This window comes from Sphingobium cupriresistens, from assembly GCF_004152865.1.
GTDB classification, from domain to species: domain Bacteria; phylum Pseudomonadota; class Alphaproteobacteria; order Sphingomonadales; family Sphingomonadaceae; genus Sphingobium; species Sphingobium cupriresistens.
The window spans coordinates 1-55,123 of record NZ_SEOO01000026.1; the positions used below are offsets into that span (position 1 = coordinate 1).

The window sequence follows — 55,123 nt, forward strand, 5'->3', positions numbered from 1 at the left end:
AGGGCATGGCCGCCCTTGCCACACCAATGATCGAGGAGGCACAGCCGCTACAGATTACACCCAAGGCCGCCTGAAAATGCAGCCCAGTGGCCACACCCGATTTTACACCACATTGACGGACGCGACCTGTCGACGGGCATGAAGGGGCATCGCACCCCGACCGGCGATTTCCCCATATTGCAGAAACGGCAATGGCATCGCTCCAACCTCTACAGCAATGCGCCCATGCCCTATATGCAGCGGCTGACCTGGGACGGGATCGCCCTCCATGCCGGGCATAATCCGGGCTATCCGGCGAGCCACGGCTGCATCCGCCTGCCCTATGCCTTCGCCCGCGACCTGTTCGCGCTGACGAAGATGGGGACGCTGGTGGAAGTGACGCAGGCGCGCCTGACTGCGGCGCTGCAATATGATCCGCTGGTGCTGGGCGATCCGGCGAGCCAAGTGGTGACCTTCGGGCCGGCGCGGAGCGAGCGGATGACATTGCCGCCGGTGCCTGCTGGCGGGAATGGGGCGCCGAGGCTGGAGGTCGATCCGGCGATTTTCGGCAATTGGGGCGGCTGAACCGTTAGGGGGTTGCAGGGTTTATTGTCTCTGGTCATCGTCCCCGATGCGCCATCCACGCCCATCTGGCGTGACGCGAGAAGGAGTGTCGATGCAGGCCAGCCCCTTATCTGCCCGATCCCTGCCAACCCGCTCCCTGGCGGTCGCTGCGCTGTCCACCATCGTCGAATGGTATGATTTCACCCTCTATCTCTATTTCGCCACGGTATTGTCGCGGACCTTCTTCGGCGGGGGTGCGGTAGGGCTGGGCGATGCGCTGGCGGGCTTTGCGCTGGCCTATCTGATGCGGCCGGTCGGCGCGATCGTGTTCGGCCATATCGGCGACCGCTACGGGCGGCGGGTGACGATGCTGCTGTCGATGGGGATGATGACCGCGGCGATGCTGGCCACCGCGATGTTGCCGACCCATGCGCAGGTCGGGCCGCTGGCGGGGTGGCTGATGATCGGGTTGCGCTGTGTCATGGCCTTCTCCGTCGGTGGCGAATATACCGGCGTCGTCGCCTATCTGCTGGAGGGCGCGCGGGCCGGGCGGCGCGGGTTCGTGACGTCGCTGGCGTCGGCGGCGAGCGAGGTCGGCGCGCTGCTGGCGGCGGGGGTGTCGGCGATCACCGTTGCTTCGCTGGACACCAGGAGCCTGACCGACTGGGGCTGGCGGATACCCTTTCTGGTCGGCGCGGTGTTGGCGGGCGTGATCCTGCTGGCGCGATCGACGATGGAGGAATCACCTGATTTCCTGCGGCAGCAAGCCCAGGCGACGACGCCCACCAATCCGTTGACCCACAGCCTGCGCCACCACAGGGCGGCGATCGGCCGGGGTTTTGCGATTTCGGCGCTGGGGTCGATCACCTATTATGTCGGCATTACCTATGTGCCGAGCTTCCTATCCGCCATGGGGACGACGGGGGAAAGGGACGCCCTGTGGCTGTCGACCCTGGCCGCGCTGGCTGTGATACTGGTGACACCGCTGGTTGGATGGCTGACCGATCGGGTCGGGCGGCGGCCGGTCCTCATCGCGTTGGCGCTGGCGGGCGCGCTGCTGCCGACGGCGATGTTCCTGCTGATGCAGGGCGGCTTCGGCGTGGCGCTGGCGGGGGCCGTGGTGCTCGCCTGCCTGGGCGGGGCGGTGAGTGCCGTCGGGGCGGTCGCCACGGCCGAGCAGTTTCCCGGCGAGGGGCGTTTGAGCGGCCTGGCGTTCGGCGCGACCAGTGCGACGGCCCTGTTCGGCGGATTGACGCCATGGCTGGCGCACTGGCTGATCGAACGCAGCGGCTGGGCCCCGGCGCCCGGCGCGATGATCGCGCTGGTGGCGCTGTGCGTGCTGCCCGTACTGCTGACGCTGCCCGAAACCGCGCCGCGGATACGCAAAAAGGCCGACCCGTCGCCGGACCGGCCTTTCTCGTAAAACCCCGCTCAGGGTTGTCCTTATGCCGCCTGGGCCGCTTCTTCGCTGGCGGGCAGGCGGATCAAATAGTCGAAGGCGGACAGACCCGCCGTCGATCCCGCGCCCATCGCGATCACGATCTGCTTGTACGGAACCGTTGTGCAGTCGCCCGCCGCGAAGATGCCCGGCTGGCTGGTTTCGCCGCGCGCGTCGATCTCTATCTCGCCACGGGGGGACAGGGCGATCGCGTCCTTGAGCCATTCGGTGTTGGGCACCAGGCCGATCTGGACGAAAATCCCTTCCAGTTCGACATCATGTTCGGCGCCATGGTTGCGATCCTTGTAGGACAGGCCCGTCACCCGTTCGCCATTGCCGTCCACCTTGGTCGTCAGGGCCGAGGTGATGATCTTGACATTGGGCAGGCTGGCGAGCTTGCGCTGCAACACCGCATCAGCGCGCAACTGGCTGTCATATTCGATCAGTGTCACATGGGCGACGATGCCGGCCAGGTCGATCGCGGCTTCGACGCCGCTATTGCCGCCGCCGATCACCGCCACGCGCTTGCCCTTGAACAGCGGACCATCGCAATGCGGGCAATAGGCGACGCCCTTGTTGCGATACTCGTCCTCACCGGGGACGCCCATCTGCCGCCAGCGCGCGCCGGTGGACAGGATGAGCGTGCGGCCTTTCAAGGACGCGCCGTTCTCCAGCACGACTTCATGATAGCCGCCCTCGGTCTGGGCCGGGATCAGCTTCGCCGCCTTTTGCAGGTTCATGATCTCGACGTCATAATCCTTCACATGCGCTTCGAGCGCGCTCGCCAGCTTCGGCCCCTCGGTGTGCGATACCGAGATGAAATTCTCGATATCCATCGTGTCGAGCACTTGGCCGCCAAAGCGTTCGGCTGCGACGCCGGTGCGGATGCCCTTTCGCGCCGCATAGATGGCGGCCGCCGCGCCCGCCGGCCCGCCGCCGACGATCAGCACTTCGAACGGGTCCTGGCTTTTGATCTTCTCCGCGGCGCGGACCGCCGCGCCGCTGTCGATCTTCGCGACGATCTGTTCCAACTCCATGCGGCCACTGGCGAAGGGTTCGCCATTCAGGAAGATGGTGGGAACGGCCATCACCTTGCGGCTGTCCACCTCTTCCTTGAACAGCGCGCCGTCGATGGCGACGTGGCTGATGCGGGGATTGAGGACGCTCATCAGGTTCAGCGCCTGCACCACGTCGGGGCAATTCTGGCACGAAAGCGAGAAATAGGTTTCGAAGGCGAAGTCGCCCTCAATATCCTCGATCTGTTGGATCAGATCCTGCGCCGCCTTCGACGGATGGCCGCCGACCTGGAGCAGGGCGAGCACCAGCGAAGTGAATTCATGGCCCATCGGCAGGCCGGCGAAGCGCACGCCGATTTCGGTGCCGACCCGGCGGATCATGAAGCTAGGGGTGCGCTGATCTACGCCGCTGACTACGGTCACCTTGTCGGACATGGTGGCAATGTCATTTAACAGTTCGTCCAGTTCGCGCGACTTTGCGCCATCATCCAGCGACGCCACCAACTCGATCGGCTGGGTGATGTTCGCCAGATAGCCCTTGAGCTGTCCTTTGAGATTTGCGTCCAACATCGTTCTGGCTCCGTTGCGTGAAGAGAGCGGGCCGCCTTGCCCTGTCCGAAGGGAGAGGAAAGGATAGGCGCAAGACGGCCCGCCGCCGGGGATGGTGCGACCCTAAGGCCCCGGATGAAATAGGGTTTGTCTGTCTAAGGGGGGCCTGATCCGCCGGGTTCCGCAACTGTTGGCGGAACCCGGCGAGCCTGTACGCGGCCAGGCGTATTTTTAGATCTTGCCGACCAGGTCGAGCGACGGCGCCAGGGTGGCTTCGCCTTCTTCCCACTTGGCGGGGCAGACTTCACCGGGGTTGGCGGCGACATATTGCGCAGCCTTGACCTTGCGCAGCAGTTCGGTCGCGTTGCGGCCGACGCCTTCCGAGGTGATTTCCATGAACTGGATCACGCCTTCGGGATCGACCAGGAAGGTCGCGCGGTCGGCCAGGCCAACGCCCGGACGCATCACGTCGAAATTGTTCGTAATCTGGCCCGACTGGTCGCCCAGCATATAATAGTTGATCTTGCCGATCGCCGGCGAGGTGTCGTGCCAGGCCTTGTGGCTGAAATGGGTGTCAGTCGACACCGAATAGACTTCCACGCCCATCTTCTGCAGGGTGGGGTAGATGTCCGCCAGATCTTCCAGCTCGGTCGGGCAGACGAAGGTGAAATCGGCCGGATAGAAGAAGAAGACCGCCCACTTGCCCTTCACGTCAGCGTCGGTCACGTCGACGAACTTGCCTTCCTTATAGGCGGTCGCGGAGAACGGCTTGATGGTGGTGTTGATGAGAGCCATTGGCTGTCCAAATCCTCATAATGATGTTGCAGTTGCGAACATCCATGTAGGGATGCGGTCGATTCGGGGGAAATTGGTTTTCTCGGATGGCCTGAGTGAGAAAAGCGATCACAGCCGATCGGACTGATCGATCGCTTCGCCTGTCCTCAAGCGTCCGCCATCACCTGTAACATAGCGTCTTCGACCATGGCTTGGGCCTCTTCTGGCGAAAAGGTCGATCGGTCGAGGCAGAGTTCGAGCCAGAGGCCGTCGACCAGCGCGGTCAGGCTGATCGCGGCGACCCGGACGCGCGCATCGCTCATCGCCGGGGCGGCTGCGCGCAGCAGCGTTTCGAGTTGCGCCCGCGCGCCGCCATAGACTTCGGCATGGACCGCGGCGATCTTCGGGTCGGACTTCACCAGGCTCCAGAAGGCGATCCAGGTGGCGAGCAAATCGGGATCGAGCACCGGCGGCAGGAAATTGGCTTGAAGGCAGGCGCGCAGCCGGTCGCGCGGATCGTCGCCTGCCGCCTCCATCGCGGCGTCGAGCGCGGCGGAGACTTTCGCGCCGACTTCGGCATAAGTGGCCAGGATCAGCGCATCGACGCCGTCGAAATAATGGGTCAGCAGCCCAGATGACACCCCCGCATGGCCGCAGATCGCGCGGACCGACGTGCCGCCCACGCCCTTTTCGGCCAGGCAGCGGGCCGTCGCCTCGATCAGCGCCTGGCGCCGCACATCCGCCGTCTCCCGGACAAATCGCGCCCTGGGTCGCGCCCTGCCCATGCCACCGTCCCTCTTGTCGTTCACGTCCAATCCCCCCGTTTCATCCTTTGCGCGCTGACGGTGCGGCTGGCAAGATGGCGTCTCAAGCGAGGGATCGAACCAGCGGCCCGGTTGGTTCTTCCTGGGACATGAAGGAGATTGACGGATGATGCGCGCCCTTTCCCCCTTGCTTGCGTTGCCCCTGTTGTTGGCAGGCTGCGCCAAGAGCGACGACAATGTCGCGGTCGCGAACAGTAACGCCGCCGCCGCAGTAGAGACGATCGAGGACATGGACGCGGTGCCGGCGAACGCGCAGGCGGCAGACGCACGTCTGCCGACAGACGATTGGGTCGGGCGCTGGATCGGGCCGGAGGGATTGTTCCTCGACATCCAGCCTTCGCCCGACGGCAAGCCGGGCCATTATGCGCTGACCAACAAGGACAATCTCGATCGGCAGGGCGATTATAGCGGCATCGCCGAAGGCGCGACGATCCGCTTCGTGCGCGACGGCAAGGATATGGCGATCCGGCCGGGCGATGGCGATGAGACGGGGTTCAAATATCTGGCGGGCAAGCAGGACTGCCTGATCGTGATCGCGGGGCAGGAGGGCTATTGCCGATAGGGTGGAGGCGCCGTTCCTATCCAGTCTTGGCGCGACGCCCGACATGGGCGGGTAGAAGACGTCCCCCTCCGGCCAACGGGAGGGGGATCATGGCAAATTCTGGTCCGCCGTCCCCGCCATCACTTGCCCAATCCCTCCAGCGCCGAAAAGCGCTGCGACCATAGCGCGCCATGGACGGCCATCCATCCGATTACCGGCGCCAGTCCCTTCACCCGCGCGGCGTACCAGGTTTCGCGCCCTGTCCGACGGGCGGTCACGAGGCCGGCACGTTTCAGCTTGGCCATATGGCGCGACACCATCGGCTGCGATACGCCCGATTGCTGGGTCAGCGCCTGCACATTCTGTTCGCCTTCGCGCACCAGCGTTTCCAGCAGGGCGCGGCGGGTGCCGTCGGACAGCGCCTTGAACAGGGCATCGGTGGCGGCGTCGCGATCGGCGCTGCGTGAATCAGTCATCATGGTTAACCCATAATCATTGGGTTATGGATTGGTCAAGTTTCTGAGCGTTTAACCGTCTCGAACCAGCGTTAACCAAAAAAAGTTCGGCACGGTGGGGGATAGAGTCTTTTGAGTCACACCGCCCGATATGGAGTCTGGGGCGAGTCGCACGACTCTATATCTTGTGGGTGCACCCTTCGTTCCCGGTCGTGTTAACCATTTCCTGAACGCCCTGTGATAAGTTGCTGATCTTGACGGCGGACTCCCAAGGACTCATCGCTGGTCCTTAGAACGAATTCGGGGGCTTTTGCATATGGGTGTAATGGAGCGCGTCGCGGCGCCGCGGCGGAAGAAGACGGCACGGCCGGTCGTGGTCGACGCGGCCCAGATCGCGACCGACACCCTGCTGCGCGGCGATTGCATCTCGGAAATGGCCAAGCTGCCCGACAATTGCATCGACATGATCTTCGCCGATCCGCCCTATAATCTGCAACTGGGCGGCGACCTGTTCCGGCCCGAAGGCGGCCGCGTCGACGCGGTCGACAATGACTGGGACAAGTTCGACACGCTGGGCAGCTATGACCGCTTCACCAAGGCGTGGCTGCGCGAGGCGCGCCGTATCTTGAAGCCCAACGGTTCGATCTGGGTGATCGGCAGCTATCATAATATCTTCCGCGTCGGCACCGCGCTCCAGGACGAAGGCTTCTGGATCCTCAACGACATCATCTGGCGCAAGTCCAACCCGATGCCCAATTTCAAGGGCACGCGCTTCACCAATGCGCATGAGACGCTGATCTGGGCGAGCCAGGGCGAGGACGCTAAATATACGTTCAACTACAAGGCGATGAAGACGCTGAACGATGAATTGCAGATGCGCTCCGACTGGGTGCTGCCGATTTGCGGCGGGCAGGAACGGCTGAAGCGCAACGGCGCCAAGGCGCACCCGACGCAGAAGCCCGAAGCGCTGCTCTATCGCGTGATGCTGGCCTGCACCAAGCCGGGCGACGTGGTGCTTGATCCCTTTTTCGGCACCGGCACTACGGGCGCAGTCGCCAAGCGGTTGGGCCGCAAATGGATCGGCATCGAGCGCGAGGATGACTATATCGAGGTCGCGCTGGAGCGGATCGAGGCGGCGCTGCCGCTGGACGAAAGCGCGCTGACCATCATGCAGACCGCGCGCCAGCAGCCCAAGGTGGCGTTCGGCACGCTGGTCGAGACGGGCTATCTGACGCCGGGCGCTATATTGCGCGATGCCAAGCGTCGCTGGCAAGCGGAGGTCCGCGCCGACGGTTCGCTGCTGGTGGGGGCCGATACCGGGTCGATCCACAAGATGGGCGCGACGCTGCAAAATGCGCCAAGCTGCAACGGCTGGACCTTCTGGCATGTGGAGGTCGAGGGCAAGTTGCAGCCGATCGACACGCTGCGGCAGACCTATTTGCTGGCGAACGAGCCTTAGCCTCATCCTTGCAATTCCGCTTGGGCTGGGCGAAGTCGAAGCCTTCCGCTGACCGAAGGGAAGCGACTTCGCTCCGCTCAGTGTGGCCCTTCGACTTCGCTCAGGGCGAACGGGAGAAATGATGACCCTTCCTGCCATCCCGCCCCACGCCCGCCTCTACCTGAAGCCCACATGGTTCGTGCCGACGCCGATCGGCTTGCCCGACGGGTCGGTGGCGCGGATGGGCAATGGGCTGATCTGGTTCCAGGGCTATGAACTGAGCGCCTTCGACGGCGCGCGACGGATCGCGCGGATCGTGGTGCCGGTGGCGGATTTCGATGCGGCCATTGCGGGACTGCCCGATGCGCTGGCGGCGCGGGCGCAGCGGCTGGCGGCGCATATCTCCGCGCTCCGCGCTCCGCTGGTGCTGGGCGACCGCACGATCCGCTTCGACGCGCCGCAGGTGATGGCGATATTGAACGTCACGCCCGACAGCTTCTCCGACGGCGGCAAGCATGTCGGCGATCCCCAGGCGGCGGCGGATGCCGGCTTCGCGATGGCGGCGGCGGGGGCGGCGCTGATCGACGTGGGCGGCGAATCGACCCGGCCGCGCGCGCCTAAGGTCTGGGAGGGCGACGAGATCGCGCGCATCGCCCCGGTGATCGAGCGGCTGGCGGCGGCGGGCGTGCCGGTGTCGGTCGATACGCGCAAGGCGGGCGTGATGGAGGCGGCGCTGGCGGCGGGCGCCGCTGTCGTCAACGATGTCAGCGCGCTTGCGCATGATCCGCGCAGTCTGGAGGTGGTGGCGCGCGCGCGATGCCCGGTGATCCTGATGCACGCCCCATCCGCTGGCGACGATCCGCATGACAATCCGGGCGGTTATGGCGATGTCGTCGCCGACGTGTTCGACCATCTGGAGGCGCGGATCGCCGCGTGCGAGGGGGCGGGGATTGCGCGCGACCGGATCATGGTCGATCCGGGGCTGGGCTTCGGCAAGAGCCTGGCCGACAATCTGGCGCTGGTGAACGGCCTGGCGACTTTCCAGGCGCTGGGCGTGCCGCTGCTGTTCGCAGGGAGCCGCAAGCGGTTGATCGGGGCGCTGTCGAACGAAGCGCCGGCGGCGGATCGGCTGGGCGGATCGGTCGCGCTGGGCTTCCGCGCGGCGCAACTGGGCGCGCAGATGGTGCGGGTGCATGATGTCCGCGAAAGCGTGCAGGCGCTTCACTTGTGGCGCGGGCTGGCGGATGCGGGATTGAGCGCGGTTTAGGCGGGTTTGGCCGGCCCGACTTCAAACTACCAAGCGCGCATAGAATCGGTTATCGACGGCCATCTTGGGGAAGTCGGGCGGCAGCGCTTCCGCCTCCACCCGCGCAAAGCCGTTCTTCTCGTAGAAGCGGTGCGCGGCAACGAAGCGGTCGGTGGTGCCAAGCCAGATTTGGGTCACGCCCCGGTCGCGGGCGGCCGCCAGAGCCGTGTCGAGTAGCGCCTGCGCCACGCCCGCCGCGCGGCCGCGATGGCTGGCGGCGACGAACATCTTGCGCAGGGCGACAGCGCCCGATCCGATATCCTTCAGCGCGACCGTGCCGACCAAGCGACCGTTTGCCCGCGCGACCCAGAAGCCGCCCGCGCCCGGCCCGTAATAGGCGGGAATGGCGCTCAGGTCCGGCTGGTCGGCCGCGGTAATGGCGATGCCATATTCGTCGCGCTGGATCGACAGCATCAGGTCCAGCACGCCCTGCTGGTCGGCGGGAGCGAACGGGCCGATCATGCGCGGCGCGGGGTCAGTTGGCGTTGGCCGCCGGGGCGGGGACGGCCGCTGGCGCAGGCGTCGTCCCGTCCTTCCGCGCGAAGCTGCGCAGACTGGCCAGCGTCTGCTCGGCGATACCCTGATATTGTTCGCTCAGCATTTCGGGATACACGAAAGTGGCGGTCACGATCGCGCCGTCGGGCTGCTTGAGCAGGCGGATCGCGACATTATTACCTTCGCCGTCATTGGCGGTGCCGCGATATTCATTCTCGCCGACGAAATCGCCATCCACGCCTTCGGCGCTGTCGTTGACCGCTTCCACAATCTGCTGGAGCGTCTGGTCATTGTCGTTCTTCTGCCAGAATACCCGCACGTCCGCGCCGGCGCCGGGGTCTTGATAGACCGCGCCGTCGGCGGTGCTGGCGGCCTTGTCTACGGTCCAGCCTTCGGGGAAGGTGATGGAAAAGCCGCGTGTCTGGTTCACATAATTGCGATTGTCGGTGTCCTCGGCCGTGGCGTTGGCGATCGCATTGGCCGCTGCGGCGTTGGCGGCCGCGGCCAGTTCCTCCTGGGTCGGCATGTCTGCGACCGGTTCGGACCGGCCACAGGCGAATAGCAGGAGGAGGGGGAGGCAGGCGGCCAAAGAGGCGGAACGGGCGGCGTTTTTCATGGCGCAATCCAAAGCATAGCCACGCGGATAATTCAACGGCGTAAGCCGGCCGCTTCGCTTATCCGTTCTTATCGGCCGTTCAGGCGGCGCTGTCGATGCCCAGTTCGGCCAGCTTGCGATAGAGGGTTGAGCGGCCGATACCCAGCCGCCGGGCGACTTCCGTCATACGGCCGCGATAATGGCCGATGGCGAGACGGATGACGTCGGCCTCGATCTCGGCTAGTTGGCGGACATGGCCGTCGCCTTCGAACAAAGTGATGCCCGCGCCGTCGCGATGCGGCTGGCTGGCGGCGCGCGGGCGCAACGACAATATGCTGGCCCCGGCCTGGATCTGCGACGCGATCTGCGGGAAATCCTGCGGCGTCAGCGCATCGCCCTCGCACAGGACGGCGGCGCGGAAGAGGGCGTTCTGGAGCTGGCGGACATTGCCCGGCCAGCCATGTTGCATCAACAGCGCCAGCGCATCATCGGTGACGCCCAGCCCGCGCAGCCCCGGCTGGGTGGCGATGCGGGCGAGCAGATGGCGGCAAAGCGCGGGAATGTCGCCCATGCGTTCGCGCAAGGGCGGGACGGTGAGCTGGACGACGTTGAGGCGGTAATAAAGATCCTCGCGGAAATTGCCGGCCTCGACCTCCTCGATCAGCCGCTTGTTGGTCGCGGCGATGACGCGGACATCGACATGGACCGGGCGGCGCGCGCCGATCGGCTGGACTTCGCCATCCTGCAACACCCGCAGCAGCTTGACCTGCGCGTCCAGCGGCATTTCGCTGACTTCATCGAGGAAGAGCGTGCCCATGTCGGCGCTGGCGAACTTGCCGACATGGCGGTCGAACGCGCCGGTGAAGGCGCCACGCTCATGGCCGAACAGTTCCGATTCGACGAGGTTGGCCGGAATCGCGCCGCAATTGACGGTCACCATCGCCTGTTTGTGGCGGGGGGAAGCGGCATGGATGGCGCGGGCGATGACATCCTTGCCGACGCCGCTTTCGCCCTCGATCAGCACGGGCACGCGGGCGCGGGCGGCCTTGGCCGCGATGGCCAGGGCGGCGCGGAATTGCGGGGCGGAACCGACCACATCCTCGAACGAGAGGGGGGCGGTGATCTTTTCGGTGAGCGGACGCAATTCGCCCGCCGCGGCGCCTTCGGCCAGCGTCGCGTTCAAGGCGGCGAGCAACCTTTCGGGCGCGATCGGCTTGGACAGATAATCGGTAGCGCCCGCGCGCATCGCCTCTACGGCGATGGCGACATTGTTATGCGCGGTCAGGATCAGGATCGGCAGCGCCGGGCGCCGACTACGAATTTCGCGGATCAGGCCCGATGGCTCATAGTCCGGGCTCCATTGGTCCAGGATGATGGCGTCAAGCTGCATCCCGTCCTGCGTGCCTAGCGTCGCAATGGCGGTTTCGCCGTCGGCGGCGAAGATGGTGCGCCATCCCGCACGCGCTCCCAGCGCCGACACCAGACGTCGCTGCGCCGGTTCATCGTCGATCAGCATCAGCATCGGTACGCCGTCGCGCGCCATCAAATCCCTCATATGCAACCCGCAGGCGATGGTAAGCGCAGGGGGTAAAGGCGGGCTTAACTGCGACGAATTTTCTTGCAGGCGGCGGGTTGAGGGCGCGGCCCCCAGACGATAAGAGGTGGGCCAGCATCGACAGGACAAGGGGACAGGATATGGCGTCGGACAGCAATATGAAGGCCGCGAACCAGACTTATGGAAGCTTCGTCGGCTTCGTCAAATGGGGCACGATCGTCAGCGTCGCGCTCGCCGCGCTGGTGGTGCTGCTGATCGCCTGACCCGCTTGCCGCAGGGCGTAATGACAGGCGCGCGCGCATGACGGGCGCGCTGGCGTTGCTGCCCCTGTTCCTGGCCGCCTGTGCGGGCGGCTATATCGCCGCCCGGCCGGGGACGGACTCCGATCGTCCGGCTTGGCGATCGGGAACGGGCGGCGTGGCCGCCATCCTGTTCGTCGGCGCGCTGATCGCCGCCGCCGAAGCGGGCAGCGCGACGGCGCGCTACATCGCCCTGATCGCCCTGCTATGCGCCAGCGCCGCGAGCGTCCTGTTGCTGGGCGTGCCAGAACGCGGCCTGACGCCGGATGGTGACGGTGATGACGGGGTGGACGGATGATCCCCCCTGTCGGCCCTGCATGGCTGGGCGCGCAACTGAATGGCATCGGTCCATCGCCCGTGGTGGCGGGCGCCTATCTATTCTCCGCCGCGCTGTTGTTGCTGGGGTTGTCGCTGCGTAGCGGCGGCCATGGCAATCGCTGGGCGATGGCGGGCATCGTGACCGGGGCGGCGGCGGCGGTCTATAGCCATGATGTCGTCAACCTGCCGGAAATGGTGAGCGTGGTCGTGATCGGCGGCGGCATCGGTCTGTTGCTGGCGCGGCGCAGCGCGGTGGCGGCCTTGCCCTGGCTGATGCTCGCGGGCCACGGCCTGCTGGGCGTGGCGGCGATGGCCATGGCCGCGACCCTGTGGCGCAATCCCGGCGCGTTCGGCTTGGCCGCCGACGATGGCCTATTGCTGACGCTCGGCTTTGCTTTGGGCGCGATGACGCTGGCGGGCGCGCTGGCCTTGGCGGTCGGTCGCAGGCCGGGCGGACTTGCCCTGCTTGGCAGCGGCGCGGGTTGGGCGGCGGCGGCGCTGGGCTTTGCTATCGGCAATAGTGCAATGGTCGTGGCGGGCGGCATGGCGGGCGTCGCCGGGCTGCGTCTGGCATGGCGCGCGCGGCGGATCGCATCAAGAGCCTTGCCCAGCGGGGCGGGCTTACCCTAACGCTATGGGCAAATCATTCCCGCAGCGGAGACGTATATGCACAAACTCGGCCTGATCGGCGGCCTTAGCTGGACCTCCACCGCGCGCTATTATGCCATCATCAACCAGGCGGTCCACCGCGCGCTGGGCGGGCAGCATAGTGCGCCGTTGCTGATCGAGAGCCTGGATTTCGCCGAAGTCGCGCGCTGCGCCACGGAAAATGACTGGGACTGCGCGGCAGGGCAGCTGATCGGCGCGGCCCAGAGGCTGGAGCAGGGCGGCGCAGGCGCGCTGTTGATCTGCGCCAATTCGATGCATCGCGTCTATGACCGGGTGCAGGCGGCGGTCGGCATCCCGATCCTGCATATCGCCGATATCGTCGGCAAGAAGATGAAGGCGGACGGCATCGAAAAGGCGGCGCTGATCGGCACGCGCAACGTGATGACCGAGAAATTCTATCGCCAGCGGCTGGTCGCGCATGGCATTTCGCTGCTGCCCGCCGACATGGAACTGGCCGAACGGATCGACAGGATCGTCTATGACGAACTGACCGTGGGGAAGGTGAGCAAGGAATCCGAACGCTATATGAAGTCGGAACTGACCGACATCGCGAAGGAGGATGTGCAGGCGGTGGTGCTGGCCTGCACCGAATTGGAGCTGATCGTGGACGTGAAGGCCAATGTCCTGCCCATCTATGATTGCACCAGCATCCACGCCAAGGCGGGGGTGGAATTCATATTGGGGTGAGCGCCATCCCGCGCAGGCGGGAGCCCAGTCCCAAGCCGGCCGATGATCGCGAGGGCGGTGCTGGGTTCCCGCCTGCGCGAGGAAATCGTGATGTATTTACCGGCCCGGCTCCGCCAGCGCGATATCCATGTCCGCCAGCGCCAGGCGCAGCAGTTCGGCCATGGCTGTGCGCGCGGCGGCGGTGTCGCGGGCGGCGATCGCCTGGAACACGGCGCGATGGTCGGGCAGGGGATCACGGGGCAACAGCTTCTTGCGATGCTTGAAGGTCGTGGTCCAACTGACCGCCGCGCCAACCGAACTGGCCAGCGCCTCCAGCGCGTCATTATGGGTGGCGGCCAGGATGGCATGGTGGAAACGCTGGTCTGCGGCGCGGCCGTCGGGCGTCGACAGGCCGAAGCGGCCCATTTCCGCCAGCGCGGCCTCCATCGTCGCCAGTTGCTCGTCGGTGCGGCGGCGGGCGGCGAATTCGGCGGCGGCCGGTTCGATCACGCCGCGCAGTTCGAACAGGTCGTGGATGAAATTGGCGTCCGGTTCCCCTGCGAACATCCAGGCCAGCATTTCGGGGTCGAGCACGTTCCAGCGACTGCGCGGCAGGACGCGGGTGCCGGCCTTGGGGCGGCTTTCCAGCATCCCCTTGGCGATCAGGATGCGCACCGCCTCGCGATAGGCGGTGCGGGAGACGCCGAGGCGCTCCGACGCCTCGATCTCACCCTCGAACAATTCGCCTGGGCGATGCTTGCCCGTAAGGATCGCGGTGCCCAGGTCGCGGGCGATCGTCTGATGGATGCGCAGCACGCCTTCCTCCGATCCGATCTTGCGCCCGCTACCCAAATCCCCGCTCCTATAGTCTAGTCCTCAAATGCTGCCGTAGGGCAATGCCGTCCGCAAAGAAAGGCGTCCGCCACCAGACGCAGCGGCGCGGTGTCGGCGTCGATCGCCCTGTCCGCCACCAGGCGCACGAAACGGCGGTACATGATCGGATATTCCTCGTCCTGCGCCTTCATCTGCACTTCGCCGTCCAGACGCAGCGTGTTGCCGCCTTCGGACAGGAGCAGGCTGCCCTTGTCCGTCTCGACCGCAATGTCCCAGGTTTGCGGCCCGGTCTGGCGCCAGTCGAACAGGGTGTCGATCGCGGCACCGGATGCCGTCGCCATGGCCAGCGTCGCGCCGATCGGCGCTTGCTTGTTCGACGGCACTTCCAGTTCGGCCGACAGCACGGTGATCGGTTCGCCGACGATTTCGGTCAGGATCGACAGGGCGTTGATGCCCGGATCGAACACGCCAAAGCCGCCCGCTTCCCAGATCCAGGGCTGGCCCGGATGCCAGTGACGGACATCCTCGCGCCACTGGATGTCGATCCGCTCGACCTTGCGCTCCGCGATCCAGGCTTTCGCCTGCGCGACGGCGGCGGCATAGCGGCTGTGCCAGCTGGCATAGAGCGTCACGCCCTGCGACTTGGCCAGCGCCGTCAATGCCTCCACTTCGGACACGGTCGCGCCCGGCGGTTTTTCCAGAAATACATGCTTGCCCGCCAGCAACGCCTGCCGGGCCGCATGATAGCGGACCTGCGGCGGCTGGCACAGGATGACGGCGTCGAGGTCGGGTTCGCCCGCCAGCATCGCGCCGAGGTCGGGGTAATTATTCACCCCTTCCCCCTGCGCGTTGCGGCTGGCGACGGCGACCAGGTCGATGCCGTCGATCTTTTCGATGGCGGGCAGGTGCTGATCGCGCGCGATCTTGCCGAGCCCTACCAGACCTGCCCTGATCGTCATGCGGCCACTTCCAGCTTGCCTTCGTTACGCCGCGTCAGGCCCCAGGGGTTGGCGGCCTGCAACGCGGGCGGCAACAGGCCGTCGGCCAGATCCTGATAGCAGACGGGACGCAAGAAGCGCATCATCGCCAAGGTGCCGACCGAGGTCGAACGGCCGTCCGAGGTCGAGGGGAAGGGACCGCCATGCACCATGGCATGGGTCACTTCGACGCCGGTGGGCCAGCCATTGGCAAGGACGCGGCCGACCTTGCGCGACAGCGTGGGCAACAGCTTGGCGGCATTGTCCGCATCGCTGGCTTCCATCTGGAGCGTCGCGGTCAACTGGCCTTCCAGATCGGCGATGGTGGCGATCACGTCCTCGATCGTGGCGCACTTCACCAGGATCGAGGACGCGCCGAACACTTCATGCGCCAGCGCCGGGTTGGCGCGGAACTGGTCGGACGCGGTGGCGAAGAAGGCGGACTGGCCGCGATTGGCGCCGTCCGCTTCGGTGCCGCGCGCGACGGTAGTGACGCCATCGGCGTTGGCCAGCGCCTCGACGCCCTTTTCATAGGCGGCGTGGATGCCGGGCGTCAGCATGACCTGCGCGGCGTTGGCCGACAGGGCATTGGCGGCCGAGGCGACGAACGTGTCGAGATCGGGGCTGTCGAGCGCAATCACCATGCCGGGATTGGTGCAGAACTGGCCGGCGAACAGCGACATGGAACCGACGAATGCGGTGCCCAGTGCTTCGGCGCGCGCAGCGAGCGCACCGGGCAGCAGGACGACCGGGTTGATCGACGACATTTCCGAATAGACCGGGATCGGCTCTTCGCGCTTGGCCGCAATCTGCATCAGCGCAATGCCGCCGCCGCGCGATCCGGTGAAGCCCACCGCCTTGATATGCGGATCGGCGACCAGCGCGCCACCCAGATCATTGGTGGTGCCGGGCAGGTAGGAGAAGACGCCTTCGGGCAGGCCGCAGGCCGCGACCGCCGCGATGATCGCGCGGGCGACCAGTTCGCCGGTGCCGGGATGGGCGGGATGGCCCTTCACCACGACCGGGCAACCGGCGGCGAAGGCGGACGCGGTGTCACCGCCCGCGACCGAGAAGGCGAGCGGGAAGTTGGATGCGCCGAACACGGCGACGGGGCCGAGCGCCTGGTTGACGCGGCGCAGGTCGCTGCGGGGCAGCGGCGCGCGGTCGGGCAGCGCCTTGTCGATGGTGGCGTCGAGCCAGTCGCCCTGGCGGACATAGCTGGCGAACAGGCGCAACTGGCCGACGGTGCGGCCGCGTTCGCCCTCCAGACGACCGCGCGGCAGGCCGGATTCGCTCATCGCGGTGGTGATGAGCAGGTCGCCGATGGCGACGATCTGGTCGGCGACGCTTTCCAGGAAGGTGGCGCGCGCGTCGGGGGTCAGGGTGGAGAAGCTTTCGAACGCAGCGTCCGCCAGCGCGGTCGCATCCGCGACATCGGCGATCGATGCGTTGGAAAAGGCGACCTCGCCCTTCGCGCCGCTCGATGGGTCGATGGCGTAGAAAGGCGCGCCGCCGGTGCGCTCGCTCGCGCCGATGAGGATGGCTCCGTTGAACATGATGTTCTCCTGAATAGGGGGCAATGGAATTTGGTTAGATGCTCGCGCCGGGAAGCGCTGATCGATTTCCGGCACAGGTGATGCAAAGGCGGTTAAGGTGGGGGGCGCCGCAGATGGCGATGGACGCCCCCGCCTTCAACGGATCAGTGGTTGTCGCGCGGCAGGCCCATGGTCTGGGCGATGCGCTGATATTTCTCCGCGCCTTCCAATATGGCGCCGGTGTTCAACTGGCCGACGACCGACCGCTGGATTTCCTGCCAGGGGGTTTGCGAGGCGGGATATTGGAAGCCGCCCGCGGCCTCCAGCTTCGCCCGGCGCTCGGCCAGTTCCTCGTCCGAAATCAGGACGTTCACCGTACCGGCTTTCAGGTCCATGCGGACCCGGTCGCCGGTTTCCAGCAGCGCCAGGCCCCCCATTGCCGCCGCTTCGGGCGAGGCGTTGAGGATGGACGGGCTGCCCGACGTGCCCGACTGGCGACCATCGCCGATGCAGGGCAGAGCGCTGACGCCTTCGGTGATGAGATAGGCGGGCGGGCGCATGTTCACGACTTCTGCCGCGCCCGGATAGCCGATCGGCCCGGCGCCGCGCATGAACATCAGCGAGTTGGCGGTGATGCCGGTGGCCGGATCGTCGATCCGGTGATGATAATCCTCCGGCCCGTCGAACACGACCGCCGGGCCTTCGAAGGCTTCGGGATCGTCGGGGTTGGACAGGTAACGATCGCGGAACTCGACGCTGATGACGCTGGTCTTCATGACGGCGGCGTCGAACAGATTGCCCGACAGGACGAGGAAGCCGGCGTCCGTGACCAGCGGCTGGTCGAACGGACGGATGACCTTCTCATCCTCGATCTCCACGCCCTTGCAATTTTCGCCCATGGTCTTGCCATTGACGGTCATCGCGCTTGTCCGGATCAGGCCCTGGTCGATCAACTGGCTGACCACGGCGGGAACGCCGCCGGCGCGATAATAATCCTCGCCCAGATACTCGCCGGCGGGCTGGAGGTTGACCAGCAGCGGCACCTTATGCCCGACCGTCTCCCAATCCTTGAGCGGCAGGTCGACGCCCATATGGCGGGCGATGGCGGACAGGTGGATCGGCGCATTGGTCGATCCGCCGATCGCCGAATTGACGACGATGGCGTTGTGGAAGGCGTCCAGCGTCATGATGTCCGACGGCTTGAGGTCTTCGGCGACCATGTCGACGATGCGCTTGCCGGTAAGATAGGCGACTTCCTGGCGATCGCGATAGGGGGCGGGAATCGCGGCGGAACCCGGCAGCATCATGCCCAATGCTTCGGCCAGGCTGTTCATGGTCGATGCCGTGCCCATCGTGTTGCAATAGCCGGTCGACGGCGCGGACGAGGCGACGAGCTTGATGAAGCCTTCGTCATCGATCTTGCCCGCCGCCAGCAGCTGGCGACCCTTCCAGACGATCGTGCCGGACCCGGTGCGCTCGCCCTTGAACCAGCCGTTCAGCATCGGGCCGACCGACAAAGCGATGGCGGGGATGTTGACGGTGGCGGCAGCCATCAGCAGCGCCGGCGTGGTCTTGTCGCAGCCGGTGGTCAGGATCACGCCGTCGAGCGGATAGCCGTACATCGCTTCGACCAGGCCCAGATAGGCGAGGTTGCGGTCGAGGCCGGCCGTGGGCCGCTTGCCGGTTTCCTGGATCGGATGCACCGGAAATTCGATCGCGATGCCGCCCATTTCGCGAATGCCCTCGCGCATCCGCTCGGCCAGCACGATATGGTGGCGGTTGCAGGGCGACAGGTCGCTGCCGGTCTGGGCGATGCCGATGATCGGCTTGCCGCTGCGCAGTTCGTCCAGGCTCAGGCCGAAGTTCAGATAGCGCTCCAGATAGAGCGAGGTCATGTCGATATTGTCCGGGTTGTCGAACCAGGCGCGGCTGCGCAGCTTGGGGAAGGTCTTGGGCGAATCGCTCATCGGGGCATCCTGATTCAAGAAATGGCTGACGCAAAAATTGGGCATGGCGCGTTGACGCGCTCCGCCTCCTGATATACTCAGACAAATAGAAATTCAAGCACCCGAAAAGAGAAAATGTGAGCGCTACCATACAGAGGGAGTCGACGGTGTGTCGATGAACGGCTATGCCGTCGTCGGCGATTGGGGGACAAGCCGTCTGCGGCTGTTCCGGGTCGAAAACGGCGTCTTGACGGCGCGGTGCGACGGGCCTGGGATCGGCGCTGTGCGCGGCGCGGCGGAGGCGGCCTTCGCCGATACGATCGCGCCCTGGCTGACTGACGGTTTGCCCGGATCGATCACCCTGTGCGGCATGGCGGGCGCGCGCGAAGGCTGGGTCGAGGCGCCCTACGCGGATTGCCCCGCCGATGCGGCGCTATGGCGGCAGGCGGCGATGCGCTTCGACTGGCGCGGCGCGCCGGTCGCCATCATGGCGGGCCTGGCCTGCCAGGGCGCTGACGGCATCGCCGATGTCATGCGGGGCGAGGAAACCCAGATATTCGGGGCGATTGCCCGTGACCCGGCGCTGGGTGCGGGACGGCACATGATCGTCCTGCCCGGCACCCACAATAAATGGTCGCTGGTTGAAGATGGCCGCATCACCGCCTTTCGCACCATGCCCACCGGCGAAATCTTCGCGCTGCTGCGCGACCATTCGACCCTGGGTCTGAAGGTCGGTGCCGCCAACCCGGTCGAAGAAGCCGCCGGCTTCGCCGAGGGGCTGGACCGCGCGCATGACGGGAAGCTGTTGCAGTCGTTGTTCGCGGCGCGCGCCATGCGGCTGCGCCAGGGGCGCTCGCCCGACTGGGCGCTGGGCTATCTGTCCGGTCTGCTGATCGGCTGCGAGGTCGCGGAGATGCGCGACACGCTGGGGGTAACGGACAGCATCATCCTGATCGGCGATGCGCGCCTGTCCGCCCGCTATGCGCAGGCGCTGGACAGGCAGGGCGTGGCCACGCACATGCTGGACGGCGACGCCTGTGCGCTCGCCGGCCTTGGCCTGAGGGAGATTTGATAGCATGACCCTGGACGACCTGCTGGCCGATGGCGCGCCGCCCGTCTGCGCGATCCTGCGCGGCATAAGGCCCGACGAGGCGATCGACGTGAGCGCCGCTTTGGTCGATGCGGGCATCCGCATTTTGGAAGTGCCGTTCAATTCGCCCGATCCGCTGGCCAGCATCGCGGCGATGCAGGCCGAATTTGGCGACCGCGGGCTGATCGGCGCCGGCACGGTGCTGAGCGTCGAGGCGGTCGAGGCGCTACATGATGCGGGCGGGCGCATCATGGTCACCCCCAACACCAATCCGGCGGTGATCGCGCGCGGCGCGGCATTGGGGCTGGACCTGCTGCCTGGTTTCATGACGCCCAGCGAAGCCTTCGCCGCCATCGCGGCAGGGGCGAAGCGGATCAAGCTGTTCCCGGCGGCCCGTCTGGGCGCGGCCTATGTGAAGGCGGTCAAGGACGTGCTGCCGCGCGAGGTGGGCGTGTGGGCCGTGGGCGGCACCGGCGCGGACACGATCGGCGAATGGCTGGCGGGCGGCTGCGAAGGCATCGGCGTGGGCGGCGCGCTCTACAAGCCGGGCGACGACGCGGCGACGGTCGGCCAGCGCGGCCGCGATCTGGTCGCGGCGTGGCAGGCGACCTTGCGCTGACAGTCAGGCGACCGTTTCCGGCACGTCCGCAGGCCTGTCCAGCACATCCCGGACCTTGGCGGCCAGATCGGCATAGCTGAAGGGCTTGGTCAGCAGGTCGACGCCTTCGTTCAGCCGGCCGTGATGGACGATGGCGTTGCGGGCATAGCCGGTGGTGAACAGGATCTTGAGGCCAGGCCAGCGCAGCTTGGCCGTGGCGGCCAGATCGGCGCCGGTCATGCCGCCGGGCAGCACGACATCGGTGAAAAGCAGGTCGACCGGTCCCTCGGCCGCCTCCAGCGCCGCCAGCGCGGCCGCGCCGTCGGCCGCAGGGATGACATGATAGCCAAGGTCGCGCAGCGCTTCATGCGAATAAGCGCGGACATTATCGTCATCCTCGCATAGCAAGATGGTTTCCTGTCCGCCCGTCGCCGCGAACGCAGGCGTTTCCTGCGCGTCCTCCATGGTCGTGCAGCCATGATGGCGCGGCAGATAGAGCATGACGCTGGTGCCCTGGCCCGGCTCCGAATAGACCCGCATATGGCCGCCGGACTGTTTGATAAAGCCGTAGACCATCGACAGGCCAAGGCCGGTGCCGCGCCCGACATCCTTGGTGGTGAAGAAAGGCTCGATCGCTTGCGCCAGCGTCGCGCCGTCCATGCCTTCGCCGGTGTCCGACACGCCGATCATCACATAGGGGCCGGGCGCCAGGTCGGTTTCGCGCGCGGCCTGCTGCGCATCGATATAGCTGTTGGACACTTCGATCGTCAGCTTGCCTCCGTCCGGCATTGCGTCGCGGGCGTTGACCGCCAGATTGAGCAGCGCATTTTCCATCTGGTTGACGTCGACGGCGATGGGCCAGGGTTCGGGCGCGTCCATCGTTGTCACGCTGACGGTCTCGCCGAGCGTCCGGTGTAGCATGTCGGACATGCCGGCGACCAGTCGGTTGGGATCGGTCGGTCGCGGGTCGAGCGGCTGGCGGCGGGAGAAGGCGAGCAACCGCTGCGTCAGCACCGCCGCGCGGTCCGCCCCGGCCGCGGCGCGCCCGATCATACGCTGGAGCCTTGTGTCGTCGGCGGGCAAGGCGCGTTGCAACAGTTCCAGATTGCCGGTCACGATCTGTAGCAGGTTATTGAAATCATGCGCCACGCCGCCGGTCAACTGACCCAGCGTCTCCATCTTCTGCGCCTGGCGCAGCGCAGCTTCGGCGTCGGCCAGCGCGCGGGCATGGGCGCGCTGCTCAGTGACGTCGCGGGCGACGGCATAGACGATGTCGTCTTGGGAGACTGCGGTCCAACTGAAGGTGCGATAATCGCCGTCGCGGGTGCGAAACCGATTGTCGAAGCGCAGCACCGGCTGGCCGTGCGCCAGCCCGTCAATCTGATCGCGGGTTGGCTGGATGTCGTCGGGATGCTCCATCCATTCGGCGGTGCGGCCGATCAGTTCCGCCTCGGTCCAGCCCAATATCTCGGTCCAGGCCGGGCTGGCCGCGAGCCAGACGCCGGTCGTGTCGGCGATCAGGAACGGGTCGCGCGCCAGCGCCCAGAGCCGGTTGCGATCGGCCAGCATGGCCCGTTCCGCCAGCACGCGCTTGGTCGTCTCGCTGACGATGCACAACACGCCGCCGATCGACCCGTCGGCTTCGAACACGGGGGAATAGCTGATGTCGAAATAGACGTCCTCGCCGCGCCCGCCGTCACGCTCGATATAGAAGGCGCGGTCCTTTGCGTGGATGGTTTCTCCGGTGTCGAGGACGGACCGGAGCAGCGGACCAAGATCGTCCCACAACTCACGCCAGCCTTCACGCGCCGGGCGGCCCAGCGCCAGGGGATGCTTGTCGCCGATCGTTGGCGCGTAGGATTCATTATAAAGCGCGCAGAAATCAGGCCCCCAGAACAGCACGATCTCCGCTTTAGAAGACAGCATGAGGCGCACGGTAGAGACGAGGATGGGCGACCAGCCATCGACCGGGCCGAGGGGGGAGGCTGTGTCCAGCCGGGCGGTCAGAGCGCCGATCGGTCCCTGTGCGGCGATCATCGCGGCTGTTCCCGTCGATGCGGCGATCATGAAAAGTCCCTGCATTAAACCAAGTTAGGATGATACGCCCGCCGGGGCTTTTGTTTCCCCACCCCTGCCAGCGGCTGGGCTGATTTGTCCATGGGCAATGTCGGGCGGGACGGCTTGAAAAGGGCAGGGCATGAGCGCATGGACCCGGCATGACAGTGTCTCCCTTCACCCGCGCCGCTCCGCCCGTTTCGCGTCCCGCCGCCATCGCCCGCTGGTTGCTGGTCGTCGCCCTGCTGGTCTTCTGCATGGTGGTCGTGGGCGGCATCACCCGGCTGACCGAATCCGGCCTGTCGATTACGCAGTGGAAGCCGATCACCGGCGCCATTCCGCCGCTGACCCATGACCAGTGGATGGAGGCGTTTCGCCTCTATCAGCAGATCCCCGAATATCAGCAGATCAACCGCGGCATGACTCTGGGCGATTTCCAGTTCATATTCTTCTGGGAATGGGCGCATCGGCTACTCGGCCGCCTGATCGGCGTCGCCTTCGCCTTGCCGCTGCTCTGGTTCGCGGCGCGGCGGGCGATCCCCGCGGGCTATGGCGCTCGGCTGGTCGCCTTGCTGGCGCTGGGCGGGTTGCAGGGGGCGATCGGCTGGTGGATGGTGAAGTCGGGCCTGTCGGTGCGCACCGACGTCAGCCATTACCGGCTGGCGGTGCATCTGCTGACGGCGCTGTTCATCATCGGCGGCCTGGTGTGGACCGCGCTCGACCTGCGCGCGCTGGCGCGATCGCCGCGGGCGCGTCCTGCTGCGCTGCGTCCTTTCGCGCTGCTGGTGCTGCTGGTGCTGCTGGTCCAGTTGATGCTGGGGGCCTTCACCGCCGGCCTGGATGCGGGCTATGTGTCGAACACCTGGCCGCTGATGAACGACCATGTCGTGCCCGAAGGCATCCAGTGGCTGGGGTCGCTCTGGGCCACGGTGTCGAGCGATCCCTATCTCGTCCATTTCCTGCATCGCTGGTGGGCCTGGGTCGCCGCCGTGGCGCTGGTCGTGCTGGCGCGGCGCGGGAAACAGGCCGGGCAGCGGGGCGCATCGATCGCGATCAACGCGGCGGTCGGCACGCAAATCCTGCTGGGCATCGCCACCGTCATCAGCGGCATGGCGCTGCCGCTCGCCGTGCTGCACCAGGCGGTCGGCGCGCTGCTGGTCGCCGCCGCCGCCTGGGGCGCCCATGCCGTGGGCGCGCGCCGTTGAGGCGGCTGCTGGTCGCCGCGTTTGTCGCCCTCGGCCAGCCTGCAGCGGCGCAGGGCATAGCCATCCCTTTCGCACCGCCCACCGACCGGGCGCTGATCTATCGGATCGAGCAGCATCGGCCGGTGGAAGGCGCGACCCGCATGTTCAGCGCGACCCGCGACATGCGGTTCGAACGGGCGGGCGAGGGCTATATCTTGCAGGTGACGCTGCGCGACATCGACAGCGATGCGCCGGCCGCCGGGGCGGAGCCCTATCGCGCTGCGCTGACCCCCCCTGATCGGCGTGGTTCTGCGGTTCCGGCTGGACGGGCAGGGGCGGATCGTCGGCCTCGACAATGTCGACGCCGCCTGGGGCGCGGTGCAGGCGGGAATCGACGCCATGCTGGCCAATTTCGCGCCCGATACCCCGCGGCACAAGGCGGCCGCCAATGTAAAGGCGCTGTTCGCCAGCCTGTCGCCCGACGGCCGGCTTGCGCTGCTGGCGGGCGAAGTCCAGCCGCTCTTCCTGTTCGCAGGCAGCAGCGTGGCGGGGGGCGAGGGCCGCGGGCTGCGCACCGTGGCGGGATCGCCGCTGGGCCGGCCAGTGCCGGTCGAAGGCACGTTGCGCGTCGTGGGGCAGCCGGCCGATGCGCTGGACCTGGAGGAGAAACTGGCGGGCGCAGGCGTACAGGTCGGCATCCATTATCGCCTGTCGCGCACCAGCGGGCTGGTGGAAACGCAGCAGCGCAGCTTGGCCGTGGGATCGCTCGCCCTGACCGAAAGCCGGATGTTGACCCCAGTCAAATGAAGGGCGGTATTATTTTACCCGTCAGCAAAGCGGCCGAATCTCTTGACTTGTCGGGCCTCACCCGTCATTAGCGCCCCACTTCCGGGTGTCGGCGACGGCGCCCGGTTTCATTTTTTCATTCTGGAGTATTGGCACCATGAAGGCGCTGATGAAGACCACCAAGCCGGCGACCCCGGCGACGGTCGAAAAGAAGTGGGTCCTGATCGACGCCGAAGGCCTCGTCGTGGGCCGTCTCGCTTCGACCGTGGCGAATATCCTGCGTGGCAAGCACAAGACCAGCTTCACGCCCCATGTCGATTGCGGTGACAATGTCATCATCATCAACGCGGGCAAGGTCAAGTTCACCGGCAAGAAGCTGACGGACAAGGTCTATTACAAGCACACCGGCTATGCCGGCGGCATCAAGGAAACCACGCCTGCCAAGATCCTGGAAGGCCGTTTCCCCGAGCGCGTGCTTGAAAAGGCCATCGAGCGCATGATCCCCCGTGGCCCGCTGGGCCGCCAGCAGATGCGCAACCTGCGCGTCTTCGCCGGCACCGAGCATCCCCACGAAGCCCAGAACCCCGAAGTGCTCGACTTCGCGTCGCGCAACCGCAAGAACAAGGTGGGTGCATAATGTCCGATAACCGCCAGTCCCTGTCCGACCTCGCGGCGATCGCCGCCGAAGCCGCCGCCGCTCCGGTCGCTGCTGCTGCGCCTGCCGCTGCCGTGGAAGGTGAAGAAGCCGCTGCGCCGATCGCGCCCCCGGTTTCGACCATGCCGCTGCGCGAGCAGGAAATCGATGCCCAGGGCCGCGCCTATGCGACCGGCCGTCGTAAGGATGCCGTCGCCCGCGTGTGGGTGAAGCCCGGCACCGGCAAGATCACGGTCAATGGTCGCGATCAGGAAGTCTATTTCGCCCGTCCGACCCTGCGTCTGGTGATCAACCAGCCGTTCGGCGTGACCGATCGCAACGGTCAGTATGACGTGATCGCCACCGTGAAGGGCGGCGGCCTGTCGGGCCAGGCCGGCGCGGTCAAGCATGGCATCGCCCAGGCGCTGACGAAATATGAGCCCGCGCTGCGCAGCGCGGTCAAGGCCGAAGGCTTCCTGACTCGCGACAGCCGCGTCGTCGAGCGTAAGAAATACGGCAAGGCGAAGGCCCGTCGTAGCTTCCAGTTCTCGAAGCGCTAAGCTTTTTCGAACATCAAAACAAGAAAGGGGTCGGTTTCCGGTCCCTTTTTTGTTGCGCGTACAGATGGAGCTATCCGTCCGCCGGCACCGCCACATCGACCGCACCCGGCGCGATCTTCACGGTCACGGGCGTCTTCGCCAGCACTTCGCCGTCGATCGAGATGCGCTGGCGCGGCTTGGTTTCGATCCTGAACGACTGCCCATGAAATTCCTCGGTATGGGCGTCGCGATCGCGCAGCTTGAAGAATTTGGCGTACCAGTCCCAGGCCAGGCGCGGCTTGCTGCGCCCGACCACCGCCTGAATTACGATTTCACCGGTATCGACATCGGCATGGTCCGACAGTTCGACCCCGCCATGATAGGGACCGTTGAGGACACGCACTTCGGTCGACCACATGCGACGCTGGTTTTCGCCATCGTCGATCGTCAGGCGAAACGCGCGAAAGCCGACGGAACATTTGACCGCCCACATCAGATAGCCGATCCGCCCCAGATAGCGCTTCAGCTTGTGCGGCACGGTCTGGCCGATCATCGGGGACAGGCCCAGTGAGGCGGCGTTGACGAAGTAATCCTGATCGATCATGCCGAGGTCCACGCGGCGGCGCTTCCCCGATGCGATCGCCTGCACCGCGCCATCCAGATCTAGCGGCAGGCCCAATGTCCGTGCAAAGCTGTTCGCGGTCCCCAATGGCAACACGCCGAACACGCAGCCCTTGCCGACGAATTCGTCCACCGTGCCGGACATGGAGCCATCGCCGCCGCCGACGATCACCATCGGCGCGCCGCTTGCGACCGCCTCTCGCACGATCTGCGCCATCTTTTCGGGTTCTTCGACCGCATGGGCGGCGATCAGGCGGACGCCTGCGGCCTCCAGCTTCTCTTTCGCCTGCGCGAAATTATCCTGCCCGCGTCGGCTATGGGCGTTGACGACCAATATGGCGTCCTTGGGGAGGGGGTTCGTTTCCATGCCGCAATAACTCCGCCAAATCGATTTCGGGTGCATCCCAATGCTTAGGGAAACCATAGGCCATGGATTCGTTACCCTGGCATGGCTCGCATCGCACATCTCTCCGACATTCATTTTGGCGCCAACGATCCCAAGATCGTTGATGCCGCCACGGCCTGGCTGGAGGAGCGCCGCCCCGACTTGGTAGTCATCAGCGGCGACTTCACCCAGCGCGCGCGGGTGGAGCAGTTCAAGCAGGCCGCAGTCTGGCTGGGGCGGCTAAAGGCCGCGGGGCTCAAGACGCTGGTCATTCCGGGCAATCATGACGTGCCGCTTTACGACGTGGTGCGGCGTTTCGCGGCGCCGCTGGACCGCTACAAACGCTATATCAGCAACGACCTGTGCCCCTTTTACGAAGATGGCGAGGTTGCGATCCTGGGCCTCAACACCGCCCGTTCGCTGACGATAAAGGACGGGCGGATCAACCATGACCAGATGGACATGCTGCGCGCGCGCTTCGCCCATGTCGCGCCGGACAAGACCCGCATCCTCGTGACCCATCATCCGCTCTTTTCCATGCCGATCGGCCGGGGCGGGGAATTGAGCGAAGCGGTGGGTCAGCATGACGACGCGATCAAGGCCGCGTGCGAAGCCGGGGTGCATCTGGCGCTCGCCGGCCATTTCCACCGCACCTATGCGGAGGCTGCGCGCAAAATGGTCGAGCATAGCGGCGGCGCGCTGGTGATTCAGGCCGGCACGGCGACATCGACCCGGCTGCGCAACGCCGAGCCGCAAAGCTTCAACTGGCTGCATGTGCGGCGCAACAACGAGATGGAGTTGCAGGTGATCGTGTGGGACGGGGCGGCGTTCCGGCGCGCGAGCCATGTGGAATATCGGCATGACGGCGAGGCATGGGCATCACGGGAGGTTGCGGACGCGCCGACCGTGGGTGAGTTGGAGGGGCGGCGGGGACTGGGATGATGGCGGAGCGATCTGCCGGTTACGATACAAATTTTTCGGGGTAGCTGCCACCCAAGGCCTGACATAGGTCTTTTCATTATGAGCACGCAGATGACGGATATGGGCTGGGCGCTGAGCGAGAAGGAGAAGCAGACGCTGCGCCTGATCGTCCGCGGCCATGACGCAAAGTCGATCGCCCGCAGCCTGGGCCTGTCGGTCCATACGATCAACGAGCGGCTCCGCGACGCGCGGCGCAAGATGGCGGTGTCCAGCAGCCGGGAGGCCGCCCGGATGCTGCTGGAGGCTGAGAGTGGCGATCCGGGGGAGGCCCCCGATTATGTGGGGGACAGAGAAATCGGGGCAGACGTGGCTGCGACTGAGATGGATGAGGACAGCGCGCCGACCGGCGGCGCGGGACGGGCAACCCGTCCTTACCGGCTCATCATCGGAGTAGTTCTCATGACGTTTGTTCTTGGCCTGCTGGCGCTTGCCGCCTTGCCGCAACTTGCTTCCGCGCCGTCGTCCCAAGCGCCGGCCGTCACCCAGGCGGCGTCAAACGCCGAAGTGGTCGATGCGGCGCGGCGATGGCTGGCGCTAGGGGATCAGGGGCGCTGGGACGATGGCTATCGGACGACCGGATCATCCTTCCGCAAGGCCAATACGCCCCAGCTCTGGGCATCGGTGCAGGAAAAGGTGCGCACGCCGTTGGGTGCGATGATATCCCGCGACCTGCTTAGTCAGGAATATCTGCTTGCCCCGCCCAATGGCTTTGAGATGGTGAAGTTTCGCACGCGCTTCGCCAACAAGGCCGAGGCGACGGAGACGGTGACGCTGGAACGCGAAAATGGCGTCTGGCGTGTGGTGGCCGTCATGATCGAGTGAACCGCGAAAGCGCTATTCTTTCCCCTTCAATGCCGCCGCCAGAGACACGGTCGCGCTGCCGCGCCGGGCCGGTCCGACCTGGCTGGGATCGGGTTTCCAGCCGGACAGATAGACCAGCGCCATCCGCTCCGCCGTCCGCCCATCCGGGTCGGCGGCATCGGCGAAATGGCCCGCCGCGCGCGTCAGCGCGTCGCGGGTCAGCGCCGGCGCGCGCATGTTCAGCGCATTGCCCGCGCCCATGAAGCGCAGGTCGTGCATCAGGCGTACGACATCGCCATAACGGATGGCCAGCGTCTCGCCGTCCGCGACCGGCATGGCGAATCCGGCGCGGCTGAGCAGATCACCGGCCGATCGCACATCGACCTGCGGATGGACATGCTGGCCGGGCCGGTCGGCTTCGGCGGCGAGCAGGGCGGATTTGAGGCGGGGCAGGCTGCCCGCACCCGCAAAGGCCGCGAGCATCAACCCATCGGGGCGCAGCACGCGGCGCATCAGGATCAGCGCACCGGGCAGGTCGTTGACGCTGTCTAGCGTGCCGCAGGCGACGATCAGATCGAAACTGTCGTCGGCGAAGGGCAGGGCGTCTTCGTCCATCTGGACGCCGCCCGCCGCTTTAGCCGCGAGGAAGCCGGGATCGGCGCAGGCGACGCGCTTGCCTATCGCCTCCAGCGCCGCCTTCGCGCTGCCGTCCGGGCAGCCGATCACCAGCGCTTCGGGCAGGTCGCGCTGCACATCGGCCAAGCGATCGATCAACTCGTCCAGCATCGCGCGATAGAGGAAGTCATGATCGGCGAAGACGGGCAGCATCCGGTCGCGCTGGCGCGCACGCCGGGCGCGGTCGAAAATGTCGGGGCGGTCATCCATGGCGGGCCTTGTGCATCGGGCGCGAAGTGCGGACAAGGCAGATGATGTCGCTCCTCCCGCTTCTCAAGGGCGTTTTGCAGCCTGCGGTCGATTATGCGCTGCCACCGCGCTGCCCCGGTTGCGGCGCCATCGTGGGGGCGGATTTCGCCTTCTGCCTGTCCTGCTGGAGCGGCATGGAATTGCTGGGCGACCCCTGCTGCGCGCGCTGCGGCGCGCCTTTCCCGCACGACATGGGCGCGGGGGCCGAGTGTGGCGCGTGCGTGGCCAACCCGCCGCCCTGGGACAGCGCGCGCGCTGTGCTGGCCTATGGCGATGTGGCGAAGACGGTGGCGCTGCGGTTCAAATATGGGCGGCGCATCGGCCTCGCGCGACTGATCGCGCGGCAGATGCTGCGCCATGTGGGGAGTGCGGAGGCGCTGATCATGCCGGTGCCGCTGCACCGCTGGCGGCTTTGGCATCGGGGCTTCAACCAGTCGGCGCTGATCGCGGACCATCTGGGGCGGCTGACAGGCTGGCCGGTGGAGAAGCGCGCCTTGCGCCGGGTGAAGCGGACTGCGCCGCTGCGTGGGATGAACCCGGCGCAGCGGGCGAAGATGGTGCGCGGGGCCTTCGCGCTGGCGGATGCGTCCGCGATCAAGGGGCAGCGCGTGCTGTTGATCGACGATGTCCACACCAGCGGGGCGACGGCGGCGGCCTGCGCGCGGGTGCTCAAGCGTTGCGGCGCGGGCGACGTGCGGCTGCTCTGCTGGGCGCGTGTGTTGCCGGATGCCGATGTCGAATGAGGGGCGGCGATTGACAAAGCCGCGCGTTCCCCCAATTTCAGGGGAAAGGAGCTATTATGGCGAAAGTCGAAATCTATACCAAGGCTTGGTGCGGCTATTGCGCGCGGGCGAAGGCGCTGCTGACCGACAAGGGCGTGGCGTTCGAGGAATATGACATAACCATGGGCGGGCCCAAGCGTGACGAGATGCTGGACCGTGCGCCCGGCCGGACCACCGTGCCGCAAATCTTCATTGATGGCGCCCATATCGGCGGCAGCGACGATCTTGGCGCGCTGAACCGCGACGGCAAGCTGGACGCCTTGTTGGGCCTGTGAGCGACAAAATGCGCGCCGCCCTGTTTCAGATGACCAGCGGGATCGATCCCGCCGCCAATGCCGCCGCCATTGTCGAGAAGGTGAAGCGCGCCAAGGGCGAGGGCGCGGACATGCTGTTCACGCCCGAAATGGCCGGATATCTGGACCGCGACCGCCAGCGCGCGGCCGATACGCTGCGCAGCGAGGCGGAGGATGTGGTGCTGGCCGCAGTGCGCGACGCGGCGGCGCGGGAAGGGCTGTGGGTGCATATCGGGTCGCTGCCGCTGAAGGGCGAGCGGGCTGACGGACGCTGGGCCAATCGCAGCTTCCTGATCGACGACAGCGGCGGCATCCGCGCGCGCTATGACAAGATCCACCTGTTCGACGTCGATCTCGCCACCGGCGAAAGCTGGCGCGAATCCTCGGTCTACGGGCCGGGCGAGCAGGTGGTCGCTGCGGACACGCCCTGGGGTCGAATGGGCTTTTCCATCTGCTACGACATGCGCTTCCCCGATCTGTATCGCGCGTTGACCAATGCGGGCGCGACGATCCTGCTGGCGCCCGCTGCGTTCACCGTGCCGACCGGGCAGGCGCACTGGCATGTGCTGCTGCGTGCGCGGGCGATCGAGGCGGGCTGCTATGTCATTGCGACGGCGCAGGTGGGGACACATGCCGATGGCCGCATAACCTATGGCCATAGCGTGGTGATCGATCCCTGGGGCGAGGTGCTGCTTGATATGGGCGAGACGGCCGGACTGGGGCATGCGGATCTCGATCTTGGGCGCGTAGGGGATGTGCGCGGGCGCGTGCCAGCGATCGCCAACCGCCGTGTGATACCCAGGGATGTGACTGTTTCGTGATCGTGTTCGACCTCAAATGCGCAGGCCAGGGCCATGTGTTCGAAGCCTGGTTCGGGTCCGGCGCCGATTATGAGGATCAGAAGGCGCGCGGCCTGCTCGCCTGCCCGCTGTGCGGCGATGGCGATGTGACCAAGGCGGTGATGGCCCCTGCAGTGGGCGCGAAGGGCAATAGCCGTGCCGTTGCCGTGCGGGAAGAACCTGCCGCACCGGCGATGAGCGGCGCGGATCAGGCGAAGATGAAGGCGCTGGTCGAGGCGCTGGCGACGGCGCAGAGCAAGGCGCTGGAGGACAGCACCTGGGTCGGTCGCGGTTTCGCCGAGCAGGCGCGCGCGATGCATTACGGCGAAAAGGACCGCAGCAGCATCCATGGCGAGGTGGCCCCGGCCGAGGCCAAGGCGCTGATCGCGGAAGGGGTGGAGGTCGCGCCGCTCCCCTTTCCGGTCATCCCGCCGCAGGCCAAGAATTGAGCCATTAAATTGACCGCCGAGAATTGACCGGGCTCTTCGCGCGCAATAGAGCCATCGCCGGGCACCCGTAGCTCAGCAGGATAGAGCATCAGATTCCTAATCTGAGGGCCATGGGTTCGAATCCCGTCGGGTGCACCACCTTTGGCATTTGCGCCTTCTTTTCCCCGGTGTCGTCGGCGCTATTGGCTAACCGTTGAGCAAGGTTAGCCATCAACATTTCAGCCGCAACGTCCGAGAGGGTGGGGCTGGCGGCGGGCGCGATGTTGCTGGACCGGCCTGACCGACCGACCGCCATCTGCGCCAGCAATGACGACATGGCCGCCGCGATCGTCTCACTGGCGCACCGGCGCGGGGCGGGGACGCCACAGCCCGCATGAACGACTATCTGGCGCATGAGTTGGTGATACGCGAGTCGGTGGCCGCTGTTACAGCCACTTCAGCTTCCTGAACCGGGCGTAGAGCAGCGAACACACCACGCCGATCACGCCCAGCACCACGAAATAGCCGTAGCGCGTCTTGAGTTCGGGCATATGTTCGAAATTCATGCCGTAAATTCCCGCAATCGCGGTCGGCACGGCCAGGATCGCGGCCCAGGCGGCAAGCTGGCGGGTAATCTCGCCGGTGCGTTGCTGCTCCAATAGGTTGCTCGATTCGAATACGCTGTTCAGGATTTCGCGCAAATCATCGACCATCGTCTGCACCCGGCGGACATGGTCGCGCACGTCGCTGAAATAGGGCCGGGCTTCGGGATCGATGCTGGGCAGATCCATCTTGACGAATTTGGTCGCGACCTCCTGCATAGGCAGCAGGACGCGCTGGAAGCGGATCAGCTGGCGGCGCAGGCTGAAGATGCGGGTGATATCCTCCCGGCGCAGGAAATGGTCGATCATCTGCTGCTCCATTTCCAGCACCTCCTCCTCGATCCCCTCGATAATCGGCAGATAGCCGTCGACGATGAAGTCGAGGATAGCGTGCAGCACATAATCCACCCCCTGGGCCAGGCGGGACGGCACGGCCTCCAACTCCTCGCGCAGCGCCAGATGGGCGCGCGCCGATCCGTGGCGGACGCTGATGATATGGCTGGGGCCAACGAACAGAGCGGTTTCACCGTAGCATATGGCGTCGCCCTCGACATGGGCGGTGCGGGCGACCACGAACAACTGGTCGCCGTAAATATCGACCTTGGGCAACTGGTTGGCCTTGATCGCATCCTCGATCGCCAGCGGATGCAGGCCATGGGTTCGGGCCAGCGTCTCCATTTCCTCCACCGTCGGGTCGGCCACGCCGATCCAGATGAATTCGGACTTGTCGGGCGCGCAATCGACCCGCTCGTCGATCGCCACCGGGCGGACTCGCTGGCCGTTGCGATAGAGATAGGCGGCGACGACGGTCATGCGCGTGTTTCCCTTTGGTTTCCGTCCGCTAGCAGACAATTTCAACCGCGTCGCGCCTTTCGCCGCATCCCTGCGCCAGCCCATATGATTTTTGCTGAAGGGGGTGGCGATTGACTTTGGCATGACATAGTTCACGCCGAAAGGGGCGCATAGAAGAACGCGCGGCACATGCTTGGAGGGGGCGGGTCGCACGAGAATATGGAGCTGTGCCTTGCACATCATAACTATCGATTTCGAGGCGTCCTGCCTACCACGCCATGGACGGTCCTTCCCGATCGAAGTGGGCATAGCCGATGGCGACAGGTCGCGCAGTTGGCTGATTCGCCCGCATGATAGCTGGGCCGGCTGGGACTGGACGGCGGAGGCCGAGGCGTTGCATGGCCTGAGCCGCGAGCGGATCGCGTGCGAGGGGCAACCTGCCGCCGTCGTGCTGGCAGAACTGGCCGGCGCGACGCAGGGACGGCGGGTGGTCGCCGACAGCCTGATCGATCAATATTGGCTTGATACCCTGGCGGCCGCGGCCGGCGCGCCGACGCCTTTCACGATTCAACATGTTGCGACCCTGTTCGATGAGCAGGGCGCGGACGAGCGACGGATCATCGCCGCCATGGCCTTCGCCGATGGGCAGGGGGCGACGCGGCATCGCGCGGCCGGGGATGCGCTGTGGTTGTCGGCGCTGATCGCGCATCTTTGCGGCGGGGCGATGCCGCCGCCTTTGCCGGTCCTGATCGCCGCGCAATGAAGGGCCGATAATTGCGCTGGCAATGATTTGTTACATACGGCAAATTACGGAGACATTCGCCAACCGTAAATCTTTCCGCTGTTCGCGATCGCACGGCCAAAAGTCGCAGATTGCCTCTGCCGCGGAGGAGACGCCCATGTCGCCGATTATAGCCCTTATCCAGGCGGCTCTGTCCGCCAAAGTCGGTTCCACTCCGGGCGCTGTTCAGGGCGGATGAATCCACCACTGATACTGGTCGCCGAAACACAGCAGGATTTGCGGCGCGAGATACGCGAATATCTGGAGCAAAGCGGATTTCGTGCTTTGCCTGCGGCGTCGGCGGCCGATATTTTCAGCGCCCTCACCACCACGCCGGTTGGAGCGGTCGTGCTGGATGCGGCGCTGCGTGGGCCTGATGGACTCGATTTGTGCCGCGATATCCGCGAACGTAGCGACGTGCCCGTCATCCTCGTCGGATCGAACAGCTCGGAGGTCGACCGCGTGGTCGGGTTGGAGCTGGGCGCGGACGATTATATGGACAAACCCTATGCGATCCGCGAACTCGCCGCCCGTCTGCGCGCGGTGCTGCGTCGCGGCCGGAGCGAGCGGGCGCTGGGCCTGCGTCGCCAGACAGAGGCTATTTTCGACGGCTGGATCGTGGATTTCGCTCGGCGGGAAGTGACAGATCCATGCGGGCGTCTGGTCGAACTGACCGCCGCCGAATTCGCGCTGCTGGCGGTTTTTCTGGACCATGCGCAAACGGTCATCGCGCGCGCGCGGTTGATGGAGCTTGCGGGCGTGCGCGACGCGCCATCGTCCGATCGCAGCATCGATGTGCTGGTCAGCCGGCTGCGCCGCAAGCTGGGCGCGGGCGGACGGTCTGCGCCAATTGTTACCGTTCGTGGCGTGGGCTATATGTTCAGCGCTGTGGTCGATCGGCGCTGACCGGGGTTTCCAGCTTCTACGCGCCGATTATGCGGTTTGGCGCGACAATCGCACGGTCCATTACTCAGACATAGTTTTTAACAAAGCCGCTGCGCTGCAGCAAAACCGCGTCCTTATTCTTGGCCTCAAGCCGGTCCGCCCCCTGACTGGCGCCATGTTAGAAGAGGATAGACTCCATGAACGAGCTACTCGGTCGCGTATTCAGCTTCGAAACCAAGGTTTTCCCGAACGAAAGCGCGCTCTACAACCAACTGGCCAGCCACGGCCAAAGCCCCAAGGCGCTGATGATCTCCTGCGCCGATTCGCGCATCGTTCCCGAACATATCATGCAGGCGGCGCCCGGCGATCTGTTCGTCTGCCGCAACGCCGGCAACATCGTCCCCCCGCACGCCACGCAGAATGGCGGCGTCACCTCCACCGTCGAATATGCGGTGATGGTGCTGGGCGTGCGCGACATCATCATCTGCGGCCATAGCGACTGCGGCGCGATGAAGGCGCTGTCTACCAATGCCGACCTGACGAAGATGCCCAACGTCGCCGCCTGGCTGCGCCACAGCCATGCCGCGCAAATGGTCTGCCGCGAAAATTATCCCGACGATCTGAGCGATGCTGAAAAGCTGCGCAACATGGCGTTGGAAAATGTCGTCGCCCAACTCGCGCATCTGCGCACCCATCCTTCGGTGGCGTCGGGCATCGCGCGCGGCGAAATCGCGCTGCACGGCTGGTACGTCGATATCCACGCCGGTCAGATACTGGGGCTGGATGGCGAAACCGGCCAATTCTCGCCCCTGCGCGAAGGCCAGCCGATGCCGGTCGCGCTTCCCCATGGCCGCCGCCTCGCTGGCGCAGCGGCCGTTGCCCAAGCGGCGGAGTAAATCATGCTGAAGGCTCTTTCCGGCGGCAATTTCAGCCGCGACTTCACGGCGTCGATCGTCGTCTTCCTGGTGGCGATGCCGCTCTGCATGGGCATCGCCATTGCTTCCGGCGTGCCGCCGGAGAAGGGCCTCATCACCGGCATTATCGGCGGCCTGGTCGTCGGCCTGCTGGCGGGTTCGCCGTTGCAGGTCAGCGGTCCGGCCGCCGGTCTTGCGGTGATCGTCTTTGAAATCGTCCGCGAACAGGGGCTGTCCGCCCTCGGTCCCATCCTCATTCTGGCGGGCGCGATCCAGATCGTCGCCGGCCTGTTGCGGGTCGGCGGCTGGTTTCGCGCCATTTCACCGGCGGTCGTGCATGGTATGCTCGCCGGGATCGGCGTGCTGATCGTCGTCGGCCAGTTCCATGTGCTGTTCGACGATAAGCCCCTATCCAGCGGCCTGCATAACCTGATCGCCATGCCGGGTCAGATTTTCGGCCTGTCGAACGGCGATGCGGCAACCGCCTTCGCCGTCGGCCTCGTCACCATCTTCAGCATGTTGGGTTGGGAGAAATTCCGTCCCGCATCGTTGAAACTGGTGCCCGGCGCGCTTGTTGGCGTGGTGACCGCGACGATCGTCGCTTTTGCGCTTGGCCTGCCGGTCGCGCGCGTGGTCGTGCCCGAATCGATCGTCGCGGCGGTCGCCTTGCCCGAAGCCGGGCTGATGGCGCAGTTGATGAACCCGACGATCATCACCACCGCCATCGCCATCGCCTTCATCGCCAGCGCCGAAACCTTGCTGTCGGCCGCGGCGGTCGACCGCATGCACGACGGCGTGCGCACCAATTATAATCGCGAACTTAGCGCCCAGGGCGTGGGCAACCTGCTTTGCGGCTTCGCCGGCGCGCTGCCGATGACTGGCGTCATCGTCCGCAGTTCGGCCAACGTCCAGGCCGGGGCCAAGACCCGTCTGTCGGCGATCCTCCACGGCGTCTGGATTTTGGGCTTCGTCGCTCTGCTGCCCTGGCTGCTGCGCGAAATTCCGATGGCCGCGCTGGCCGGCATTCTGGTCATCACCGGCGTCCGCTTGGTCAGCGTCGCGCATGTCAAGCATCTGTTCCACCTTTACGGTCCGCTGCCCGCGATCGTCTGGGCGGCGACGCTGATCTGCGTCGTGGCGACCGACCTGCTGACCGGCGTGCTGGTGGGCATCGGCCTGTCGCTGCTCGAACTGCTGCCTCACGCCACACGCTTGCGGTTGAAGGTGGATGAGGAAAGTCGGGGCGAAGCGCATGAGGTGGCGCTGCGCGGCACCGCCACATTCCTCAACTTGCCCAAATTGTCGGCCAAGCTTGAATCTCTGCCGGCCGCCGGAGTGGTCATACTGAATGTCGAACGGCTCGGCCATATCGATCATACGTGCGCGGAAATGTTGCGCGAATGGGTCGATCGCCGCCGGGTCGCGGGTGGGCCGGTCGAATTGTTCGGCGCCACCGGACGGATGCGTCAACTCGTCGCCTGATCCCCCAAAAAAAATCGGGCGATGTCCTGAGCCGTCGCGTCTCACCGGGCGCGGCGGCTTTTCTTTATGGCGAGTTAAACTAGCAACATAATAGCAACATTATGTTGCTAATTCAGCAAAGAACCGTGCCCGGCATATCACAGCCGGCCTGGTCCTTTCGCAGTTGCAGTAAAAGCGGTTTGTCTCGCGGGCAGGACAGAATAGGGCAAGGTCATCCGCCGGTATCGAAGACGATCAATAACAGATCTTCGGACCAGAGCGGATGCAGGACGGAACATTCCAACGTAAAGGGGAATGTTCATGAAGTATCAAATAGCCTGTGCCGCCCTCGCGCTCATGTCCAGCGTACCGGCTTTCGCGCAGGAAGAACCCGCCAGCCCCGTCACCGTTACCGGCAGCGTTGCGATGGTTTCGGACTATCGCTTCCGCGGCGTTTCGATGTCGGACAAGGGCATGGCCGTCCAAGGCGGCATTTCCGTCAGTCATGAATCCGGCGCTTACGCCGGAATCTGGGGTTCCAACCTGTCGGGTTGGGGCACTTTTGGCGGCGCCAATATGGAACTGGATCTCAATGCCGGCTACGCTGTTGATCTTGGAGGCGCCAAGCTCGACGTCGGCCTCATCTGGTATATGTATCCCAGCGGTTTCGACGAAACCGATTTCGCCGAACCCTATGTCAAGCTGTCGAGCGCCCTGGGTCCAGTCAATGCCCTGGTCGGCGTCGCCTATGCTCCCAAGCAGGAAGCGCTGGGCAAGACATGCAGCGATGCGGCTTGCACCGTGTTCCGGCCGGGCAAGAAGAACGATAATCTCTATCTCTGGACCGACGTCAATTCGGCAATCCCCAACACGCCGGTCACTGTGAAGGCGCATCTGGGCTGGTCGAAGGGCAATTCCGGCTTGGGTCCCAACGGCACCTCGCTGGCGCCTACCGGCAAATATCTTGATTGGTTGGTTGGCGCGGACGTCGCCATCCCCGGCACGCCGCTGACGCTGGGCGTGGCCTATGTCGACACCGACATCGCCCGCGTCGAGGAAAACTATATCCGTCCCAACTTCTCGGTGGCGGACGGCGATAATGCCGGCAAGTCGATCGCGCGCAGCCAAGTCGTGTTCTCGATCTCGGCCGCTTTCTGATCCGTCGCCGGGCCTGGTTCGCCAGGCCCGGCATTGGTCTTCAGGCTTTGGCGCGCGCCGGGATTTTCCCCGCCGTGACAAATTGTTGCTACAGTCGCGTTTCTGGACTTCCCGCGACCCGCGCGGTTGACCCCCGATCCGCCGCCCCCTATTTCCCGACCATGACATTTTGTGCGCTGACGCCTTCATGACCGCCCCGTCGATCATCCTTGTCGAGGACGATCCGCCGTTGCGCACGCTGACCGCGCGGGCGCTCCAGGAACATGGTTATCAGGTGCGTCCCGCATCCTCCGGCCCTGAAATGTGGGTGGCCTTCGACGCCGGCCCGGTCGATCTCGTCGTCCTCGACGTCATGCTGCCCGGCACCAACGGCATCGACCTGTGCCGTCAGATCCGGCGCAAGAGCGACGTCCCCATCATCTTCATCAGCGCCAAGGGTAGCGAGACGGACCGGATCGTCGGGTTGGAATTGGGCGCGGACGATTATCTGCCCAAGCCCTTTGGCACGCGCGAACTGATCGCCCGCATCCGCGCCATCCTGCGCCGCGTCGGGGTGGAGCGCGGCCCGGATGAGCATCGGGAGAGCGAGGCGCATTTTGACGGCTGGAACGTCAACTTCCCCCGGCGCGAACTTCGCTCCCCCACCGGCGCGATCGTCGAGCTGACCGGCGCGGAATTCGACCTGCTCGGTTCCTTCCTCAGCCATCCGCAGCGGGTCATCGCGCGCGAGCGGTTGATCGAATTGTCGCGCACCCGCATGGGCGACAGCAGCGATCGCAGCATTGACGTCCTCGTCAGCCGCCTGCGCCGTAAATTGTCCACCGCCGACAAGGGCGCGCCGATCACCACCGTCCGCGGTGTTGGCTATATGTTCAACGCAGAGGTCAGCCGCGCTTGAGACGCCATGTCAGGGGATCGCTGGGGCTGGTTGGCCGCCTGTTCGCGATCCTGCTGTTGACGGTGATGCTGGAATTTGCGGTCGGCACGCTCATTTATGAGCGCACCAGCCAGATATCGTTGCAGGATGATGAGGCGCGGCGCCTGGCCGAGCATCTGGTCATCGCCCGCAAGCTGCTGACCGAGCAGCCGCGAGCGGAACGCCCCGCGCTCGGCCTGCAACTGACCACCGATCGCTACGATGTCCATTGGTCGCCCGCCGCGCCGCCGCCGCTCTCGCCGGAACTGGAGCGGATGCGCCAGCAGATCATCGCCTGGGAACCCAGCCTGGAGCGCTCGCGTCTCTGGCTGCGGCTGGCCGCGCCCAATCGCCATTCGGAAATCAATGGCGGGTTGCAACTGCCCGACGGCAGCTGGCTCTATTTCGGTATGCACCATAGCGGCAGCAAATGGGCTTTCACCCTGGGTCGGCTGGGGCTGGCGCTGATCCCGGTGCTGGCGTTGCTGATCGCCGGCTGGCTGCTGATTCGCCGCACGCTCGCCCCGTTGCGCGACCTCACCCATGCGACCCACCGGATCGGCCTGGGGTCGGCGGTCATGGTGCCCGAAGCAGGGACCAGCGACGTGCGCAACCTGATCGCCGCTTTTAATGCAATGCAGTCGCGCCTCCACCGCCTCATCAACGAACGCACCGAAACGCTGGCGGCGGTCGGCCATGATCTGCGCACGCCGCTCGCCCGGCTGCAATTGCGGCTTGAAGAGGTGAAGGATGCTGACATTCAGCAGGCGATGGCCGGCGACCTGGAGGAAATGGGCGCGATGCTGGAATCGCTGCTCGCCTTCCTGGGTGGCGAAAAAGACCCTGAGCCGCCCGTGCGCACCGATGTCGCGGTCACCATCGCCACCATCGTCGATGCTTTCCAGGACCATGGCGACGACGTTGCCTATGATGGGCCGGATCATCTGGAAATGGAGGTTCGCGCGCTGTCGCTGCGTCGCGCGGTGCGCAACCTGATCGAAAACGCGCTCCACTATGGCGATCGCGCCCGCGTTTCGCTGGAGCGGGTCGGCGCCGAGATATTGATCCGCGTCGATGATGATGGCCCCGGCATCCCGCGCGAACAACTGGATGAGGTGCTGCGGCCCTTCGCCCGGCTCGACGACGCGCGCCAGCGCAACACGCGCGGCCTGGGCCTGGGCCTGGCCATCGTCGCCAAAGCGGTGCGGGCGGAAGGCGGGCAGTTAACGCTCGCCAACCGGCCCGAAGGCGGGCTGCGCGCCGAAATCTGCCTGCACCTGCCCAGGTCCGGGCCGCGCGGCTAAAAGAGAAACTGTCCGACCCCAAGCAAAACTCGTTTATCGCGACGCCTGTCGCCACGCTATGCCCGCAGGAACAGGCGCATGAGGCGGATATGATGGCGGACGGACAGGGCGATGATCGGATCGTCGAAGGCTATTGGGACATAGTGGCGCTGACCGCGGAACTGGGCGCGGCGCGCAGTCGCTGGCGCCAGGCGCAGCGGCATCATGCCGAATATGGCGCGGAAGGCTTCCCCTCGCGCGACAATCTGACCAAGATCATGCAATCGCTATGCGGCGCGCTGTTCCCGCTGCGCCTTGGCCCCAGCTTCGTGCGCCTCCATAATGAGGACGCCTATGTCGCCGAAACGCTGCAAACGGTGCTCAGCCGACTTTACGGCCAGATCCGGCTGGAACTCATCTATGCGTTGAAGGACGAGCCGGCGGAGGCCGTCGATCGCGAAGCCGCGCGCATCATCGCCGCGTTCGCCCAGAGCCTGCCGGCCTTGCGCGTGCTGCTCGACACCGATGTCGATGCCGCCTTCCTGGGCGATCCCGCCGCGCGCAGCGTGGACGAGGTGCTGATCTGCTACCCCTCGATGCTGGCGATCATCCATCACCGGCTCGCGCATCGCCTGCATCGACTGGGCGCGCCGCTGGTGGCGCGGATCATGTCGGAAATCGCGCACGGCAAGACCGGGATCGACATCCATCCCGGCGCGACCATCGGCCAATCCTTCTTCATCGACCATGGCACTGGAGTCGTCATCGGCGAAACCGCGATTGTGGGCGATCGGGTGCGGCTGTACCAAGGCGTGACCCTTGGCGCGCGCAGCTTTCCCGCGGATGACAAGGGCGCGCTGGAAAAGGCGCTCCCGCGCCATCCGATTATCGAGGATGACGTGGTCGTCTATGCCGGGGCCACGGTTCTGGGCCGAATCATTGTGGGCAGCCGCTCCGTCATCGGCGGCAATGTCTGGCTGACCGACAGCGTGCCCGCCGACAGCAATGTGCGCCAGGCCAAGGCGCATTATGAGGTCACGAGCCGCGTCGAAGTCTCCGCCCCGCACCGTGTCCATGCCATGTTGGAAAGCACGGACGGCGTGGGCGAGAATATTTAGAGGGCCGCGTTCGCCCTGAGCGAAGTTGAAGCCGCTTCACTACGTTCTGCGGAGGGCTGCGACTTCGCTCAGCGCGGACGGTTTGTTTAACGCGCCGCGCAGCTATCCCCGTCGCCCGCCACCAGATCCAGGCACCGGCCATCGATCTCGCTCTTCGCCACCGGCAGCCCGATCAGCGCCGCCAACGACGGCATGATATCAACCGTCTCCACGCCCAGCGGCTGTTCGAAATGCTGCATCCCCTTGCGCCAGAACAGGATTGGCACGCGGCGGTCGGCGTCCCAGGGCGAACCATGGGTCGCGACCGATCCCATCACCGCCTGCTCAGGGATCGACATGACGCGCGGCTTCAAAAGCAGCAACAGGTCGCCCGACCGCTCCGCATAGAAGCTGGCCCGCGCTTCCTGGATCAGGCTCCAGCTTTCGGGAGGGCCGGAGGGGGAGGGGGTGGCGGCGATCTGCGCCTTGGTGAACACCGTTTCGACCTGCGGATGCGCGCGCAGCAGCTTGAGCGCTTCGGCCTCGGCACGGGCGCGCTGAGGCGCAGTCAGCCCCTTGTCGAAATACAGGTCGCCAGACGGGCCGTCGCTCCAGAGCACTTTCTTGCCGGGCAGTCCTGCCTTGTCCGCGATGGCGGCATTGAGCGCCTTGGGCGTCAGCGCCATGTCTACCCGGTTTTCCATCGGCATCGCGTTCAGGCGATGGCGTTCGGGCAGGTCATGGCCGCCATGGTCGGCGGTCAGCACCACGACATAATCGATGCCGTCCTTGTCCAGCCGATCGAAAAACGACCCCAATTCGCGGTCCAGCCGGTCGACCTGGATGCAGCTTTCGACGCCTTCTGTTCCGTAAGTGTGGCCGATATAGTCGGTCGCCGACAGGCCGATCGAGATGATGTCGCTCTGCGCCTGCTTCCCCAGGTCCATAGTCTCGATCGCGGCGGCGGCGAAGGCCAGCGTCATCGCGTCCTGTTCAGGCGAAATGCGGAAGCTCTTATAATCGCCCGCTGCGCGCGCGAAGCGGCCGGTGCCGACCGTCTTGTCGCCCGCCCGCACCGCGAAATCCTTTGACACGCACTGGGCGGGCAGGTCAAAGCCCGGATTGGGCTGGGCCAGCCGCTGCGCCATCGCCGCATTGACCTTGGCGACCAGCGGCGGGGTGGCGATCCCCTTGTAACTGACATAGCCCTGCGGTCCGCCCAGCCACCAGACATGGTCGGCGGTCGGCCCGCCCATCATGATCGCGGCGCGATCCTTGCCCGCGATCGACACGACGCGGGTGGCGGGGTTGGCGATTTTCATCCGGCCGCCCAGCGTCGGCGCCTTCAGGTGAAGCGGAGAGGCCTCATATTTGTCGCTGCTGCTGCCCGGCTGGGTTTCGTCCTCTGCGCAATAGACATTCTTGTCCTCGCGCTTGGCGTCAAGCGAGAACCAGTTGTTGGCGATGATGCCGGTGCGCGACGGGCGACTGCCGGTCAGAATGGTCGAATGGCCGGGGCAGGTTTCGGTCGCGGCATGGCTCTGATAGCCGCGCGGGAAGACCGCGCCTTCGCTCGTCAGGCGCTTCAGGCCGCCGGTATAATATTGGCGATATTCGCTGAACAGGTCAGCGGAAAATTGATCCACGCTGATCGCGACGATCAGCTTTGGAGGAGTCGGTGGCGCTTGGGCCGGAGTCGGGGCGGCCGGAGCCGGGGCGGGCTGCTGCGCCGCCAGCGGCATGGCGGTGGCGATCAACAGGGCGGCCGCGACTTTCTTCAACATCTACTGTACCTTCTCCAGCCTTGACGGCGAACGCCCCCGGACCTAGCCCGCTGACACCCACCAGACCAGAGGCCCGATGCGGATTTTTCAAGTCATATTGATGACGCTGGCGTTGCTGGCCGGCCTTTCCCCTGCGCAGGGGCAAAGTGCGTTCGGCGGCGGCGCGGCGCATATCGCCGCCCAACTGGTCGCCGAAAGCGCTGCGCCCAAGGCCGGCGAGGGCACGACCATCGCCTTCGCCATGACGCCGGAAAAGGGCTGGCACGGCTATTGGGAAAATCCCGGCGATGCGGGGCTGGGCATGACCGTGGACTGGACCCTGCCCAAGGGCGTCAGCGTCGGCCCGCTGCGCTATCCGGTGCCGGAAACGCTGCTGATCTCCGGCCTGATGAACCATGTCTATGAAGGCCCCTATGGCGTTCTGGCGACGCTGAAGGTCGCTGCGGGCCTTCCGCCCGGCACCCGCCTGCCGGTGCGGGCGAAGGCGCAATGGCTGGCCTGCACCGACAAGGTATGCGTGCCTGAAAGCGGCGATCTGGCGCTGGACCTGGTCGCGGGCGACGGCGCCGTGTCGGCCATCGATCGGACGCGCTTCGACGGGTGGCGTACCCATCTGCCCCGACCGCTGGGATCGGAAGCGACCTATGCGGTCAAGGACGGCACACTCCGCCTGTCGGTGCCGTTCCCGGCCAGCGCGCAGGCGCGCGACATGCACCTCTTCCCGCTGGCCGAGGGGCTGGCGCGCTATGCTGCGCCACAGACGGTGACGCGCAATGGCGACACGCTGCTGATCGAGACGGATGCGGCCGAAGGCGGCAAGGGTGGGGCGGTGCAGGCGGTGCTGCGCACCGGCGACCATGTCGGCTTCCTGCTGACCGCGAAACCCGGCGCGGTCGCGGGCGCATCGGGCGGCGGCCAATGGCAGGCGACCCTCGCCGCGCTGGGGGGCGCGCTGCTGGGCGGCCTGCTGCTCAACATCATGCCCTGCGTCTTCCCGATCCTGGGCCTCAAAGCCATGAAGCTGGCGAAAGCCGGCGGCGACGAGTGGACCGTGCGGCGGGAGGCGCTGGCCTATACGCTGGGCGTCGTCCTGACTTGCCTGGCGCTGGGCGGCGCGCTGCTGATATTGCGGGCCGCGGGTGGCGCGGTCGGCTGGGCATTCCAGCTGCAAGACCCGCGCATCATCCTGGCGCTGCTGCTGTTGGTGACCGGCATCGCCTTCAACCTGGCTGGCTTGTTCGATCTCAGCGCCTATGGCGGCGGCGAGGCGCTGGCGGGGAAGGGCGGCGTCGCCGGTTCCTTTTGGACCGGGGCGCTGGTCGCTTTCGTCGCGACCCCTTGCACCGGGCCATTCATGGCCGCGGCGATGGGCGCAGCGCTGTTGCTGCCTCTGGCTGCTGCGCTGGCGATATTCGCCGGGCTGGGGTTGGGGCTGGCGCTGCCTTTCCTATTGCTTGCTTACGTCCCGGCATTTCGCAAACGATTGCCTAAGCCCGGTGGCTGGATGGGCCGTTTTCAGAAGATCCTCGCCATCCCGATGTTCCTGACCGCGCTCGGCCTCGCCTGGTTGCTGGGTCAGCAGCGTGGGGTGTCCGGCATGACGATCGGGCTGGCCGCGGCGCTGCTGCTGGCGCTGTTGCTCTGGTGGCTGGGTGGTCGTCAGCGGCTGGGTAAGGGCGGCGGCTGGATCGCGGCTATCGCTGGCCTCGCCCTGATGGTCGGCGGCGCCTACGCCCTGCCGACCCGCGCGCCTGCCGCTGTCGAAAAAGGCGATTCAACTGTCCATTTCGATGTCGCAAAACTGGCCGAACTGCGCGCCGCCAACAAGCCGGTCTTCCTCTATTTCACCGCCGACTGGTGCCTGACCTGCAAGGCGAATGAGGCTGCCGCCATCGACCGCGCCGAAACCCGCGCCGCCTTCGACAAGTCCGGCGTCACCGTCATGGTAGGCGACTGGACCAATGCCGATCCGGCCATCACTCGCTTCCTCGAAGGGCAGGGCCGGTCGGGCGTTCCCCTCTATCTCTTCTACGCGCCCGGCAAGGAGGCGCAGACCCTGCCGCAACTCCTCACCCCCGCCACCCTTGCCGGACTGGCGCGCTGATGGTCAAGATCCGCGCCGACCAACTGCTTGTCGACAGCGGCCTCGCCGAAAGCCGCGCCCGCGCGCAGGCGTTGATCCTCGCCGGCCTCGTCTTCCTGGGCGACAGGAAGGTCGAGAAGGCGGGCCAGCAGGTGCCCGAAGGGACGGAGCTGGACGTGCGCGGCCGCGACCATCCCTGGGTGTCGCGCGGCGGCGTCAAGCTGGCCCACGCGCTCGAAGAATTTGCGATCGACGTCACCGGCTTCGTCGCGATCGACGTCGGCTCCTCGACCGGCGGCTTTACCGACGTGCTGCTCACCAACGGTGCAATGAAGGTCTATGCGGTCGATAGCGGCACCAACCAGCTGGCCTGGAAAATCCGCTCCGACGTCCGCGTCATCGTCCATGAACAGACCAGCGCCCGGATTCTGACCGACGCGCATATCCCCGAAGCCGTGGACTTGATCGTGTGCGACGCCAGCTTCATCAGCCTCGCGAAGGTGCTGGAGAAGCCGATCAGCTTCGCCAAACCCGGCGCGCAAATGATCGCGCTCATCAAGCCGCAGTTCGAGGCGCGGCGGGAAGAAGTGGGCAAGAATGGCGTCGTGCGGGATATCCTCGTCCACCAGCGCGTTTGTGCCGAAGTGCAGGACTGGGTCGTGTCGCAGGGCTGGACCGTCGCGGGCCTGACGCAAAGCCCGATTACCGGGCCGCAGGGCAATGTCGAATTTCTCCTCTACGCCCGGCTTGGTGGATAATGGACGTATGTTCGTTCCCAATCCTACCGTCATAAGGTGCGGCCCAAGTCCAATTGTGCCGCCAGCAAAGGCTCTTCACCCCGTCATCATGCGTCCCATTGTCCCCGTCCTTATACTTGCCCTGTCCCTCGCCGCCTGCGGAGGAGAACAGGAAAAAAAGCCCCGCGCCGTCCCGCTGGTGGAGGTGCAGCCCATTACGCTCGCCGCCTTCACCGACAATCTGGAAGCGGTCGGCACGGCACTCGCCAATGAACAAGTGGTGCTGTCCGCGCCAGTGACCGAACGGATCGAGGCGCTCAACTTCTCCGATGGCGGCTATGTCGCCAAGGGGCAGGTGATCGCCCGGCTGGCGGTGGGGCAGGAACAGGCCGAACTCGCCTCCGCCGAAGCGACCGCGTTGCAGGCGACCCAGCAACTCCAGCGCATCCAGGCGCTCAAGAGCCGGGGCTTCGCCACCGGCGCGACGCTGGAGCAGCAGGTCGCGCTCGCCAACGCGGCCCGCGCCAATGCGCAACTGGCCCGCGCCTCAATCGGCGACCGGGTGATCCGCGCCCCCTTTTCCGGCTGGGTCAGTCTGCGCACCGTATCGCCCGGCGCGATCGTGACGGCCGGCACCGCGATCGCCACCGTCAGCGACATCAGCCGCATCAAGCTGGACTTCACCATTCCCGAAACCCGGCTGGCGATGATCCGCGAAGGGATGACGATCAAGGCGGTGTCCGCCGCCTGGCCCGATCGACCGTTCAACGGCGCGATCGCCACCATCGATCCTGTGATCGACCCCGCCACCCGCGCGGTGCGGGTGCGGGCGATCCTGCCCAATCCCGACAAGGCGCTGAAACCCGGCATGTTGCTGACCGTCAGCGTGATCGCGCGCCAGCGGCAGTCCTTGTCCGTGCCCGAACTGGCGCTGGTCGGCGACGGCGACGATCGCTTCGTCTTCGTTATCCAGGATCGCACGGCGAAGCGGGTCAAGGTCGAAACCGGCATCCGCCAGGATGGCCGGGTCGAGATATTGGGCGGCCTCAAGGCAGGGCGGAAGGTCGTGACCGAAGGGGTGGTCAAGCTGACCGACGGGGTGACGGTGCGACTGCCGGGCGATAAGGCTGATACAAAGCCCAGGGACGGTTCCGGCAAGGCGGCCGGCTGATGCAGCTATCCGATCTTTCGGTTCGCCGCCCGGTCTTCGCCGCGGTCGTCGCGGTCCTGCTGTGCATCATCGGCGTCGTCGGCTATATGAGCCTGTCGGTGCGCGAATATCCCGATACCGACCCGCCGATCGTGTCGGTCGAAACCACCTATACCGGCGCGGCTGCGTCCGTGGTGGAAACCCGCATCACCCAATTGATAGAGGATGGCGTGGCGGGGGTGCAGGGCATCCAGACCATCACCTCCACGTCGCAGGACGGCACGTCCGACATCAATATCGAATTTGATCCGTCGCGCGATATCGACAGTGCCGCCAATGATGTGCGCGACCGTGTGGGGTCGGTGGTGGAGGATTTGCCGGAGGACGCGCTGCCGCCCGAAATCCGCAAGGTGGATTCCGATGCCCGCGCCATCCTGTTCCTGTCCTTTTCCCGCCCCGGCTGGTCGTCGATCCAGATCAGCGACTATCTCGATCGCAACGTGGTCGATCGTTTCGCCGCGATCGATGGCGTCGCCCGCGCCAATATCAGCGGCGAAGCGCGGCCCTCCACCCGCATCTGGTTCAACGCCGAAAAGCTGGCCGCCTTCGGCCTGACCCCGGCCGATGTCGAAACCGCGCTGCGCAGCCAGAATGTCGAACTGCCCGCCGGGCGCTTCGAATCGCAGGACCAGAACCAGACCCTGCGCGTCGAACGGCCCTTCGCCACGCCCGATCAGTTCGCGCAGCTTGTCGTCGGCCGCGGCACGGACGGTTATCAGGTCAAGCTGGGCGATGTCGCCCGGATCGAGGAAGGCGCGGAAAATCCCTATAGCAGCTTCCGTTCCAATCAGGGGACGGCGATCGGCATCGGTATCATCCGCCAATCGGGCGCGAACACGCTGGACGTCGCGCAAAAGGCCAAAGCGCTGATAAAAGAGCTGGAGCCGACCCTGCCGCAGGGGATGCGCATCGCGATCGGCACCGACGAATCGCTGTTCATCGAACGGGCGATCGAGAATGTCTATGACACGCTGATAGAGGCGGCGCTGCTGGTCATCCTCGTCATCTTCCTGTTTCTGGGGTCGGTGCGCGCGACCATCGTGCCCGCGGTCACCGTGCCGATCTGCCTGCTCGCGACCTGCGCGGTCATGTGGTTGCTGGGCCTGTCGATCAATCTGCTCACTCTGCTCGCCTTTGTCCTGGCGATCGGCCTGGTGGTCGATGATGCGATCGTCGTGCTGGAAAATGTCTATCACCGGATCGAACAGGGTGAAGACCCGCTGGTCGCCGCCTATCTCGGCACGCGGCAGGTCGGCTTTGCGATCATCTCGACCACGCTGGTCGTATGCGCCGTCTTCGTACCCGTCATGTTCCTCGCCGGCCAGACCGGACTGCTGTTCCGCGAACTCGCCATTGCGATGATCGCCGCGATCGCCTTTTCCGGCTTCATTTCGCTCAGCCTCGCGCCAATGCTCTGTTCCAAACTGCTGAAAAATGCGGAGCGCGGTCGTTTCGCGCGTTGGATCGACGATCGGTTCCAGCGACTGGAAAATGGCTATGCCTGCTGGCTGGACGGCGCGCTGGGCAAGCCGCTGCTGCCGCTGCTGGGCGTATTGCTGTTCCTGGGCGCTGCGGGCTTCTTCTTTACCGGCCTGCCGAGCGAACTGGCCCCGGCCGAGGATACCGGCGTGGTCGAAGCGCAGATCAGCGCGCCCGAAGGCACGGGTTTCGACCGGATGATGGCTTATATGAAGAAGATCGAGGATGATCTCGCTTTCCTGCGCAAGGACGGGACGCTCCAGAATCTGGTGATCCGCACCCCGTCCGGCTTTGGCGCGACCGACGATTTCAATGGCGGTAACGTCATCGCCTTCCTGCGGCCATGGGAAGATCGGACCATCACAACCGCGCAAGTCGCAACCATGGTCAACAAGGTGATCGCCGACCAGCCCGGCGTGCGCGGCAATGCCGCGCCGCGATCGGGGCTGGGGCGCGGGCGCGGACTGCCGGTCAATATCGTGCTGGCCGGCTCCACTTACGAAGGGCTGGTCGCCGCGCGCGACCGGATCATGGCCGCCGCCGCCGACTATCCGGGGCTGATCAACCTCGACAGCGACTATAAGGAAACCAAGCCGCAGATGCGGATCGAGACGAACCTGGCGCGGGCAGGCGATCTGGGCGTGTCGGTCAACGATGTCAGCCAGGCGCTGCAAAGCCTGCTCGGTTCCCGCCGCGTCGGCACCTATGTCGACCGGGGCGAAGAATATCGCGTGCTGGTGCAGGCCGAGGAGGAAGGCCGTCAGACCGTGGCCGACCTCGATCGCATCAACGTCCGCTCCCGCACCGGCGCTCTGGTGCCGTTATCTGCGCTGGTCACAGTGCGCGAAGTCGCCGGACCGCGCCAGCTCAACCGTTACAACAAGCTGCGCGCCATCACCCTGACCGCCGCGCTGGCGCCGGGCACCTCACTGGGCCAGGGCCTCGCCTTCCTGGAGGATCAGGCGCGCCAGTCGCCCGAAGTGCTGGCTATCGGCTATCGTGGCGAAAGCCAGTCGCTGCGCGAAACCGGCGGGTCGATCTGGCTGGTCTTCGGTCTCACTATCCTGATCGTCTATCTGCTGCTCGCCGCCCAGTTCGAAAGCTTCATTCATCCCGGCGTCATCATCGCCACCGTGCCGCTGGCGGTCGCGGGCGGCGCGCTGGGGCTGGCGATCACCGGCGGGTCGATCAACCTCTACAGCCAGATCGGCATCGTCATGCTGGTGGGGCTGGCGGCCAAGAACGGCATCCTGATCGTCGAGTTCGCCAACCAGTTGCGCGACGAGGGCATGGACATAGCGCAGGCCATCCGCGAAGCCGCCAAGCGCCGCCTGCGCCCGATCCTGATGACATCCATCGCGACCGTGATCGGCGCGGCGCCGCTGGTCATTCGCGGCGGCGCGGGGGCGGCGGCGCGCCACTCGATCGGGACGGTCGTCGTGTTCGGCGTCAGCCTCGCGACCCTCATCACTTTATTCCTGATCCCGATCTTCTATTCCCGCGTTGCCAAGCGGACAGTTTCTCCGCAAACCGTTGGCCGCAAGCTGGATTCGGCGCTCAAGGATTCGCCCGATCCCGCCGAATGACTGGCTTTTCTGGAGCTGCGTTGCCGATGAACGAGATTGCGTCCCCCGGTCAGTTGCGTCTTGCCTATCTGCGCTGGGCGCTGGTCACGGTGCCGGCGATCGTCTTTCTGGGTTTCCTGTCGGGCCGCCTCGCCAATAGCGGCTATGGCAATCGCTGGTTCGATGCGCTGGAAAAGCCCGCCTTGATGCCGCCGGGCTGGGCGTTCGGGGTGGCCTGGACAATCCTCTACGTGATGATGGCGCTGGCCTTCGCCATCGTCCTGCACGCCCGCGGAGCGACGGGGCGGGGTGCGGCGATCGCCCTGTTCCTGGTCCAATTGCTGCTTAATCTCTGCTGGTCGCCGCTTTTCTTTCGCGCGCATCAGGTGGGCAGCGCGCTGGCGCTGATCCTCATCATTTTCGTGACTGTCGCCGCTACCACTGCGCTTTTCTGGCGGATCAGGCGGCTCGCCGGCGTGCTGCTGCTGCCCTATCTGGCGTGGCTGGCCTTCGCCGCCTTCCTCAACTATGAGATCGGCCGCCTGAACCCCGATGCGGCGACCCTTGTCGCCCCGGCGCTCAGAACCCAGATATGATATATGGGCGCGCCGATCGCGCGCCGCACAGAGGATAAAGGCAATGCAGAGCGAAAACCGCTTTTTCGACGATCTCGCCAAGCTGGTGAACGGCGCCGCTGGCACCGTGGCGGGCATGGGCCGCGAATTCGAAACCAACGCGCGCGAGCGGGCGAAGGAATGGATCGGCGGCATGGAATTCGTGTCGCGCGAGGAATTTGACGCGGTCAAGGCGATGGCCGCCGCCGCGCGCGAGGAAGTCGAACTGCTCAAGGCCCGGCTCGACGCGCTGGAAGGCAAGGCCGGCGAACCCGTCACCAAGACCGTCAAGGCGGCCAAGCCGAAGCCCAAGGACGCGGACTGATCCTGCCCTACCCTTGTGTCTGTCCTTTCACGGTAGGCGGTGATAAGGCGCGCCGATGATGGATAGCGACGAATTTGAACATGGCGGCGGGGAAGCCGCGCCGATCGATATGCTGGCGGCCTATTTCGAAGCGCATGGCTGGACGTTCGAGCAGGTCGGCGAAGATGAGATCGTCGCGAACACCCAAGGATCGTGGGCGCAATATGAGCTGCGCGGCATCTGGCGTGACGAGGATCAGGTGCTCCAGTTGCTGGCGCTGCCCGACATCCGCGTGACCGAGGAGAAGCGCGGCACCATCTACGAGACGCTGGGCCTCATCAATGAACAGCTGTGGCTGGGCCATTTCGAGCTGTGGTCGTCGAGCGGCATCATCCTGTTCCGCCATGGCGCGCTGCTCGGCGCGGGCGGCACCTTGACGCTCGACCAGGCGCAGTTGCTGGTCGAAACCGCGATCGACGAATGCGAGCGCTTCTATCCGGTGTTCCAGTTCGTGCTCTGGGGCGGCAAGTCGCCGTCGGAGGCGATCTCCGCCAGCCTGATCGAAACCCGCGGCGAGGCCTGATCCGATGACGCAGACCGGTGTCGATCATCCTTTCCCCGATCATCTCTTCCTGGTCGGCTGCGGCAATATGGCGGGGCAGATGCTGTCCCGCTGGCTCGACTGCGGCCTCGACCGTGAGCGCGTGACGGTCTTGCGCCCCAGCGGCAGGCCGGTGACCGATGGTGTGGCGGTTATGACCGACTATCCAGCTGCGCTCCCCGCAGGGACCACCGTCCTGCTGGGCATGAAGCCCTATCAGATCGCCGATGTCGCCGTTGCGCTGGCGCCGCTATGCGTCGCCGACATGCGCATCGTCTCGATCCTCGCCGGCACGACGCTCGCCGATCTGCGCGCCCGTTTCCCAGTCGCCCGCGACATCGTGCGCGCCATGCCCAACCTGCCCGTCGGGCTGGGCGAGGGGGTGACGGCGCTGTTCACCGACGATGTGACCTCGGCGCAGGCCAAGATGGACGTCGCCGCTTTGATCGAACCGCTGGGCCTGGTCGAATGGATCGCCGATGAAGCGCTGTTCAATCAGGTGACGGCGCTGTCGGGCTGCGGCCCCGCCTTCCTCTTCCGCTTCGTCGACGCGCTGGCGCAGGCGGGCGAGGCGATCGGCATTCCCGCCGATCAGGCCGCGCGCATGGCGCTGGCGACGGTGCAGGGATCGGCCAATATGGCCGCCCGCGCCAATGATGGTCCGGGCGTGCTGGCCGACCGCGTCGCCAGCCCCGGCGGCATGACGCGCGAGGGACTGAACGCCCTCGACGCCGATGACCGGCTGCTGACGTTGCTGATCGATACGCTGGCCGCCGCCCGCGACCGCGGCGAAGCGATGGCGCGCGGCGCATAAGGGCGGTTTCGAGGGGAAGGCTTTTGCGCTAAGGCGCGCGCTTACCGACCCCGGAGTCCGCCATGTTGTCCCCCGATACCCCGATCCTGCTTCTCACCACCGGCGGGACAATCGACAAAATCTATTTCGACGCCCTGTCCGACTATCAGGTCGGCGAAACCGTGATGGCGAAGCTGTTGGACGTCGCGCGCGTCAAGCGCCCCTTCCGTATCGAGGAAGTGACGCGCAAGGACAGTCTGGAACTGGACGACAGCGATCGCGCGCTGATCTACGCCCGCGTCGCCGCGGCGGCGGAAAAGCACATCGTCATCACCCATGGCACCGACACCATGACCGACACGGCCAGGCAGCTTGCCGGGATCGACGGCAAGACCATCGTGCTGGTCGGCGCGCTCGCGCCCGCGCGCTTTGGCGAGAGCGACGCCAGCTTCAACCTCGGCATGGCGTTCGCCACGGCTCAGGTGGCGCAGCCGGGCGTTTATATCACCATGAGCGGGTCGGTGTTTCGCGCCGACAAGGTGGTCAAGGACCGCGCCAAGGGCGCCTTCGTCCCGCTCTTGGAGTAAGTCGGTCGTTTCTGACCCGGAACCTTGTCATGCATCTGCGCATTGATCGCGCAGGGTATGACGAGGAGAAAGAGACATGAGCGATTATCAGGAGCGTCCGGTCACGACGACGACCGTGATCGAAAAGCGCAGCAGCGGCGGCACGATGTTCGCGGTCCTGCTGCTGGTGGTTGTGGTGGCGGTGGCGGCCTTTTTCCTGGTCAGTAGCCAGACGAGCAAGGACAACGCCGTGTCGAGCGCCGCCACGCAAGTCGGCCAGGCCGCCAGCGATGTCGGCGACGCGGCCAAGGATGCCGCCGGCGCCGCCAAGAGCGAGTGATCGCGGTCCGACCCGGCATAATGTCGGCATGAAAAAGGGGCGTTCCGATCATCGGAACGCCCCTTTTCTGTCTCAGCCTGACGGCGTGGGCCTGATCAGCCTTCGACCTTGGCATATTTGGGCGCGGCTTCGTTCAGGATGCGCAGGATTTTCTTCAGAGCGGTCGGCTCGTCCGTCTCTTCCATCGCGGCGAGTTCACGGGCGAGTCGGCTGGACGCCGCTTCAAAGATCTGACGTTCGGAATAGCTCTGTTCGGGCTGGTCGTCGGCCCGGAACAGGTCGCGCGTCACTTCGGCGATCGACACCAGGTCGCCCGAATTGATTTTCGCTTCATATTCCTGCGCGCGGCGCGACCACATGGTCCGCTTGACCTTGGGCTTGCCCTTGAGGGTTTCCATCGATTCCTCCAGCGTCTTGTTGGAGGACAGTTTGCGCATACCGACGCCTTCGGCTTTATTGGTAGGCACGCGCAGCGTCATGCGCTCTTTTTCGAAACGGAGCACGTACAGCTCCAATTCCATGCCCGCGATCTGCTCCTTCTGCAGTTCGATCACACGGCCAACGCCGTGCTTGGGGTAAACGACATAATCACCAACGTCAAAGGACAGCGCCTTGGCAGCCATTTGATACCTTTCCAATTCAACCGGGGAACGGGCCGTCGCGGGGCAGATGTGCAAGAGACATATGCCGGGAGGTCCACGGCGCCACCGTCATGACATGAAGCGTATTCTCCAAGGCCGGGCAGGGGGATGTCCGGCCGTTGGAGCGCTATTTAGCAGATTCGTAACAAAATTACCACCCCCGGACATAATGGCCGGGAGCGTGGCGCAAAACGGGACGCTGGATGGACGACGCGGGCCGCGCGGATCAGTTGCCCGAGCCGGGCTCGGCCGAGAAGAATTTCTCCAGCTTGCCTTCTACGCCGTTCATCTCTTCGGCATCGGCGGGGGCATCGCCCTTGACCGTGATATTGGGCCATTCGGCTGAGAATTTGGTGTTCAGTTCCAGCCATTTTTCGAGGCCGTTCTCAGTATCGGGCAGGATCGCCTCGGCCGGACATTCCGGCTCGCACACGCCGCAGTCGATGCATTCGCTGGGGTTGATGACCAGCATATTCTCGCCCTCGTAGAAACAATCGACAGGGCAGACCTCGACGCAATCCATGAATTTGCAGCGGATGCAGTTGTCGGTCACGACATAGGTCATTGTCAGGGCACTCTTGGCTTGGAAAACGCCGTCCTGCTATGCTTAGGCAGGCCGAAGGTCAATGAGGATATTGTTGCCCGATGTTTAGGACCGGTTTGACCGGGCGGCTGAGGCTGCCCCTATGATGCGCGCTCACGCGCCGATCGTCAGTTCCTCGTAGCAGCCCTGCGCTTCGGGCGCGGGGCCGCGGCGCGTGGGAAGCTGGATCACGCGCACCACGCGCACCGCGTCGCCATGGG

The 55,123-nt window shown here is 65.6% G+C and carries 57 protein-coding genes, 1 tRNA gene and 1 pseudogene (1 of these 59 cut by a window edge); 40 read left to right on the forward strand and 19 right to left on the reverse strand.

Annotated features, from left to right (window positions below):
• Positions 1-126: 126 nt before the first annotated feature.
• Together EWH12_RS15090 and EWH12_RS15095 are read left to right on the forward strand one after the other, a co-directional pair.
• A pseudogene (locus tag EWH12_RS15090) lies at positions 127-564 on the forward strand (L,D-transpeptidase family protein); the annotation flags it as partial.
• Positions 565-655: 91 nt separating this feature from the next.
• Positions 656-1,966, forward strand: coding sequence for an MFS transporter (locus tag EWH12_RS15095; protein WP_129927087.1), 1,311 nt, complete (start codon positions 656-658; stop codon positions 1,964-1,966).
• A gap of 20 nt (positions 1,967-1,986) precedes the next feature.
• On the opposite strand, the gene ahpF is transcribed toward EWH12_RS15095, so the two are convergent.
• The 3 genes from ahpF to betI form a co-directional block, all read right to left on the reverse strand.
• Positions 1,987-3,567 (reverse strand): alkyl hydroperoxide reductase subunit F, encoded by a 1,581-nt coding sequence (gene ahpF, locus EWH12_RS15100; protein WP_129927088.1) that lies wholly within the window; start codon positions 3,565-3,567, stop codon positions 1,987-1,989.
• A gap of 210 nt (positions 3,568-3,777) precedes the next feature.
• A complete protein-coding gene (gene ahpC / locus EWH12_RS15105) occupies positions 3,778-4,341 on the reverse strand; it encodes an alkyl hydroperoxide reductase subunit C (RefSeq protein ID WP_066604289.1) in 564 nt (187 codons plus the stop codon).
• 146 nt (positions 4,342-4,487) lie between these two features.
• On the reverse strand, positions 4,488-5,105 hold the full coding sequence (betI, locus tag EWH12_RS15110; RefSeq protein WP_129927117.1) for a transcriptional regulator BetI: 618 nt from the start codon (positions 5,103-5,105) through the stop codon (positions 4,488-4,490).
• A 148-nt stretch (positions 5,106-5,253) separates the two neighbouring features.
• Between betI and EWH12_RS15115 the strand changes: the two genes are divergently transcribed.
• Positions 5,254-5,706: a hypothetical protein gene (locus EWH12_RS15115; RefSeq protein ID WP_408021511.1), complete on the forward strand. Its 453-nt coding sequence runs from the start codon at positions 5,254-5,256 to the stop codon at positions 5,704-5,706.
• Positions 5,707-5,825: 119 nt separating this feature from the next.
• Here EWH12_RS15115 and EWH12_RS15120 read toward each other — a convergent pair whose 3' ends face one another.
• On the reverse strand, positions 5,826-6,164 hold the full coding sequence (locus tag EWH12_RS15120) for an ArsR/SmtB family transcription factor (RefSeq protein ID WP_129927089.1): 339 nt from the start codon (positions 6,162-6,164) through the stop codon (positions 5,826-5,828).
• 292 nt (positions 6,165-6,456) lie between these two features.
• Between EWH12_RS15120 and EWH12_RS15125 the strand changes: the two genes are divergently transcribed.
• Both EWH12_RS15125 and folP read left to right on the forward strand, forming a co-directional pair.
• The gene (locus tag EWH12_RS15125) at positions 6,457-7,599 is read left to right on the forward strand and encodes a site-specific DNA-methyltransferase (protein ID WP_066604279.1); all 1,143 of its coding nucleotides are present in this window, start codon (positions 6,457-6,459) and stop codon (positions 7,597-7,599) included.
• A gap of 121 nt (positions 7,600-7,720) precedes the next feature.
• Positions 7,721-8,845, forward strand: coding sequence for a dihydropteroate synthase (gene folP, locus EWH12_RS15130; RefSeq protein WP_066605623.1), 1,125 nt, complete (start codon positions 7,721-7,723; stop codon positions 8,843-8,845).
• Between the two features lie 21 nt (positions 8,846-8,866).
• On the opposite strand, the gene EWH12_RS15135 is transcribed toward folP, so the two are convergent.
• The 3 genes from EWH12_RS15135 to EWH12_RS15145 all read right to left on the reverse strand — a co-directional run bounded on the left by EWH12_RS15135 (position 8,867) and on the right by EWH12_RS15145 (position 11,517).
• Positions 8,867-9,346, reverse strand: a complete 480-nt coding sequence (locus tag EWH12_RS15135; protein ID WP_129927090.1) for a GNAT family N-acetyltransferase — start codon at positions 9,344-9,346, stop codon at positions 8,867-8,869.
• 13 nt (positions 9,347-9,359) lie between these two features.
• Positions 9,360-9,995 (reverse strand): hypothetical protein, encoded by a 636-nt coding sequence (locus EWH12_RS15140; RefSeq protein WP_129927091.1) that lies wholly within the window; start codon positions 9,993-9,995, stop codon positions 9,360-9,362.
• A 79-nt stretch (positions 9,996-10,074) separates the two neighbouring features.
• On the reverse strand, positions 10,075-11,517 hold the full coding sequence (locus EWH12_RS15145; protein ID WP_066605617.1) for a sigma-54-dependent transcriptional regulator: 1,443 nt from the start codon (positions 11,515-11,517) through the stop codon (positions 10,075-10,077).
• A 152-nt stretch (positions 11,518-11,669) separates the two neighbouring features.
• Between EWH12_RS15145 and EWH12_RS15150 the strand changes: the two genes are divergently transcribed.
• From EWH12_RS15150 to EWH12_RS15165, 4 genes are read left to right on the forward strand one after another with little or no spacing between them, the layout of a single operon-like run.
• A complete protein-coding gene (locus EWH12_RS15150; protein WP_066604273.1) occupies positions 11,670-11,792 on the forward strand; it encodes an aa3-type cytochrome c oxidase subunit IV in 123 nt (40 codons plus the stop codon).
• Between the two features lie 37 nt (positions 11,793-11,829).
• Positions 11,830-12,126, forward strand: coding sequence for a hypothetical protein (locus EWH12_RS15155; RefSeq protein WP_066604269.1), 297 nt, complete (start codon positions 11,830-11,832; stop codon positions 12,124-12,126).
• A complete protein-coding gene (locus EWH12_RS15160) occupies positions 12,123-12,776 on the forward strand; it encodes an NAD(P)(+) transhydrogenase (Re/Si-specific) subunit beta (RefSeq protein ID WP_129927092.1) in 654 nt (217 codons plus the stop codon). The genes EWH12_RS15155 and EWH12_RS15160 overlap by 4 nt, the downstream gene beginning before the upstream one ends.
• Before the next feature lie 36 nt (positions 12,777-12,812).
• Entirely contained in the window at positions 12,813-13,502 is a 690-nt protein-coding gene (locus EWH12_RS15165; protein WP_129927093.1) for an aspartate/glutamate racemase family protein, read from the forward strand.
• Positions 13,503-13,598: 96 nt separating this feature from the next.
• On the opposite strand, the gene EWH12_RS15170 is transcribed toward EWH12_RS15165, so the two are convergent.
• The 4 genes from EWH12_RS15170 to EWH12_RS15185 form a co-directional block, all read right to left on the reverse strand.
• Complete coding sequence (locus EWH12_RS15170) at positions 13,599-14,333, reverse strand: FadR/GntR family transcriptional regulator (RefSeq protein WP_066604259.1); 735 nt, start codon at positions 14,331-14,333, stop codon at positions 13,599-13,601.
• 17 nt (positions 14,334-14,350) lie between these two features.
• The gene (locus EWH12_RS15175; RefSeq protein ID WP_066604257.1) at positions 14,351-15,274 is read right to left on the reverse strand and encodes a Gfo/Idh/MocA family protein; all 924 of its coding nucleotides are present in this window, start codon (positions 15,272-15,274) and stop codon (positions 14,351-14,353) included.
• Entirely contained in the window at positions 15,271-16,848 is a 1,578-nt protein-coding gene (locus EWH12_RS15180) for an aldehyde dehydrogenase (NADP(+)) (protein WP_129927094.1), read from the reverse strand. The genes EWH12_RS15175 and EWH12_RS15180 overlap by 4 nt, the downstream gene beginning before the upstream one ends.
• 143 nt (positions 16,849-16,991) lie before the next feature.
• Entirely contained in the window at positions 16,992-18,794 is a 1,803-nt protein-coding gene (locus tag EWH12_RS15185) for an IlvD/Edd family dehydratase (RefSeq protein WP_129927095.1), read from the reverse strand.
• Positions 18,795-18,948: 154 nt separating this feature from the next.
• Here EWH12_RS15185 and EWH12_RS15190 point away from each other — a divergent pair, with 154 nt between their 5' ends.
• Entirely contained in the window at positions 18,949-19,845 is an 897-nt protein-coding gene (locus EWH12_RS15190) for a 2-dehydro-3-deoxygalactonokinase (protein WP_129927096.1), read from the forward strand.
• A gap of 4 nt (positions 19,846-19,849) precedes the next feature.
• Positions 19,850-20,482, forward strand: a complete 633-nt coding sequence (locus EWH12_RS15195; RefSeq protein WP_129927097.1) for a 2-dehydro-3-deoxy-6-phosphogalactonate aldolase — start codon at positions 19,850-19,852, stop codon at positions 20,480-20,482.
• Between the two features lie 3 nt (positions 20,483-20,485).
• On the opposite strand, the gene EWH12_RS15200 is transcribed toward EWH12_RS15195, so the two are convergent.
• A complete protein-coding gene (locus EWH12_RS15200; RefSeq protein ID WP_129927118.1) occupies positions 20,486-22,528 on the reverse strand; it encodes a hybrid sensor histidine kinase/response regulator in 2,043 nt (680 codons plus the stop codon).
• A gap of 149 nt (positions 22,529-22,677) precedes the next feature.
• Between EWH12_RS15200 and EWH12_RS15205 the strand changes: the two genes are divergently transcribed.
• The 4 genes from EWH12_RS15205 (at position 22,678) to rpsI (ending at position 25,680) form a co-directional block, all read left to right on the forward strand.
• Positions 22,678-23,721 (forward strand): COX15/CtaA family protein, encoded by a 1,044-nt coding sequence (locus EWH12_RS15205; RefSeq protein WP_129927098.1) that lies wholly within the window; start codon positions 22,678-22,680, stop codon positions 23,719-23,721.
• Positions 23,722-24,003: 282 nt separating this feature from the next.
• Complete coding sequence (locus tag EWH12_RS22685; protein WP_242496080.1) at positions 24,004-24,507, forward strand: hypothetical protein; 504 nt, start codon at positions 24,004-24,006, stop codon at positions 24,505-24,507.
• Between the two features lie 136 nt (positions 24,508-24,643).
• Positions 24,644-25,123, forward strand: a complete 480-nt coding sequence (gene rplM / locus EWH12_RS15215; RefSeq protein ID WP_129927099.1) for a 50S ribosomal protein L13 — start codon at positions 24,644-24,646, stop codon at positions 25,121-25,123.
• Positions 25,123-25,680, forward strand: coding sequence for a 30S ribosomal protein S9 (rpsI, locus tag EWH12_RS15220; protein ID WP_129927100.1), 558 nt, complete (start codon positions 25,123-25,125; stop codon positions 25,678-25,680). Before rplM ends, rpsI begins: the two co-directional genes overlap by 1 nt.
• Positions 25,681-25,750: 70 nt before the next feature.
• On the opposite strand, the gene EWH12_RS15225 is transcribed toward rpsI, so the two are convergent.
• Positions 25,751-26,647, reverse strand: coding sequence for a diacylglycerol/lipid kinase family protein (locus EWH12_RS15225; protein ID WP_129927101.1), 897 nt, complete (start codon positions 26,645-26,647; stop codon positions 25,751-25,753).
• 81 nt (positions 26,648-26,728) lie between these two features.
• On the opposite strand from EWH12_RS15225, the gene EWH12_RS15230 reads away from it, so the two are divergent.
• Both EWH12_RS15230 and EWH12_RS15235 read left to right on the forward strand, forming a co-directional pair.
• On the forward strand, positions 26,729-27,607 hold the full coding sequence (locus tag EWH12_RS15230; protein WP_129927102.1) for a metallophosphoesterase family protein: 879 nt from the start codon (positions 26,729-26,731) through the stop codon (positions 27,605-27,607).
• Between the two features lie 78 nt (positions 27,608-27,685).
• Entirely contained in the window at positions 27,686-28,468 is a 783-nt protein-coding gene (locus EWH12_RS15235) for a helix-turn-helix domain-containing protein (RefSeq protein ID WP_129927103.1), read from the forward strand.
• A gap of 12 nt (positions 28,469-28,480) precedes the next feature.
• Here EWH12_RS15235 and EWH12_RS15240 read toward each other — a convergent pair whose 3' ends face one another.
• A complete protein-coding gene (locus EWH12_RS15240; protein ID WP_129927104.1) occupies positions 28,481-29,332 on the reverse strand; it encodes a methyltransferase domain-containing protein in 852 nt (283 codons plus the stop codon).
• 41 nt (positions 29,333-29,373) lie between these two features.
• On the opposite strand from EWH12_RS15240, the gene EWH12_RS15245 reads away from it, so the two are divergent.
• The 5 genes from EWH12_RS15245 (at position 29,374) to EWH12_RS15265 (ending at position 31,872) form a co-directional block, all read left to right on the forward strand.
• On the forward strand, positions 29,374-30,114 hold the full coding sequence (locus EWH12_RS15245; protein WP_129927105.1) for a ComF family protein: 741 nt from the start codon (positions 29,374-29,376) through the stop codon (positions 30,112-30,114).
• Positions 30,115-30,170: 56 nt separating this feature from the next.
• Positions 30,171-30,428, forward strand: a complete 258-nt coding sequence (gene grxC / locus EWH12_RS15250) for a glutaredoxin 3 (protein ID WP_066604234.1) — start codon at positions 30,171-30,173, stop codon at positions 30,426-30,428.
• Positions 30,429-30,436: 8 nt separating this feature from the next.
• Entirely contained in the window at positions 30,437-31,267 is an 831-nt protein-coding gene (locus tag EWH12_RS15255) for a carbon-nitrogen hydrolase family protein (protein ID WP_129927119.1), read from the forward strand.
• Entirely contained in the window at positions 31,264-31,734 is a 471-nt protein-coding gene (locus EWH12_RS15260) for a DUF1178 family protein (protein ID WP_129927106.1), read from the forward strand. The genes EWH12_RS15255 and EWH12_RS15260 overlap by 4 nt, the downstream gene beginning before the upstream one ends.
• Positions 31,735-31,795: 61 nt before the next feature.
• A tRNA-Arg gene (locus EWH12_RS15265) sits at positions 31,796-31,872 on the forward strand.
• A 287-nt stretch (positions 31,873-32,159) separates the two neighbouring features.
• Here the strand turns inward: EWH12_RS15265 and EWH12_RS15270 are convergent.
• A complete protein-coding gene (locus EWH12_RS15270; protein WP_066605605.1) occupies positions 32,160-33,128 on the reverse strand; it encodes a magnesium and cobalt transport protein CorA in 969 nt (322 codons plus the stop codon).
• A 211-nt stretch (positions 33,129-33,339) separates the two neighbouring features.
• On the opposite strand from EWH12_RS15270, the gene EWH12_RS15275 reads away from it, so the two are divergent.
• From EWH12_RS15275 to epsC, 8 genes are all read left to right on the forward strand, one after another.
• The gene (locus tag EWH12_RS15275) at positions 33,340-33,870 is read left to right on the forward strand and encodes a 3'-5' exonuclease (protein ID WP_129927107.1); all 531 of its coding nucleotides are present in this window, start codon (positions 33,340-33,342) and stop codon (positions 33,868-33,870) included.
• 213 nt (positions 33,871-34,083) lie between these two features.
• Positions 34,084-34,794, forward strand: coding sequence for a response regulator transcription factor (locus EWH12_RS15280; protein ID WP_066604228.1), 711 nt, complete (start codon positions 34,084-34,086; stop codon positions 34,792-34,794).
• 176 nt (positions 34,795-34,970) lie between these two features.
• Positions 34,971-35,669 (forward strand): carbonic anhydrase, encoded by a 699-nt coding sequence (locus tag EWH12_RS15285; RefSeq protein ID WP_066604221.1) that lies wholly within the window; start codon positions 34,971-34,973, stop codon positions 35,667-35,669.
• 3 nt (positions 35,670-35,672) lie between these two features.
• Positions 35,673-37,169 carry a SulP family inorganic anion transporter gene (locus EWH12_RS15290; RefSeq protein ID WP_066604219.1) on the forward strand — a complete coding sequence of 499 codons (1,497 nt, stop codon included), beginning with the start codon at positions 35,673-35,675 and terminating at the stop codon, positions 37,167-37,169.
• Between the two features lie 294 nt (positions 37,170-37,463).
• Entirely contained in the window at positions 37,464-38,306 is an 843-nt protein-coding gene (locus EWH12_RS15295; RefSeq protein ID WP_066604217.1) for a TorF family putative porin, read from the forward strand.
• Positions 38,307-38,493: 187 nt separating this feature from the next.
• The gene (locus tag EWH12_RS15300; protein WP_066604215.1) at positions 38,494-39,204 is read left to right on the forward strand and encodes a response regulator; all 711 of its coding nucleotides are present in this window, start codon (positions 38,494-38,496) and stop codon (positions 39,202-39,204) included.
• Entirely contained in the window at positions 39,201-40,526 is a 1,326-nt protein-coding gene (locus tag EWH12_RS15305; protein WP_129927108.1) for an ATP-binding protein, read from the forward strand. Before EWH12_RS15300 ends, EWH12_RS15305 begins: the two co-directional genes overlap by 4 nt.
• Positions 40,527-40,615: 89 nt before the next feature.
• Positions 40,616-41,623, forward strand: coding sequence for a serine O-acetyltransferase EpsC (epsC, locus tag EWH12_RS15310; protein ID WP_408021496.1), 1,008 nt, complete (start codon positions 40,616-40,618; stop codon positions 41,621-41,623).
• 86 nt (positions 41,624-41,709) lie between these two features.
• On the opposite strand, the gene EWH12_RS15315 is transcribed toward epsC, so the two are convergent.
• Positions 41,710-43,386: an alkaline phosphatase family protein gene (locus tag EWH12_RS15315; RefSeq protein ID WP_129927109.1), complete on the reverse strand. Its 1,677-nt coding sequence runs from the start codon at positions 43,384-43,386 to the stop codon at positions 41,710-41,712.
• A gap of 76 nt (positions 43,387-43,462) precedes the next feature.
• Between EWH12_RS15315 and EWH12_RS15320 the strand changes: the two genes are divergently transcribed.
• The 10 genes from EWH12_RS15320 (at position 43,463) to EWH12_RS15365 (ending at position 53,678) form a co-directional block, all read left to right on the forward strand.
• Positions 43,463-45,490, forward strand: a complete 2,028-nt coding sequence (locus EWH12_RS15320; protein ID WP_129927110.1) for a protein-disulfide reductase DsbD family protein — start codon at positions 43,463-43,465, stop codon at positions 45,488-45,490.
• The gene (locus EWH12_RS15325; RefSeq protein WP_066604200.1) at positions 45,490-46,227 is read left to right on the forward strand and encodes a TlyA family RNA methyltransferase; all 738 of its coding nucleotides are present in this window, start codon (positions 45,490-45,492) and stop codon (positions 46,225-46,227) included. Before EWH12_RS15320 ends, EWH12_RS15325 begins: the two co-directional genes overlap by 1 nt.
• Before the next feature lie 88 nt (positions 46,228-46,315).
• Positions 46,316-47,377 (forward strand): efflux RND transporter periplasmic adaptor subunit, encoded by a 1,062-nt coding sequence (locus tag EWH12_RS15330; protein ID WP_129927111.1) that lies wholly within the window; start codon positions 46,316-46,318, stop codon positions 47,375-47,377.
• Complete coding sequence (locus EWH12_RS15335) at positions 47,377-50,481, forward strand: efflux RND transporter permease subunit (protein ID WP_129927112.1); 3,105 nt, start codon at positions 47,377-47,379, stop codon at positions 50,479-50,481. The genes EWH12_RS15330 and EWH12_RS15335 overlap by 1 nt, the downstream gene beginning before the upstream one ends.
• A gap of 26 nt (positions 50,482-50,507) precedes the next feature.
• Positions 50,508-51,056, forward strand: a complete 549-nt coding sequence (locus EWH12_RS15340; RefSeq protein ID WP_066604195.1) for a TspO/MBR family protein — start codon at positions 50,508-50,510, stop codon at positions 51,054-51,056.
• 43 nt (positions 51,057-51,099) lie between these two features.
• Positions 51,100-51,399 carry an accessory factor UbiK family protein gene (locus EWH12_RS15345; RefSeq protein WP_066604193.1) on the forward strand — a complete coding sequence of 100 codons (300 nt, stop codon included), beginning with the start codon at positions 51,100-51,102 and terminating at the stop codon, positions 51,397-51,399.
• A gap of 55 nt (positions 51,400-51,454) precedes the next feature.
• Entirely contained in the window at positions 51,455-51,961 is a 507-nt protein-coding gene (locus EWH12_RS15350; protein WP_066604191.1) for a type III secretion system chaperone family protein, read from the forward strand.
• A gap of 4 nt (positions 51,962-51,965) precedes the next feature.
• Positions 51,966-52,793 (forward strand): pyrroline-5-carboxylate reductase family protein, encoded by an 828-nt coding sequence (locus EWH12_RS15355; RefSeq protein WP_129927113.1) that lies wholly within the window; start codon positions 51,966-51,968, stop codon positions 52,791-52,793.
• A 62-nt stretch (positions 52,794-52,855) separates the two neighbouring features.
• Entirely contained in the window at positions 52,856-53,359 is a 504-nt protein-coding gene (locus tag EWH12_RS15360) for an asparaginase domain-containing protein (protein WP_066604186.1), read from the forward strand.
• A gap of 76 nt (positions 53,360-53,435) precedes the next feature.
• Positions 53,436-53,678 carry a hypothetical protein gene (locus EWH12_RS15365; protein ID WP_066604184.1) on the forward strand — a complete coding sequence of 81 codons (243 nt, stop codon included), beginning with the start codon at positions 53,436-53,438 and terminating at the stop codon, positions 53,676-53,678.
• A gap of 95 nt (positions 53,679-53,773) precedes the next feature.
• Here the strand turns inward: EWH12_RS15365 and EWH12_RS15370 are convergent, their stop codons facing one another.
• From EWH12_RS15370 to EWH12_RS15380, 3 genes are all read right to left on the reverse strand, one after another.
• Positions 53,774-54,301 carry a CarD family transcriptional regulator gene (locus tag EWH12_RS15370; RefSeq protein WP_007709832.1) on the reverse strand — a complete coding sequence of 176 codons (528 nt, stop codon included), beginning with the start codon at positions 54,299-54,301 and terminating at the stop codon, positions 53,774-53,776.
• Between the two features lie 244 nt (positions 54,302-54,545).
• Positions 54,546-54,884: a ferredoxin FdxA gene (gene fdxA / locus EWH12_RS15375; protein ID WP_129927114.1), complete on the reverse strand. Its 339-nt coding sequence runs from the start codon at positions 54,882-54,884 to the stop codon at positions 54,546-54,548.
• A 132-nt stretch (positions 54,885-55,016) separates the two neighbouring features.
• Positions 55,017-55,123, reverse strand: partial view of an RNA-binding S4 domain-containing protein gene (locus tag EWH12_RS15380; protein ID WP_129927115.1) — the final stretch only. Its footprint extends 190 nt past the window's final position; only the last 107 of its 297 coding nucleotides appear in the window; its start codon lies beyond the right edge, outside the window — the gene reads right to left on this strand; it ends in the stop codon at positions 55,017-55,019.

Coding starts and splice junctions, on each gene's coding strand:
- EWH12_RS15095 (WP_129927087.1), top strand. CDS start 656: ATGCAGGCCAGCCCCTTATCTGCCCGATCCCTGCCAACCCGCTCCCTG.
- ahpF (WP_129927088.1), bottom strand. CDS start 3,567: ATGTTGGACGCAAATCTCAAAGGACAGCTCAAGGGCTATCTGGCGAAC.
- ahpC (WP_066604289.1), bottom strand. CDS start 4,341: ATGGCTCTCATCAACACCACCATCAAGCCGTTCTCCGCGACCGCCTAT.
- betI (WP_129927117.1), bottom strand. CDS start 5,105: ATGGGCAGGGCGCGACCCAGGGCGCGATTTGTCCGGGAGACGGCGGAT.
- EWH12_RS15115 (WP_408021511.1), top strand. CDS start 5,254: ATGCGCGCCCTTTCCCCCTTGCTTGCGTTGCCCCTGTTGTTGGCAGGC.
- EWH12_RS15120 (WP_129927089.1), bottom strand. CDS start 6,164: ATGATGACTGATTCACGCAGCGCCGATCGCGACGCCGCCACCGATGCC.
- EWH12_RS15125 (WP_066604279.1), top strand. CDS start 6,457: ATGGGTGTAATGGAGCGCGTCGCGGCGCCGCGGCGGAAGAAGACGGCA.
- folP (WP_066605623.1), top strand. CDS start 7,721: ATGACCCTTCCTGCCATCCCGCCCCACGCCCGCCTCTACCTGAAGCCC.
- EWH12_RS15135 (WP_129927090.1), bottom strand. CDS start 9,346: ATGATCGGCCCGTTCGCTCCCGCCGACCAGCAGGGCGTGCTGGACCTG.
- EWH12_RS15140 (WP_129927091.1), bottom strand. CDS start 9,995: ATGAAAAACGCCGCCCGTTCCGCCTCTTTGGCCGCCTGCCTCCCCCTC.
- EWH12_RS15145 (WP_066605617.1), bottom strand. CDS start 11,517: ATGGCGCGCGACGGCGTACCGATGCTGATGCTGATCGACGATGAACCG.
- EWH12_RS15150 (WP_066604273.1), top strand. CDS start 11,670: ATGGCGTCGGACAGCAATATGAAGGCCGCGAACCAGACTTATGGAAGC.
- EWH12_RS15155 (WP_066604269.1), top strand. CDS start 11,830: ATGACGGGCGCGCTGGCGTTGCTGCCCCTGTTCCTGGCCGCCTGTGCG.
- EWH12_RS15160 (WP_129927092.1), top strand. CDS start 12,123: ATGATCCCCCCTGTCGGCCCTGCATGGCTGGGCGCGCAACTGAATGGC.
- EWH12_RS15165 (WP_129927093.1), top strand. CDS start 12,813: ATGCACAAACTCGGCCTGATCGGCGGCCTTAGCTGGACCTCCACCGCG.
- EWH12_RS15175 (WP_066604257.1), bottom strand. CDS start 15,274: ATGACGATCAGGGCAGGTCTGGTAGGGCTCGGCAAGATCGCGCGCGAT.
- EWH12_RS15180 (WP_129927094.1), bottom strand. CDS start 16,848: ATGTTCAACGGAGCCATCCTCATCGGCGCGAGCGAGCGCACCGGCGGC.
- EWH12_RS15185 (WP_129927095.1), bottom strand. CDS start 18,794: ATGAGCGATTCGCCCAAGACCTTCCCCAAGCTGCGCAGCCGCGCCTGG.
- EWH12_RS15190 (WP_129927096.1), top strand. CDS start 18,949: ATGAACGGCTATGCCGTCGTCGGCGATTGGGGGACAAGCCGTCTGCGG.
- EWH12_RS15195 (WP_129927097.1), top strand. CDS start 19,850: ATGACCCTGGACGACCTGCTGGCCGATGGCGCGCCGCCCGTCTGCGCG.
- EWH12_RS15200 (WP_129927118.1), bottom strand. CDS start 22,528: ATGATCGCCGCATCGACGGGAACAGCCGCGATGATCGCCGCACAGGGA.
- EWH12_RS15205 (WP_129927098.1), top strand. CDS start 22,678: ATGACAGTGTCTCCCTTCACCCGCGCCGCTCCGCCCGTTTCGCGTCCC.
- rplM (WP_129927099.1), top strand. CDS start 24,644: ATGAAGGCGCTGATGAAGACCACCAAGCCGGCGACCCCGGCGACGGTC.
- rpsI (WP_129927100.1), top strand. CDS start 25,123: ATGTCCGATAACCGCCAGTCCCTGTCCGACCTCGCGGCGATCGCCGCC.
- EWH12_RS15225 (WP_129927101.1), bottom strand. CDS start 26,647: ATGGAAACGAACCCCCTCCCCAAGGACGCCATATTGGTCGTCAACGCC.
- EWH12_RS15230 (WP_129927102.1), top strand. CDS start 26,729: ATGGCTCGCATCGCACATCTCTCCGACATTCATTTTGGCGCCAACGAT.
- EWH12_RS15235 (WP_129927103.1), top strand. CDS start 27,686: ATGAGCACGCAGATGACGGATATGGGCTGGGCGCTGAGCGAGAAGGAG.
- EWH12_RS15240 (WP_129927104.1), bottom strand. CDS start 29,332: ATGGATGACCGCCCCGACATTTTCGACCGCGCCCGGCGTGCGCGCCAG.
- EWH12_RS15245 (WP_129927105.1), top strand. CDS start 29,374: ATGATGTCGCTCCTCCCGCTTCTCAAGGGCGTTTTGCAGCCTGCGGTC.
- grxC (WP_066604234.1), top strand. CDS start 30,171: ATGGCGAAAGTCGAAATCTATACCAAGGCTTGGTGCGGCTATTGCGCG.
- EWH12_RS15255 (WP_129927119.1), top strand. CDS start 30,437: ATGCGCGCCGCCCTGTTTCAGATGACCAGCGGGATCGATCCCGCCGCC.
- EWH12_RS15270 (WP_066605605.1), bottom strand. CDS start 33,128: ATGACCGTCGTCGCCGCCTATCTCTATCGCAACGGCCAGCGAGTCCGC.
- EWH12_RS15280 (WP_066604228.1), top strand. CDS start 34,084: ATGAATCCACCACTGATACTGGTCGCCGAAACACAGCAGGATTTGCGG.
- EWH12_RS15285 (WP_066604221.1), top strand. CDS start 34,971: ATGAACGAGCTACTCGGTCGCGTATTCAGCTTCGAAACCAAGGTTTTC.
- EWH12_RS15290 (WP_066604219.1), top strand. CDS start 35,673: ATGCTGAAGGCTCTTTCCGGCGGCAATTTCAGCCGCGACTTCACGGCG.
- EWH12_RS15295 (WP_066604217.1), top strand. CDS start 37,464: ATGTTCATGAAGTATCAAATAGCCTGTGCCGCCCTCGCGCTCATGTCC.
- EWH12_RS15300 (WP_066604215.1), top strand. CDS start 38,494: ATGACCGCCCCGTCGATCATCCTTGTCGAGGACGATCCGCCGTTGCGC.
- epsC (WP_408021496.1), top strand. CDS start 40,616: ATGATGGCGGACGGACAGGGCGATGATCGGATCGTCGAAGGCTATTGG.
- EWH12_RS15315 (WP_129927109.1), bottom strand. CDS start 43,386: ATGTTGAAGAAAGTCGCGGCCGCCCTGTTGATCGCCACCGCCATGCCG.
- EWH12_RS15320 (WP_129927110.1), top strand. CDS start 43,463: ATGCGGATTTTTCAAGTCATATTGATGACGCTGGCGTTGCTGGCCGGC.
- EWH12_RS15325 (WP_066604200.1), top strand. CDS start 45,490: ATGGTCAAGATCCGCGCCGACCAACTGCTTGTCGACAGCGGCCTCGCC.
- EWH12_RS15330 (WP_129927111.1), top strand. CDS start 46,316: ATGCGTCCCATTGTCCCCGTCCTTATACTTGCCCTGTCCCTCGCCGCC.
- EWH12_RS15335 (WP_129927112.1), top strand. CDS start 47,377: ATGCAGCTATCCGATCTTTCGGTTCGCCGCCCGGTCTTCGCCGCGGTC.
- EWH12_RS15340 (WP_066604195.1), top strand. CDS start 50,508: ATGAACGAGATTGCGTCCCCCGGTCAGTTGCGTCTTGCCTATCTGCGC.
- EWH12_RS15345 (WP_066604193.1), top strand. CDS start 51,100: ATGCAGAGCGAAAACCGCTTTTTCGACGATCTCGCCAAGCTGGTGAAC.
- EWH12_RS15350 (WP_066604191.1), top strand. CDS start 51,455: ATGATGGATAGCGACGAATTTGAACATGGCGGCGGGGAAGCCGCGCCG.
- EWH12_RS15355 (WP_129927113.1), top strand. CDS start 51,966: ATGACGCAGACCGGTGTCGATCATCCTTTCCCCGATCATCTCTTCCTG.
- EWH12_RS15360 (WP_066604186.1), top strand. CDS start 52,856: ATGTTGTCCCCCGATACCCCGATCCTGCTTCTCACCACCGGCGGGACA.
- EWH12_RS15365 (WP_066604184.1), top strand. CDS start 53,436: ATGAGCGATTATCAGGAGCGTCCGGTCACGACGACGACCGTGATCGAA.
- EWH12_RS15370 (WP_007709832.1), bottom strand. CDS start 54,301: ATGGCTGCCAAGGCGCTGTCCTTTGACGTTGGTGATTATGTCGTTTAC.
- fdxA (WP_129927114.1), bottom strand. CDS start 54,884: ATGACCTATGTCGTGACCGACAACTGCATCCGCTGCAAATTCATGGAT.